Genomic DNA, 57,671 nt, shown 5'->3' with positions numbered 1-57,671 from the left:
GCGGCCGAGATCGATCACGAGCGGTCCGAGGACGATCGTCGAGGCGACCTGAGAATCCACTCGTTGCTGCATCTGGCGCGGTCGGCGGAGAAGCGCGTGGCAGCGTGCGGCGAGTTCGTCGGCGTGGACCGGCATCGACATCGCATCGTCGGCACCCGACTGGATGACCGAGGTGCGGAGGCGATGCTGGCCTTCGTTGGTGATGCAGATCAGGTACTGCTCGGACGACTCGCGCAGTTTCTCGTGCAGTGGTCGTCCGTCGGGGGCGAAGAGAAACGAATCCACCACGACGACATCGGGGGAGAACGACTCCGCGAGGAGGATGGCAGCATCTCCATCGGTCGGTGCGCTGACGCAGAACCCGGAGGCTCTGAGGCCCGCCACGGCCACACGGCGCAGGTCGTGATCGTCGACTGCGACCATGATCCGAGATGAGATGTTGATGTCGTTGTGCATTGGGAGCCCTTCCGGATCCGCCGAACCGGTGTTCAAGGTTGATGTGTTCTGAGGTATGAGCTTGTATCGGCCCCGTTCTGTCTGAACTTGAAGATGAAATGTTGACAAATTACGGAGATGTCATTTCCGGCGGCGCCTGCTACACCTGACGAGGTGATCGACGACGCGCTTCGCTCCCGGATTCGAGACGACGTCGAGGCCCGTGTCGGACTCGACGAACGCGAGGTCACGTCGAGAGCGCGATTCCTTGCGGCGTATGACGATCTCGACGATCCGCTGTCGCAGGAATCCAGCCCGATCCACGTCACCGGATCGGGCATCGTGGTGGGGCCACGCGGAGTGGTCATGCTCAAGCACAAGCGCCTCGGCATCTGGTTGCAACCCGGTGGTCACGTCGATCCCGGCGAGACGCCGTGGGCTGCCGCACTGCGCGAATCGGCAGAAGAAACCGGCCTCGACGTGTCGTTCGCCGGTCCGTTCGATGCCGATGGGGTGCCGGAGTTGATCCACCTCGACGTCCACGCCGGAGGCCGTGGCCACACGCACCTCGACCTGCGCTATCTGATCGACGGTGGAACATCCGACCCTGCGCCGCCGGACGGTGAGAGTCAAGAGATCGGTTGGTTCTCCTGGCACGACGCGATCGAGTTGGCCGACCCCGGCGTCGAGACCATCCTGCGCCACCTCGCCCCCTCGGGATGATTTCTGGCCTGGCCAAAAATCACCCTCAGACCGACCGAGAAGGTGATTTCTGGCCTGGCCGAAAATCACCTTCACGTCACCCAGGGTGGTGGCCGGCGGCGACAGGGTGATATCTGGCCTGGCCGAAAATCGTCGTGACGGTCTCAGGCGTGGCGGCGGGTGTTGGCGGTGACCACGACGTAGACGCCGGCGATCACGAGGAGACCGCCGACGAACTCGGTCAGACCGAGCACCTCGTCACGGATCAGCCAGGCGAACACCACGCCGAACACCGGAATCAGATAGGCGCTCGCCGCTGCCTGCGTCGGTGAGGCACGCTGCGTGACGAACGCCATCAACGCGAACGTGACGGCGTTGGCCGGAATCCCGGCGTACAGCACCGGGAGTAGCAGCTTCCACGACCAGGTCGTGTCGGCAGTGCCCTCGGTGACGAGGGCGAGAGGGATCAGGATCGCCGCCGACATGTACAACTGGACGCCGACGATCATGATCGGGCTGATCCCGCCGAAGTCCTTCCACCGCATGAACACGGTGCCGAAGGCCCAGGCCACCGCCGACAGCACGAGCATCCCGATACCGGTGGCCGCCGCGTCGCCCGACAGCGACGGCGATGCCAAGACGGCCGTGCCGGCGAAGCCGACGATCAGTCCGACCGCTCCGAGCCGGTTCACTCTGGCTCCGAGGAGCGCGAACGAGAGCAGTGCGGTGAACAGCGGCATCGTGCTCGACACCAGCGACGCCACGCCGGCCGGTACCCGCTCGATGCCCAAGACCAGCAGGGCGCTCGACACGGTGGTGATGCTGAACGACACGACGAAGATGCGGCCGTAGTCGCCGAGCTTCGTCGGGAGTCGCTGACCGCGAGCCAACGCGAAGGTCAGCAGCGCCGTGCCACCCGCCACGGTGCGCATGCCCGCCAACAGCAGTGGTGTGGTGCGTTCGAGGGCGAACTTGATGACGGTGAAGTTGAGACCGATCAACGCCGCGATCAGGCAGACGAGCGCCAACACGACCTTGGGGTGCAGTCTCGCCGCCGACTCGGAACTCATGAACGGCCCATCATGACGCAGCGCGTCACCGATGCGATGCCCCACGAGCGCCCGGTCGGCGTGACGTTCGACCACTGCATGGAGAGTGCCGCCTGAGCACCGTGTGGATGCCGCCGAGAATCCAACTCGATCGAACTTGTGTTCGTAGCACATGTGTTCGATACTGGGGTGGATGGGCTTCAACAACCCCTCCTGGTCATGGAGTGAACTCGAGGCCACGTTGTCCGACACGCCCACCGGGCGCAGTCCGACACCGAAGGCTCCGCGCACCGGACGAGACGGTCGCGCCCCCGGATCGCCGTCGTGGAACGCCGGTGGCGACGGTCCGGCCTGGAGCCGCAAACGCCAGCCGTTCGAAGCACCCGACGATCTGTCTGGCCGCTCCGCTGATCGTGGAGGCGAGTGCCGCGTTCCCTATGCCGAACTGCACTGCCACACCAACTTCTCGTTCCTCGACGGCGCCTCGCACCCGGAAGAGCTCGCGAGCGAAGCGGCCCGTCTCGGCCTCGAGGCGTTGGCGGTCACCGACCACAACGGGTTCTACGGGATCGTCCGGTTCGCCGAAGCGGCCAAGGCCGTCGGGTTGCCGACGGTGTTCGGCACCGAGATCACCCTCACCGCTCGCCCCGACGGGCGACTGCTCGACCGCCGAGTCGCCCGGACCGAAGCCGACACGCAGATGCAGATAGACACCGGCTTGGTGCCCGACTCGCACGCTCCCGACCCGGCCGGCACACACCTCGTGGTCCTCGCCGACGGTCCCGACGGCTACGCCAGGTTGTCGCGGTTGCTCAGTCAGGGCCATCTGGCGGGGGAGAAGGGGGCTCCACAGTTCGCATTCGACGACATCGTCGACGGGTTGGTCACCGACACGCACTGCCACGGCTGGGTGCTCACCGGTTGTCGCAAAGGTGCGGTACCCGCAGCGTTGGTCAACGACGGGCCGGCGGCCGCCGAACGCGAACTGCGTCGACTCGTCGATGCGTTCGGCTCCGACCGAGTGCTCGTCGAACTGTGGGATCACGGAGACCCCGCCGACTCCGAACGCAACGACGGCCTCCACGAGCTCGCCCAGCGAGTCGGCGTCGAGTGCGTGGCGACCAACAACGTCCACTACGCCACTCCCGCACAGCGCAAGCTGGCCACCGCGCTCGCAGCGGTGCGGTCTCGGCGCAGCCTGACCGACGTCGATGCGTGGCTCCCGTCGTCGGCGGGTGCACATCTGCGGTCGGGTGCCGAGCAGGCCGAACGGTTCAAGCGGTTCCCGGGTGCGGTCGAGATCGCGGCCGAGGTCGGACGAGCCGCAGCGTTCGACCTCGCCCTCGTCGCCCCGAAGCTGCCGCCGTTCCCGTGTCCGGAGCAGCCCGACGGGTCGCGTCTGTCGGAGATGGAGTTCTTGCGCGAGGTCGTGGCCCGAGGGGCCGGGCAGCGGTACGGCGATCGGCCGCCACCGCACGAAGACATGTCGTTGCGCGCCCGAGCCTGGAAGACGATCGACCACGAACTCGCGTTGATCGAGCAACTCGACTTCGCCGGCTACTTCCTCATCGTGTGGGACCTCGTCGAGTTCTGCCGCCGATCGAACATCTACTGCCAGGGGAGAGGCAGCGCCGCGAACTCGGCGGTCTGCTACGCCCTCGGGGTCACCGCCGCCGATGCGGTGTCGCTCGGTCTGCTGTTCGAACGGTTCCTGTCACCGGAGCGAGACGGTCCGCCCGACATCGACATCGACATCGAGAGCGACCGCCGTGAGGAGGTCATCCAGTACGTGTACGAGACGTACGGACGCCATCACACGGCACAGGTCGCCAACGTCATCACCTATCGGTCGCGTTCGTCGATCCGTGACATGGCGAAGGCGCTCGGGTACGAACCCGGTCAGCAAGATGCCTGGTCGAAGGAAGTCGACGCCTGGGGCAACGTCGGCGCCACCGCCGACCAACCCGATTGCACGATCCCACTTCCGGTTCTTCAGCTTGCGGCCGAGGTCGAAGACGCGCCGCGTCATCTCGGCATCCACTCCGGCGGCATGGTCATCTGCGATCGGCCGGTCATCGAGGTCTGCCCGGTCGAGTGGGGGCGGATGGAGAAGCGCTCGGTGCTGCAGTGGGACAAAGACGACTGTGCGGCGACCGGCCTGGTGAAGTTCGACCTGCTCGGGCTCGGCATGCTCTCGGCGCTGCACTACGCGGTCGACCTCATTGCCGAACATCGGAAGTATCACGTCGACCTGGCCACGATCCCGCAGGACGACGACGTGTACGCGATGTTGTGCCGCGCCGACACCGTCGGGGTGTTCCAGATCGAGTCGAGAGCGCAGATGGCGACGCTGCCGCGGCTCAAGCCGCGCAAGTTCTACGACCTCGTCGTCGAGGTGGCGCTCATCCGGCCGGGGCCGATCCAGGGCGGGTCGGTGCACCCGTACATCCGTCGCCGCAATGGCCAGGAGGCGGTCACGTATCTGCATCCGCTGCTCGAGAACTCGTTGGCCAAGACCCTGGGCGTGCCGTTGTTCCAAGAGCAGATGATGCAGATGGCGATCGACATCGCCGGGTTCACGCCGGCCGAATCCGACGAGCTGCGCCAAGCGATGGGGTCGAAGCGGTCGGCTCGCCGGATGGAGGCGTTGAAGACCCGTCTCTACGAAGGGATGGAACAGAACGGGATCACCGGCGACATCGCCGACCAGCTCTTCGTGAAGCTGAAGGCGTTCGCCAACTACGGGTTCCCGGAGTCGCACTCGGTGTCGTTCGCCTACCTGGTCTACGCATCGAGTTGGATCAAGCACTACGAGCCGGCGGCGTTCTGCGCGGCGCTGCTCAACGCGCAGCCGATGGGGTTCTGGTCGCCGCACACGCTGGTGCAAGATGCTCGCCGCCACGGTGTGGTGGTGCTCACCCCCGATCTCAATGCGTCGTTGTCGTGGGCGACGCTCGAACCGCACGCCGACTCGCTCGGGTCGACGGCCCGGCCGGTGTCGCACGGATTCGCCACCGCACCGGCGGTCGACCGGTCGCTCGACGAAGGGCTCGCGGTCAGGCTGGGGCTCTCGTCGGTGCGCGGCATCGGCAAAGAACTCGCCGACGAGATCGAAGCCGAACGCGATCGTGGCGGCCCGTACACCAGCACCGAAGACCTGGTGCGACGCGTACCGATGCTCACGCTCGGCCAACTCGAAGCCATGGCGACGGCAGGCGTGTTCGAAGAGTCGCTCGGCCTCGACCGTCGCGAAGCGCTGTGGTCGGTGGGCGCCACCGCGCAGTCGCGGCCCGGACGGCTCGCGGGGATCGTCACCGGTGCCGATGCACCGCGGTTGCCGGGGATGACCCCGGTCGAAGAAGCGATCGCCGATCTGTGGGCGACGGGCGTGTCACCCGAGGGGCATCCGACGATCTTCGTGCGTCGCGAGCTCGAGGAGTTGGGCGTGCTCACCTCGCGGCAGCTGTGGGACGCCGAGCCGACCTCCACGGTCAGAGTCGCTGGCGTGGTCACCCATCGTCAACGGCCGATGACCGCGCAGGGCACCACGTTCCTCAACCTCGAAGACGAGTTCGGTCTCATCAACGTGGTGGTGTCGAAAGGCTGTTGGGCTCGGTTCCGCAAGGTGGCCCGAGGTGCCCCGGCGATGCTGATCCGCGGCAGGCTCGAACGCAGCGAAGGCGTCATCAACATCGTCGCCGATCACCTCGCACCCCTGCCGCTCCCCGGCAAGACCACCAGCCGCGACTTCCGCTGACAACCTGGTTGTTTCCATCCCGGATCGAAATAACCAGGTTGGTCACTGACGGAGCGAGATGACGACGAGGTCGGTCGGATCCTGCCGCTCCGACGGGAGCAGCACCGAGATCTCGCGTCGCGAACCGACGATCTGCACCAGCAACCGTTCGTCGTCGGGCGTCGCCACCACGCCCTTCGCTCGCACGATCTGTCCGCCGAAGTGGCGAGGGAGCTGATCGAGCAGCGCCTCGAGTTCGCCCCGGTCGAGCGGACCGTCGATCGGCATCATGTCGGTCTGGTGCAGGTCGAACAGCGTCGGCCCCGGCACGGCGGCGATGTCGCCCGCCCGGTGCCCGCCGAGCGCGAGGAACCGGCCGAGCGCTTCCGGCTCGCGGCGACCGAGACCACCGTCGACCACCGGCACCCCGGGAGCGAGCTCGCCCAGACGGGCGATCGCCGCGGTCGTCGTCGGACGATCGGCCAGGTCGGTCTTCGTCAACACGATCATGTCGGCCTCCGACACCTGCCGATCGATGTGCTGACGGACCCAGCCGGGCAGACCGGTGTCGACCAACTGATCGACCGCCGCAACGATCACCACGCCGTCGAGCAGGAAGCCCGCCGAGTTGCCCCACGGGATCACGTTCGACGCCTCGGCCACACCGCTGAGCTCGACGATGATGTGCTCGGGCGGCACCGCACGCGCCCGGATCTGATCGAACGCCGCACCGAACCCGTCGATCGACGAACAGCACACACAGCCGTCGGTCAATTCCAACGTGTCGCCGTTGCGCTTCTTCACCAGGCGGGCGTCGATGTTGATCGCCCCGACATCGTTGACGATCACCGCGATCGGCCGATCAGATGCCGCCAACAACTCGTTGATCGCCGACGTCTTGCCGGCTCCCAGGTAGCCGCCGACGAACGTCAACGGCACCCGCCGCCCGTCCCACGGCAAGAACTCCGGCTCGGTATAGGCAGTCATTGCCCGCCAAGACGTGCGTTTGCGAATGGGAGGTGCGAGCAATGACGCCAGGCTGGCTCGCTGGCGCTCGCGGCGCCGGCCGCTGGGCCGAGTCGGTGAGGGTTTCCTGTGTCAGGCCGTGTCTGACACCGTTTGCGGCGGGTTGTCTCAGACGTCATGGGTGGATGATACGGAGCGATGCCGGTGCCGAGTTCGGTCAATCGGTGTCTGACACCGGATGACGGGGTCAACGGATGTCAGGCCGTGTCTGACACCGTTTGCGGCGGTGTGTCTCGGACGTCATGGGGTCGATGATACGGAGCCGTCGCTCCGGGTCAGGCCGCGAGCAGGTATCCGATGACGAAGCACAGGTTGAACGCAGCGAACCAGGCTGATCGCTTCGCTGGCCACCACACGAACACGCGGCGGACGACCGAGTTCGGCGGTGAACCCGTCGGCCGGAACCAGAGCGCAGCGACGGTCGCGATGACGGCGATGGTGAACGCTGCGACGAGTCCCCACGTCAATTCGTCGGCGAGCGAACCGCGCCACACACCGGTGCCGAGCCCCGAGAACACGGCGGCCACCCACGGAAGTGCCGTTCGCAGATCCGGATCGCTGAAGATCTTGCGGAGCAGTTCGCCGAACAGTTCGACGATGATCTGCCCGACGAGTTCGAAGATCAACTCGAAGATCAGTTCGGCAATGAATGCGAACAGTGCGATACCGAGGATCGCGTGCATCAACGGATGGGGGTGGGTTCCATGCTGAGGTGGAGGGGGCCGCCGTCGCCGTCGGGCCAGGGGTTGGCGAGCGCCACCTCTTCGTTCAACTCGACGCCGAGCCCGGGCTCGCGAGACGGGATGACGTAACCCTCCTCCCACTGAATCGGCGTGGTGAGGAGGTCGGCGTGGAAGCCGCCCCACTCACGGATGCCTTCGATGATGAGCAGGTTCGGCAAGGTGGCCGCGAGTTGCACGTTCGCCGCACCGAGGATCGGGCCTGAGTACAGATGCGGAGCGATCTGGCAGCCGTTGGCCTCGGCGATCGCCGCGATCTTCTTGCCCGCCAGGATGCCGCCGCAGCGTCCGAGGTTCGGCTGCCAGATCGACGCGGCCCCGTGGCGAGCCAGCGCGGCGAACTCCGAGATGGTGGTCAGGCGCTCACCGGTCGCGATGGGAATCGTGGTCTGCCGTGCGACCTTCGCCATCTCCTCCGGCTGATCTGGGGCGGTCGGCTCCTCGAACCACAGTGGGCCGTACGGCTCGATCGCCTTGGCCATGCGGATCGCACCCGACGCCGTGAACTGACCGTGCGTGCCGAACAGCAGATCGGCCTTCGTGCCGACCGCGCCCTTGATCGCCGAGATCATCTGCGTCGACAGCGCCAGGTCGTCGAGGCTCGGCTGGTGGCCGTCGAACGCCGTGTACGGCCCCGCCGGGTCGAACTTCAACGCGGTGAACCCGCGCTCGACCTCGTTGACCGCACGAGCAGCAGCGTGCTCGGGGTTCGTGTACACCTCGCGCCAACCCGCGCTCGGGTAGAGGTAGGTGTAGGTGCGGAGACGGTCGTGCACCCGCCCGCCGAGGAGATCGGCGATCGGTTTGCCGACCTCCTTGCCGACGATGTCCCAGCAGGCCATCTCGATACCGCTCATGATGCCGACGAGGGTCGGGTCGGGGCGCAGCGAGTAGCCGCTCGAATAGATCCGCCGCCACATCAGCTCGATCTGGCTCGGATCCTGGTCGAACACCCAGCGAGCGGCCACGTCGTCGACCATCGCCTTGATCGTGTGCGGGCCGAACGTGGCGGCGTAGATCTCGCCGTATCCGACGATGCCGGTGTCGGTCGTGACCTTGACCACGATGAAGTACTTGCCGCCGAACGCGGGCGGCGGGTTCTTGATGACGAACGTCGTGACGTCGGAGATCTTCACCCCGCCACCTTCCCACATCGGACTCGCGATGCAGGAAGGTGACAGGACGGTGTTCGGTGAAGGCGTGCCCGCAGCGGGCGCCTCGGATCAGAGCGCGGGCAGCGTGCGAGGCACCGTGTTGTACGACATGAACTGGAGGAATCTCTCGGTGATCCGCCAGTCGCCACGGTCGGACTCGACCGTGTCGATGTACGTGCCCTTCACGATCAGGAGTTCCTGGCTCGCGCGGAGGACGTGCGTGGCCTCGAGATACGAGGTCATCTGCGCCGAGCGGCCTCGCTGGTCGATCGTGATGTTGATGGTGCCGAGCAGATGCTGCGTGGCCGAGTACGACTGGAAGGCACCGATCACGACGTCGGCCCACTCGTCGCGTCCGTTGGCGACGAGGGCGGGCGCAGCGCGATCGAAACCGGCCGCGATCGTCGCCTCGGCGGTGAAGGCCTGCTCGTACAGCGCTCTGCCGCCGGCGATGTCGCCGGCGCCGATCGCATCAGTGCCCAGCGCGTAGTTGACGCTGAGTTGGCGGATGGCGAGTTCGTCGGCGGCTCGCGCCGGGTTGGAGCTCCGGCCGGCGCTGACCGTTCCGCTCGGAAGCAGCGCAGCCGCGGAACCGGCGACCAGCGCGGCCCCGCCTCCGCCGATGACCGCTCGCCGGGCGACCGACCGACGGCTCGGGTTGTCGGGTGATGATGTCATGGAATCCCCATTTCTCATGATGGTGTGTTGACGTGGTGGTGACACCGACTGTATTGATGCTGGTCGATGCGACCCGAGGCGGACGCCATACCAGCAGGCTCGATCCGAGGTCGACGACGTTGCTCCCGGAGCGACGTCACCGACGTCGTCCGGTCCGGCTCGATCGGCAAAGCAATTCATCGTCGGCGATTTCCGTCGAGCGCTGTCGAGCGGGCAGGCTGTCGAGCGATGACCGACGAACTCTCGACCGATCTTCCAGCTTTCGATCTGCTCGACCTCGAACCCGTCGACGGCGCGACGACCTACCGCATGCCGGCCTCCACTCGTTTGTGCACGCCGTTCGGCTTCCTCTACGGCGGATCGGGCATCGCCGCATCGGCCGAGGCGTCGGAGCGAGCGACCGGCCGCCCGCTCCAGTGGATCACGACACAGTTCCTCGGCTCGCCATCACCCGGCGACGTCATCGATCTCCACGTCAACGTCGCCGTGACCGGCCGGGCATCGAGCCAGACGCAGGTGAGCGGCACGGTCGACGGTGCGCTGATGTTCACGTCGCTGTCCGCTCACAACGTGCGCCCGGCCGGCGACGAGACGGCGTTCTCGACGATGCCCGACGTGCCGGCACCGCTCGACTGCCCTGACTTCGCCGAGCCGTTTCACGTCGACCCGCCGGACTCGTTCTTCTCCACGCTCGAACGCCGCGTGGCCGCCGGCACGATCCGTTTCGACACGCCGCTCGGCGACGGCGACGTGCAACCCGGTCTCATCGCGATGTGGTGCCGACTGGTCGACTCCGACATCGGTAGCGCGGCCACGCAGGCGTACGTCGCCGACCTCGGGCCGTTGGCCGTGTGCGCTCGCCTCGGCCGACCGCTCGGTGGCACCAGCCTCGACAACACGCTGCGCATCGTCGACCCCACGCCCACGGACTGGGTGCTGCTCGAACTCGACGCCGACGGACTGCATCGGTCGGTCGGCCACAGCACGGTGAAGATCTGGTCGCAAGACGGACGGCCGCTCGGCATCGCACAGCAGTCGGCGATCCTGCGCACGAGCCACCACCAACCGCCTGCCAACGCCTGACCGCGGCGTCAGCTGCTCAGATGCCGGTGTCGAGCGGCGTGGTGGGCGGCCCGTCGACGGCGAGGGCACGGACGAGTCGACCGAGTCGCCCGGGGGCGAAACGCGTGCCGGTCGACGCGGCTTCGTCGATCTGCTCGGGAGTCCACCAGCGCAGTTCGTGGAGGCGCTCGTCGCGTAGTTGCTCCCAGCTCAGCGCTGGTCTCGGTTCGAAACGGTCGGTCACGGGCACGAGGTAGTAGCGATCGCGCTGACCGTCCCACTGCCCGTCGATGAACGGGATGATGTGCTCGCGATCCCAGATGTGCGGGCCGAGCGTGACGTCGTGCAGCCCCACCTCCTCGACGAGTTCGCGGTGCAGCGCGGTGATGTGATCTTCACCCGGGTCGAGCCCGCCACCGGGCACCGCCCAGACCGTGCCGGTCGGGAACTCGAAGCGGCACAGGAGCACCGACGCATCGGGAGTGAACAGGACGGCCCTGACGGCCTGCCGGATTCGGAGCTCGGTCACGTCGGTGACGGTAGCGGGCGGCGCGTTCGAGTCGACAGGTGCGCTGCGCCCGCCGTGGTCGGAATCGGCGAGGTTCCGGAGGTAGTGCTCAGAAGTCGACGGTGGCGATCTGATCGCTGTTGTACACGGGGGCGACGGCGTCGACGCGGTACTTCTTCACGTCGGCTCCGGTGATGCCCATCTCGCCGAGCTTGGCGCGCATGTTGGTGTAGTTGGGGTGGAGAAAGTGCGCGGCCAGGTCGGGCGGGGTCTCCCACAGTTCGTAGACGGCGATCACGTCGTCACGACACGGATCGGCACCGAACACGTAGGCGAGGCAGCCCGGCTCCTTGTCACGGGTGGCCTGCTGCAGCGTGGCGGTGGCTTCGAGGCACGCGGCGCGCTTCTCGGCGGGAATGAAGATGTTTCCTGCGACAACGATCATGTGCCCGAGTGTCGCGGAAACGGTGATCGGCCGACGAGCCGGGTTCGATCGGAGCGTCGGCCGGTCGGCCGCCGGTCGGCGGCTGCTCGACCGTTCAGTCGCTCGGCGTGTCGCGCAAGCCGTCGTTGAACGCCTGGTACATGCCGTAGACCGCTTTGCACTGCTCGCAGACCGGGAGTTGCTTCGGGTCGCGCGACGGCACCCAGACGAATCCGCACAGCGCTTCGATCGGCGTGCCCATGATGCGCGCTTCGAGGACCTTGGCCGCAGCGTTCTCGCCCGGATCGGTCTTGACGATGTGGGCCGACGTGGGCTCTTCGGTTTCGGTGACTTCGTCGGTCACGGGATCGTGATCGATCACCGGCATCGTTTCGAGATCGGTCATTGGTCCAGTGTGCCATCCGAGAGCGGGGGAGCGCACGGTGTTCGCGGAACCGTTCGCTCCCGTGGTTCACGCCCCGGCGCGAGTCGCTCGGAGCAGGAGGAACCAGGGGCGGTGTCGGTCGTCGACGCGGGCGGGGTCGGCGGCGGCTTCGGCGGCCGTGGCACCGAACTCGACGAGGCGGTCGATCGAGAACCCGGCGTCGATGACTGCATTGACGTAGGTCGCCACCGTTCGGTGCTGCTTGACGACGCCGTCGACGAACCAACTGGTGACCCGCTCGCCCTCGACGAGGTAGTTGTCGAGCGGCCAGATCCGATCGCCGCGCTCGCTCGTGTCGAACTGCTGCGTCGTCGGGGCGCTGTAGATCGGATGCTCGACCGAGAAGACGAGCGACCCGCCGGGTGCGACGGCGCCGGCGATGGTGCCCAGCAGGCGGCCGAGGTCGCGCACGTAGTGCAGTGCGAGCGAGCTGAACACGACGTCGCACGAGGTCACGTCGAGCTCGAGTTCGTCGAGGTCGACGCGCTGGTACTCGACGGTGGCGGGAGAATCGGCGACGGCACGTTCGAGCATCTTGGCCGAGACGTCGAAGCCGAGCACCGACGCCGCGTGCTGTGCTGCGGCCCACCTGCTGAACCAACCGAACCCGCAGCCGAGGTCGACCACACGTCGACCCCCGACGTCGCCGACCATGTCGCGCAACTCGGGCCACTCGGCAGCGCCATCGAGGCCGCGTACCTGCCGGTCGAGCGTGACGTATCCGGCCAGGAACTCGGGATCGTCGTAGATGTTCTGTGCTCCCATGACCCTCTCACCGAAAGCTACCCGACGCCTTCGGCGGACAGTTCCGATCGGGAACCACACGTGGACGAGCCAGGAGTCGAGCGACGACGAGCGGATGGCAGCGGCGGCGCGACGCAAAGTTGGTTACATCGCTCCGGGAGCGATGTAACCAACTTTGTATCGCTCGAAGGTCATGTGATGTCGTCGGCGTGTCGCGTTGTGGGCGGGTTCGGTGTCTGGATGATGATGGCAATCGTGTCCGAACGTCGAAGGCCCGACAGCAGCGAGGCGCTGCTCGTCCGGTCATATCCCGCACTCCGGCGCTACGCGGCCGTGGCCGCTCCGCCGGAGGTGGCCCCGGACGACTTGCTCCACGACGCGATCGTCGCGGTGCTTCGCTCGGGCGGCTTCGACGGCATCGAGTATCCCGCGGCGTACGTCAAGCGAGCCATGGTGAACCTCGCATCGAACGAGCGGCGCCGGCTCGGTCGGCGCCGCAGCGCGATCCGGGCGTTGTCGGCTGACGTATCGGGGCACGACGACGATTCGTATCCCTCGGACCTCGCTCACCTCGCGGAACTGTCGGCGAAGGAGCGCGTGGTGCTCTTCGCTCACTACGTCGATGGAGACTCGTTCGAGACCATCGCTCAGGATCTGGATCTGCGCCCCTCGTCGGTGCGTCAGATCGCCACTCGCGCCCGACGGGCGCTGCGTCGATTGAACGGAGACGACTGATGGACGACACGACTGGCAAATCGGCCGACCACCGTGACGACCGCATCGTGGACGAACTCGACCGGTTGTCGCGACGCGGTTCACCCGCCGATGCCGAAGGTGCGGTAGCCAAGGCGTTCGACGCAGCGGCGTCGAGCGAGATGGCAGCGCCGTCGCGTCCCGGGCGAACCCTCGTCAGCGTGGCTGCAGCGAGCCTCGTCGTGATCGCGCTCGGCGCGTCGGCCTACGTCGTCGCGAATCGGCAGCCCGACGACACGGAGCCGTTGCCCGCCGCGACCGTGCCGGACACCGCCGACAGTGCCGTGCCATCGACGACGGTCGCGTCCACTCCTGACTCGACCACCTCGACCGCCATTGCGACGACGACGATTCCGATCCCGACGTCGTTCCCTGCTCCGGCCCTCGGTGACCTGGGACTGCTCGACAGCACGCATCTCGTCGTGCCCTCGGTCGTGCCCGACGGATGGACCATCACCCCGTCGTTGATCGGCGACGGCAGCCAACGATGGACGTTCGAGAATCCGGCACGCAAGGCATCCGGCTCGGTGAGGGCATACAGCGCCCCTGACGTCGTGGCCGACGCCGCCGACCGCCCGAGCGGTGAACCGGTCCGTTGGAGTGTCGAGATGAGCCAAGAAATGTTCCGCGTCTATACGGCACGGGCAGATACCAACGACCAAGTCGCCGTCACCGTCATCGGGTCCGACCCGGCGCTGTTCGACGACTTCCTGCTCGACTTCGACGAGTTCCTGCTCGGGCTCACGGTCGGCGACCGGGCACAACATCCGGCCGGAGCGTTCGATGCACAGGTAGATGGCACGGTCGCGGCAGCCGGCGACTCCGATGATGTGTCGCTCCGAGCGGCAGCGGTAGGAGATCACCTGTGCTGGTCGATGTCGCCAACGGTCTTCTCCACTCGCGGTTGTGCTCGAGATCCGTTCGATGATGTCTCGGCCGACGGCCCCGAGTTGGACACGGGCATCGCCGTGCTCTCGCAGGGCGGCCTCGGCATCCCGCAGAACTCCACCGATCCAGATGCGGCAATCGTCACCACGATCGTGCGCCTCGCCGGTGTGACCCTGCCGAGCATCGACAACGTCGCCATCACGCTCGCGACGGGTGAGACGGTGACGGTTCCGACTGGCGAGGTGAACGACGAACTCGGCCTCCGCTTCTTCGTCTACGTCACCGTGGTCGACGGCTCCGCCGACGTCGTCGAACACATCACGTCGATCACCGCCGCTGAGTCGACGTGACCCTCCATCGGAGCTTGGGTCCGCAGGAGAGATGACGGACGAGTGCCGCCGGGTGGGCGTCGCTCCACCGTGGCGAGCCGGTGCCTTCGAGCAGATACACACACCGCCGGTCTGGAGCATGGGTCTCGGACACCATGCCTGAGCAGATCGCTCGCTCGCGAGGAGGTCGCAGCCCCCTCAACTCTGTGACACCCCTTCGTCATGATGGGGGTATGAGTTCAGCGGTGATCGGCAAGCGGGTGGCCAACGTGGCTGCGGTGCTCGCCGACGCTCATGCCGAGCGCGAGCAGGTGGCTACGGCGTTGGTCGATGTGCGCTCCATCCGGGCATGGGCCGATGCGCACGAGGCGCGTCTGGTCGCCCAACTGTCACGGGTCGATTCGTTTCCCGAGGCGACCATTGCCGACACCAATCGATGTTCGGTCGGTGCTGCCACCAAGACCAAAGAGCGATCCGACACCTTGGCCGCCACACCCACGCTTGCCGACTCGCTCGCCGAGGGTGCGATCACCGCCGGCCATGTCGATGCGGTCACGCGTGGGTCGAAGCGGCTCGACGACGACGAGCAGCGCGCCGAGTTCTTGGACCGTGCTGATCAGCTCGCGGGTGTTGCCGAGCACGGCACGATCGAGCAGTTCGGCAAGCGGCTCGACCTGGAGATCAAGAAGCTGCAGTCCGACGACGGCGAAGAACGGCTCACCCGCCAGAAGAAGAACACTCGACTGTCGACGTGGGTCGACCTCGACGGCATGTGGAACATCCGCGGCCGATTCGACCCGGTCACCGGACTCCGTCTCGCCAACAAAATCGATGCCGCAACCCAAGCCCTCTTCGCCAAACAAACACCCGAGTACTGCCCGACCGATGGCGTCGAGAAGAACAAGTTCCTCGCCGCGCACGCCCTCGCCCACCTCATCGAGAGAGGAGGCGGGGCCGCAGCAACGGGCCGCCCCGAGTTCGTCGCGGTCATCGACGCCGACGCGCCACCAGCTCCGTCTTCCTCATCGTCGGCGTCCGGGCCTGCGGTCGAGTTCAACATCCCCGTCGAACTCCCCGCACGAATCCTCGCCGACCTCGCCGCCACCGCCGACGTCGTCGGAGTCGTCGTCCGCAACGGAGTCGTACTCCATGCCCCCGGCAACCTGAACCTCGGACGCTCCACCCGCCTCGCCAACCGGGCACAACGACGAGCCCTCCGAGCCCTCTACGCAACCTGCGCGGTCCACGGCTGCACCACCAACTACGACCGCTGCAAGCTCCACCACGTCGTGTGGTGGCGCAACGGGGGCCGCACCGATCTCGACAATCTGCTCCCGGTGTGCTCGAAGCATCACGCCAAGATCCACAACAGCGATTGGGTGGTGGAACTCGGGCCGAATCGGGAGCTCACGCTCACGTTGCCCGACGGTCAGATCATGAACACCGGGCCACCCAGACGCAACGCCGCCTGAGGCGGCGGACACCCCTTCCACACCCGGTCGGTAGCACTCAGAGGTGTGAATCAACGATGAACTCGGGAGCTGACCTGTTCAACTCACCGAGATTGGGGTACGGTCAACGTTGTGTTGATCACCATCATCGTCGCTGTCGGGGCCGCTGCTGCGGTCGCCGCCGGGGTGATCGCAGGTCAGCGCGAGCCCGAACCGGCACTCATTCCGATTCCGGTCAAGCGGCCACGTCGCTCCGCCGACGACTGACGAACCCTCCCGCAACAGCGGGTTCGACGCTTCAGCAGGGACGCATGCCACACCGTCCGATCGCTCGTCAGCGCCTCGATTCGGGCAGGCTTGTCGGATGGCCCCTCGAGAAACATCTGCCGACAGCGGCATCGATGGCCAGAGCAGCACCCGTTCGCAAACCGCTGCAAGCGGCGCGCCGACTGCGAACGTCGACGTCGATCCCGACCCGGCCACGCAGGCCGGCGCGGTCGCCGACGCCGTCGCTGACGGACCCGTCGAGGTCACCAGCGCGTTCTCGTCGTTGTCGATCCACAGCTACCGCATGCTGTGGTGGGCCGGAACGTTCTCGTTCATGGCAGTGCAGATGCAGTTCCTGCTCAGAGGCATCCTGGCCTGGGACCTCACCGAGCGTGAAGGTGCGCTCGGACTCGTCTATCTGTTCTTCGGCGTGTCGATGCTGATCGCCACGCCACTCGGCGGAGTCGCTGCCGACCGCCTCCCGAATCGCAAGGTGCTGATGGGCAGCCAGGTGGTGCTCGTGGCCGGAGCGACCGGCATGGGTGTCGTGGTCGTCGCCGACATCGCCCAGTTGTGGATGCTCATCGTCGCCGCCGTCGCCACCGGCACGGCGTTCGGGTTCTACGGCCCGGCCCGCATCGCCTTCGCCGCCAAGCTCGTCGGACGTGACCAACTCGGCAACGCCATCACCCTGTCGATGCTCAGCCTCAACGGCACCAGAGTGTTCGCCCCGGCATTCGCCGGCATGCTCGCCGGCATCGCCTTCTTCGGGATCGGTGGCGCCTACCTCGTCAGCGCGATGTTCTCGATCCTCTCGCTGCTCTTCCTGATGCGATGCCCGGAAGGCGAGGTCGTGGTGTCGACGTCGACCTCGGGGCCGTTCACCGAGATCGCCAACGGCGTTCGCTACGTCAAGGCCGACCCGCCACTGCGCCGTCTCATCATCAGCTCGTTCTTCGTCATCATGTTCGGCTTCAACTACGTCGCCTTCATCCCGGCACTCGTCAAGGACGTGTTCGAACTGTCCGACGGCTTCGTCGGCCTGCTGATGTCGGGGAGCGCCGTCGGAGCGATCGCGGTGTCGTTCCTCCTCGCCCGCCACGCCGACGGTCCGCACGCCCGGCGCCTCATGATCATCTCGGGCGTCTGCTTCGGCGGCGCGGTCGTGGCGTTGTCGGTGGCCCCGGTCTTCGCGCTGGCCGTGCTCGCCGTGTCGTTCGTCGGCGCAGGCGCAGCCGGGTACCAGTCGCTGTCGAACACGATCGCGTTGGCGATGACCGAAGACTCGCACCAGGGCCGCGTGCAGTCGCTGCTGATGCTCAGCTTTGCCGGATTCGGCATCGCCGCACTTCCGCTCGGGCTGCTCGCCGAGGCGATCGGTCTCCGCTACGCGATGGCGCTCATGGGAATCGTCGCCGTCACAGCATCGATGGCCTACGTGCTGCTCGAACGCGCCGGCAGCGATGCCGAGATCGACAGCCGGGCCGCCCAGCCGCCCGGGTCGTTGCCCGCCGGCTGATCAGCGCAGCGTGGCGAGTTCGGCAGCAAGGTTCGCTCGGGCACGATCTTCCCACCGCTCGCGGCCCGACGCCGTCGCATAGATGCTCGGTCGGTCGAGGAACCCGTCGAGCACGGCGATTCGCCCGGTGACCCAATCGTCGTCGTCGACGTGTCGATACTCCGCTCGGACTCCGCGCGTGTAGTCGCCGTACGACGCCGGGTCGGCTGCGAGGACCGCGAGGTCGGCGTCGAACAGGATCGCGGTGTCGGTGTCGGCCGGGTCGAGATGGTGCTTCGTCCCCTCGATCATGTCGGACACCGCCGACACGCGCTCGTCGTCCCAGCCGAGCGCGGCGAGGTCTCGACGAGCCAATCGGGCACTCGCCCGCTCGTTGGCCGGTGAGGCCGGCTCGTAGATCGCATCGTGATACAACGCGGCGGCAACGATGGCGCCGAGATCGTCCGGCGACTCGTCGGCAGCGAGTTCGTCGACGTGGCGAACCACCCACGACACGTGCTGAGCCGTGTGGTACTTCCGGTGCTTCTCACGATGTCGGCCCATCAAGCGTTCGAACAGTTGCATGTCGGAGCCGACGTGCTGCTGCCACGCCACCTCGAGTTCGAGAAGATGTTCGCTCACCATGCGAGTGTGCCTCAGGATCGGGCCGCTGGCATGATCGACGGGTGACGATCTTGATCGACGAAGCTCGCTGGTGGTTCGACGGACGCAAGTGGTGCCACATGGTGAGCGACGTGTCGTACGACGAACTCATCGCGTTCGCCGACGGCCTGGGCATCCCGCGACGTGGCTTCCAAGGCGACCACTACGACATTCCCCAGGAGTACCGGCCCGACATGATCGCCGCGGGCGCCGTGGAAGTGGAGAGTCGCGAACTGCTGCGCCGGCTGCGCGGTGCCGGCCTCCGACTCAGCCCGACCGAACGCCGAGCCCGCACCGCCGCAGCAGCGAAGAACGACCCCGACTGACGCACCTGGTTATTTCCATCCGGGATCGAAATAACCAGGGATCGAAATATCCAGGTTGGTCAGAGCGTCCAGCGCGGCGGCTCGCCGAGCAGAGCTCGGGGGCACGAGACGCCGTTGCCGATCACGTACCACTCGACGAGTTCGAGTGCCGCTTCGTCGAACCGCAGTGAGAGTTCGGCCCACCGTTCGAGGTCGTCGAGTTCGTCGCCAGCGCCCGGCCTGACCGACGCGAGGATCACACCGTCGACGTCGACCGACCAGCGGACCGACTCGGTGACGAGTTCGGCAACGTCGAGCACGGCGTCGTGATCGACCGTGTTGCCGACCGCGATGATCGACACGCCGCGACGTTCGCCGTCGAGCAGGACGGCCAGCGTCTCGTGGCGATGCGGTAGATCGATGAGTCGATCGAGCAGCAGTTGCGCGCTGTGCGACGTGACGATCGGATCGAGGTGAGCTCGCGGAAAGCGAGCGGACGTGAACGCGCCGTACATGATGTCTCCCTGAACAGGTGTGTGTCGGGGAGGGAGTCGGTTTCACGAACGGTACAGATGCCCTGCAACACTGTTGCGGTGTCCGATCACCACCAGACCCCCGACGCCGGATCGTTCGTGCCGATGGCCGACGAGCTCATCGCCGGCAACGCCCGCTACGCGGCCGAGTTCGCCGACCACGACCTCCAGGTCAGCCCCACACGCAACCTCGCCGTGGTCACCTGCATGGACTCGCGTATGGACATCTTCCCGCTGCTCGGGTTGGCCCACGGCGAAGCACACATCATCCGCAACGCGGGCGGCGTCATCACCGACGACGTCATCCGGTCACTGTGCCTGTCGCAGCGCTACCTCGGCACCCGCGAGATCGTGCTCGTGCACCACACCGACTGCGGTCTCCAACTCGTCACCGAAGACGCGTTCAAGAGCGAGATGCAAGAAGAACTCGGCATCAAACCGTGGTGGGCCGTCGAGTCGTTCACCGACCCGTACGTCGACGTTGCCCAGTCGATGAAGCGGCTGCAGCTCACACCGTTCGTCCAGCACAAAGATCACATTCGCGGGTTCGTGTACGACGTGACGATCGGTTGCATCAACGAAGTCACCGCCGACTGACGTCACAGGTCGTCGGCTGGTATCGATCCGGGGATGCCGACGCATCCGGCGTAGTCTCGACTCCATGTCGGACGTGACGATCTACCACAACCAGCATTGAAACTCTTCGGTCAATGCCGTGCGCATTGCAGAAGAACTCGGCGTCGACGCCAACGTCGTGCTGTACATCAAAGAACCGCCAGACGAGGACACGTTGCGAGACATCATCTCCAAACTCGAGGACCCTGCCACCGACCTGGTTCGGCGCGACAGCAAGTTCAAGAAGCTGGAACTGACCGACGACGACGTCGCCACCGACGACCAGATCGTCGAGATCCTCGTCAAGCACAAGCAACTGCTCCAACGCCCGCTCGTGGTCACCGCCGACAAGGCGATCATCGGGCGCCCGAAGACGCGCGTCACCGAACTGCTCAGCTAGAACTCGCGCGGTCCGTGCCGCAGGCGAGACACGAAACACAACGCCTGCGAGGCCGCACTCCATGACCGACACGACTCCACCAACATCCACACGGTGGAGCTTGCTCGCATCCACGCTGAGGGCACAGCGTCGCAATCTGACGATCGGCACGCTGATCGGACTCGCCTGGACCGTCGGCAAGGTCGCGTCGCCAGTATTGGTGCGCTACGGCATCGACCGCGGTATCCGCAACGACGAACTGCTGTGGCTGTGGGCGGGTCTGATCGGCGTGGCCGGCTGCGTCGCCGGATTCTTCACGGCGCTTCGTCGGTTCTACGCGTTCCGCGAAGCGCGCTGGACCGAGACGCGCCTGCGCGAGCAACTGTTCGGCCACATCATGTCGCTGCACATCGGCTATCACGACCGAGCGCAGACCGGTCAGCTGATGAGCCGATCGTCGAGCGACCTCAACTCGATCCAGATGTTCGTCGTGATGATCCCGATCACGCTGTCGAACCTCGCGATGATCACCGCAGTGGTCGTGATCCTGTTCGTCACCGACTGGTTCCTGGCGCTGCTCGCGCTCGCATCGCTGCCCCTGATCCAGATCGCCGGTCGACGGTTCTCGCAGGCGATCCACCCGGCGGTGCTGGCGATCCAGGCCGAGCAGGCCGAACTCGCCACCGTGGTCGAGGAGTCGGTCGGCGGCGTGCGGGTCATCAAGGGGTTCGGCGCCGAACGAGTGCAGTCCGACAAACTTCGCACGGCAGCCGAGCGCATCAAGGGCGTGTCGATCAACGCTGCTCGCATCCGTGCGAAGTTCCTCCCGGCGATCGAATTGCTGCCCCAACTCGGGTTGATCGCGGTGCTGTGGTTCGGAGGCAACCGTGTGATCGACGGCGATCTCACCCTCGGTCAACTCGTGCAGTTCAACGTCTTCGTGGCACTGCTCGTGCAGCCGCTGCGGATGATCGGCATGACCATCGCGTTCGCTCAGCGGGCCGCCGCAGCGCTCGAACGCGTGAACGAGATCCTCGACATCGCACCAGAGGTCGCCGACCCGGCACGACCGGCACAGCTTCCCGGCGGTCCCGACCGGGGCGCCGTGTCGTTCGAGTCGGTGCGCTTCGGGTACGGCAACGACCCCGGTCAGCCCCCGGTGCTCGACGGCTTCGACCTCGAACTCGACGCCGGGGAGTCGGTGGCCATCGTCGGTGGAACCGGTTCGGGCAAGTCGACGATCGCCCGGCTCCTCGTCCGCTTCTACGACGTCGAGGCCGGCAGCGTGCGCATCGACGGTGTCGACGTCCGCGACCTCGCGCTCCACGACGTGCGCCGCTCGGTCGGCATCGTGTTCGAAGACACGCTGCTGTTCCACGACACGGTCAGCGCCAACATCGCCTTCGCTCACCCCGACGCCGACGCGGCGACGGTCGAGCGCGCCGCCCGACTCGCCGGGGCGCACGAGTTCATCACCGACCTGCCCGACGGGTACGAGACGATGCTGGGCGAGCGCGGCTTCTCACTGTCGGGTGGGCAGCGCCAGCGGATCGCGATCGCCCGTGCGATCCTCGCCGACCCACGAGTGCTGGTCCTCGACGACGCGACCTCGGCGGTCGACCCGTCGAAAGAGCACGAGATCCGATCGGCGATGTCGACGGTGATGGACGGTCGCACGACCGTGGTCATCGCGCACCGCCCCGGCACCATCGCACTGGCCGACACGGTCGTGCTGCTCGACGGCGGGCGGGTCGTGGCCCGCGGCCGCCACGACGACCTGCTCGTCACCGAGCCGCGCTATCGCGACGTGCTGGCAGCGATGGAGACGTCCGACGACGACACTGCCGCCGAACATGCAGCCGCTGAGCACGGCGCCACGCAGATCGGGAGTGACGCCTGATGTTCCGCATGGGTGGAATCGACGACGACGACAAGCTCGACTCCGAGGCGACCAAGCGCGTCCTCCGCCGCGCCATCCGGATGGGTGCGCCGTTCAAGAAGACCGTCTTCACAGCGCTCGCGTTCGTTGCGCTCTCGACGACCGGGCTGTTGCTCGGCCCGGTGATCGTCCGCTACGGCATCGACAACGGCATCGACGGCGGCGACCGTGACGTGCTGCGCAACGCCGTGATCGCCTACGCGATCGTGGTCGTCGTCGCGTACGTCGCCGCCAGGCAGCAGTACATCTTCGTCAACCGCGCGGGCGAGGGTCTCCTCCAAGCGTTACGCGTGCGGACGTTCGATCACATCCAGAAGCAATCGCTGGCCTTCTTCGACCGCTACCAGTCGGGCGTGCTGATCTCGCGCATGACCGCCGACATCGAGTCGATGGCCGAACTCGTCCAGTGGGGACTGCTGCAGTTCGTCGCCGCGGTGTTCCTCATCTCGATCGCGCTCCTGCTGATGCTCGCGCTGTCGTGGGAACTCACGCTGGTGGCACTGCTGGTGATGCCGATCATCATCATCGCCTCGCGCAAGTTCCAGCGCGATTCCAATGCCGCGTACCTCGTGGTCCGCGAGCGAGTCGGGCAGAACCTCGCCGAGCTGCAGGAAGGCATCTCCGGCGTTCGGGTCATCCAGGCGTATGCCCAGGAGGGCGAGCAGACCCGGCAGTTCGTCGAATCGAACCGGTCGCTCTACAAGTCGCACGTGCACAGCATCCGCGTGTCGACCTGGTACTTCGGACTCGTCGAAGCGATGGGCGTGTTCGCCACCGCGCTGGCCATCGGCATCGGCGGCTGGTTGGAGAATCGTGGCGACGTGTCGGTCGGAACGATCGTCGCCTTCGTGCTCCTCCTGTCGGCGCTGTTCGAACCCGTCCAACAGCTCTCGCAGCTCTACAACACGGTGCAGTCGTCGGCCGCGGCGCTCAACAAGCTGTTCACGATCCTCGACACCGAGCCCGACATCCAAGACGGCACACACGACCTGCCGCACCGCGGCGAGCTGGTCGTCGACGACATCGGCTTCACGTATCCGGCGACCGACACGCCCGTACTGGGCGGTGTGTCGCTGCGCGTCGCCGACGGCGAACGACTGGCGCTCGTCGGGCCGACCGGTGCTGGCAAGTCGACCGTCGCGAAGCTGATGGCCCGGTTGTACGACCCGACCGTCGGCAGCATCTCGCTCGGCGGGATCGACCTGCGCGACGCCACGCTCGACTCGCTGCGCGAACGCATCGTGGTCGTCCCTCAGGAGGGATTCCTGTTCGGCGGCTCGATCGCCGACAACGTACGCATCGCCCGACCCGGCGCCACCGACGCCGAGCTGCGAGCGGCACTCGACGCGATCGGTGCGCTCGAACGCTTCGAAGAGTTCGAGGACGGCATCGACACCGAAGTGCGCGAGCGGGGATCGCGCCTTTCGGCAGGGGAGCGGCAACTCGTGTCGCTCGCCCGCGCCGCACTCGTCGACCCGGCGGTGCTCGTACTCGACGAGGCCACGAGCAATCTCGACCCCGGTACCGAAGTCATCGTCGAACGCGCGCTCGACCGATTGATGAACGGTCGCACCACGATCGTCGTGGCGCACCGGCTGTCGACCATCAAGCGCGCCGACCGGATCGCCGTCATCTCCGGCGGCCGGCTCACCGAGTTGGGCAGCCACGACGAACTCGTCGACCTCGGCGGCCACTATGCCGAACTCTCGTCGGCCTGGGAATCCTCGCTACCCCGCTGACGCCACCTGGTCGAACGCGATCGACCCGCGAGCGACCGGTTCACGCGTCGTTGACGCGATCCTGGGAGAGTGGCCACATGGCAAGCAACACGATCAACACGACCCGCACCATCGAATTCGCCGGAGCGCCGGAGGCGGCGCGCGAGGCCATGCAGCAAGCGATGGTCGCCCGGAAGGGCAAGATCATCGCCGGAGACGAGCTGTCGGCCAAGTTCGGTTCGCAGGTGATGCTGCGCATCGTCGGCGGCTGGCTGATGCCGACCAAGTCGTTTCCGGTCAAAGCGAACGCGACGTTCGTCCCGACCGCGAACGGCACGGAGATCACCCTCCATGTCGCCGATTCCATGGGCGTCGGCACCAAAGCCGGGATGAAGGGCAAGTACGAGCGTGCGGTGACCGAACTCGCCGGCGACCTCGTTCTCGCCATGAGCTGAGCGGCGTATCGTTGCAGCTGTGACGCATCGGCCCGATCTGCAGTTGACCCGGGCTCACGAACGTCTGCGTGAAGAACTCAGCGACGACGGCGTCACCCTGCCCGGCTCTCCGCTCGAGGTCGACATCCTGCTCACCGAACTCGAACACGCCCGGCGACCGCCGCCGTTCGAAGGCCGACCGAACATCTACGGTTCGTTCGTACTGCCGGGGGAGCGGTCGCTGATCAACATCGACAACCTCGTCGAGATCCTCGACCTCCCGATGCCGATCGAGCAGGCCCGACGATTCTCCGACGGACGGTCGTCGTTCGTGGTCCGCCGCGCCGACGGCTGCCCGCAGCTCGCGTGTTTCCGGCGGACGATCCAGTACGAGGCCGATCTCGTCGACATCGAGAGTTCGACGGGCGCCTCGATCGTGCAGCGCACGATCATGGGCACGACCCGCGTGTTCACGCCGAGCGGCGCCGTCGAATGGAACGGTCATCGTTGGCAGTTCCGTCCGTCGGCGCGTATGCACCTGCCGGCGCTGAGTGCCGCGGTTCCGGAAGCGCCGAAGCCGCTGCTCCGTGGCCTGCTCGACCTCGCAGTCCACTGGCTGAGCCCGGCCCGGATCGGCGCCACCTTCCTGCTCGATCTCGACCCGGTCCCCGACGACGCGCACGGCTTCGACATGAGCGCAGCGCTCGACTCGCCGGCGCTGTCGGTGCTCGAACGCCATCACTATCCGCCGCTGTTCGCGGTCCTCGCCCAGACCGACTTGGCCACGCTCGTCGACATCAACGGTGCGGTCGGTTCGCTCGGCGTCGGTCTTCGGAGTTCGGTCGAATCGGAACGAGCCGTGCAGATGGCCACCGGCATGCGGCACCGTTCGGCTGCCCGCTACACGTGGGACCACCACCACACCGTGGCCTTCGTCGTGAGCGAAGACGGCCCGGTCACCCTGTTCCGCCGCGGTCTGCCGATCGCCGTGCGCAACGGCATCGCCGACTGACGCCCCCACGCCCACCAACCTGGTTATTTCCATCCGGGATGGAAATAACCAGGTGGGAAACAGGCAGGTCGGTCAGAGGGCGTTGACGAGGAGCGGAACGCCGGCGCCGACGAGGCCGGCGGCGAGCAGCGCGAGCACGGTGCGTTCGCTGAGTCGTCCGGCGCTCGACGACCCGAGACGGCCGCCGATCACAGCGCCGGTGATGAGGAACGGGAGGTGGCTCCACCGTGGATTGCCGACGGCCGCGTGACCGGCGGCAGCGGCGAGTCCCGACATCGAACCGATCATCGTCGTGGTCGCGGCGGCCCGGTGGGCGGGAAGCCGCTGGAGCCATCCGAGCAGCGGCACGGTCACGAGCCCGGCACCGACGCCGAGCCCGCCCGACAGCACGCCCATCGCACTGCCGGACGTGGCGAGCGCGACACGACGTGGCGCACGCGCCTTCCCCGGCGGCACATCGGGTCGGGGAGTGAACACCACGAAGCCGGCGAGGACGAGCAGGAACACGCCGATCAGCACCTCGAACGACTCCTGGGGGACCCGGTCGGCCACCACCACGGCGCTGAGCAACGCGACGGGCATCGACCCGAGCACGAACCACATCGCCGTCGGACGATCGACGAGCCCTTTGCGGTCGTAGGTGTACGCACCAGTGAGCTGGATGGCGAGCGTGGTGACGATGCTGGTGCCGACGGCGGTCGCTCCCGTCAGGTCGAAGAGGAGGACCAGTCCGGCGACCATGAGGAAGCCGCCGCCCGCGCCGATGATCGACCCGTACGTGCCCACGGCGAACGCGAGCAGGAACAGGCCGACGGCGGTGGGAAGGTCCATACGGTCCGGGGCGCGCTCAGACCGCTGGGTGTCAGCAGCTCAGAGGATCTGGCTGAGGAAGAGCTGGGTGCGCTCTTCCTGCGGGTTCTCGAAGAAGTGCTCGGGCGTGCCGACTTCGACGACTTGGCCGTCGGCCATGAACACGACACGGTCGGCGACCTCGCGAGCGAAGCCCATCTCGTGCGTGACGCAGATCATCGTCATGCCTTCTTCAGCGAGATCCTTCATGGTGTCGAGCACCTCTTTGATCATCTCGGGGTCGAGCGCCGAGGTCGGCTCGTCGAACAGCATCACCTTCGGACGCATCGCCAGCGAACGGGCGATGGCCACACGCTGCTGCTGGCCACCCGACAGTTGGCCGGGGTACTTGCGCGCCTGATCGGGGATCTTGACGCGTTCGAGGAGTTCCATCGCGGTGGCTTCGGCTTCGGCCTTGGGGATCTTGCGCACCTGGCGCGGCGCGAGTGTGATGTTGTCGAGCACGGTGAGGTGCGGAAACAGGTTGAAGCTCTGGAACACCATGCCGGTCTCGCGGCGGATCTCCTGGATGTTGCGGATGTCGTCACCCAACTCGACGCCGTCGACGACGATCTGGCCGTGGTCGTGCTTCTCGAGTCGGTTGATGCAGCGGATGAGCGTCGACTTGCCCGAACCCGATGGGCCGATCACGACGACGACCTCCTGCTTGCCGACCTTCATGTTGATGTTCTTGAGTGCTTGGAAGTCACCGAAGAACTTGTCGACACCGGTGACGTCGATCATCACCTCGGCCGACTTGCCCATCATCTGGGTCGCATCGGCGAAGACCTCGTGAGCCTGGGTGCTGGGAGCTGGTGCATCGGTCATTGATCAGAACCTTTCTCAGTTGCTGACGTTGAGGCGACGTTCGAGTCGCTGACTCTCGCGGGACATGGTGAAGGAGAACGCCCAGAATCCGAAGGCGACGAAGACGAGCGTCTCGACGAGGCCGAAGCCACGGAAGTCGGGCTGCGAGTGGACGATTTCTCGAACCCCGAGGAATTCGAGCACGCCGATGATCGTGAGCAGCGACGTGTCTTTGAACAGCGAGATGAACTGCCCGACCATCGCGGGGATGACCGCTCGGAGCGCCTGCGGCAACACGAGCAGTCGGGTGATCTTGGCGGGCGACATGCCCATGGCCTGGCCGGCTTCGGTCTGGCCCTGCGGCACGGCTTGCAGGCCGCCACGAACGATCTCGGCGATGTAGGCCGACGAGAACATCGTGATGACGAAGAGTGCCTTCGTGGTGAGTACGAGGCTGTTCGAGCCCGACGACAGGAAGAAGCCGACGAAGAGTTGGGCCATGAGGAGCAGCGAGATCAGCGGCACACCGCGGATGAGCTCGATGTAGGCGGTGCACAGCCAACGCATCACCGGGAGCGACGATCGGCGCCCGAGTGCGAGGAGCAGACCGATCGGGAACGCCAGCGCGGTGGAGGCAGCGGCGAAGACGAGGTTGAGGTGGAGGCCGCCCCATTCCGACCAGACGACGCCGTCGAGACCGACGAGGCGCCCGAGGTACCACGTGACCATGCCGAGCACGGCGAAGGCGCCGAGTCGCATCCCGGCGCTCGAGTCACCGCCGGTCGCAGCGACGGCAGCGAACACGGCGATGCCGACACCGACGACGAGGGCGATGAGTCGCAGCGGAGTGACGCCTGCCGACAACACGTAGAAGACCGTGCCGGCGCCGAATGCGATGGCCCCGACGAGGCCGAGCGTCGGCGACGTGCTGTCACGCCGATCGACGAGGTCGAAGGCGGCCGGCATGAGCGCTGCGGTGAGGTATACCCACGCCAGTTGCTGCGAGCCGCTGAGCACCTGGAAGGCGATGACGCCGGTGAGCGCTGCGGCCGAGAGCGTGAACGCCGGGCGCTTGAAGTACTGGACGAGCGCGAGTGCGATCACCGCGACGACGGCGATGAGGTACGACGATCCGTTCGGCAGGTCTTGCACCGTGCTGAGCACGCCGGCGGCGATGGCCAACGGCACCAGCGGCACCAGTGCGAGCGCAATGCCGACGGCGCCGCGTCGCGGGGTGAGCGTGACGGCGTAGCCGGTGGCAGCGGCGGCACCGCAGCCGACGAGCAACAGCCAGGGGCGGAACGCATCGAGCCCGACACCGATGGCGAGCGACACGACGAGGAACAGTGCGAGCGCCCAGTACGAGCCGATCAGCTCACGGATGCTCGTCTCGGGCGGCTCGATTCCGGCCAGGTCGGCTGCGGCGTGCGACCGTTGCCGGAGCCAGCCGATGAACAGTCCGGCTGCCCCTGAGAGCAGGAGCGCCTGCACGATGAGTCGGGTCCGTTCCTCACGGGGGAAGCGTCCGACGAGGAACAGTTCGAGGTTGTCTCGTACCGGCTCCCACCGAGCGTTGACGAGGACGAACCGACCGAAGACGAAGGCCAGGTACAGCGACACCGCACCGAACACGACGGTGATGACGCTGTTGTACCAGTTGTTGAACAGGTTGGACTTGACCCACTCGCTCGGCGTCTGATCGCTGTGCCGCGGTCGGTCCGCCTCGGCGAGGCCTTTCATGATGTCGCCACCGCCGTCGACGGCGGCCACGGTGTATCCGGTCTCGTTGGTCATGTCACGTCCTCCCTTCGAGCTGGAATCGTCGATTGACGATGTTGAGGATGAACGAGATGGTGAGCGAGAACGAGAGGTACAGCAACATCAAGATCAAGATCATCTGCGGTGCCGGCTGGTCGTTGCCGATCAACGACTGTGTGAGCGAGGTGATCTCGGGATACGCGACGACGGTGGCGAGCGAGGTGTTCTTGGTGAGGTTGAGGAACTGGTTGATGATCGAGGGGAGCGCGATACGGGCCGCCTGCGGGAGCACCACGAACCGGTAGCGCTGGAAGCCGGAGAGGGCGAGCGCATTGGCCGCCTCGTTCTGCCCCTTGGCCACGGCGAGGATCGAGCCTCGGACGATCTCGGCGATGTGGCTCGCGGTGTAGAGCGCGAGCGCCAGGGTGAGGGCGACGTAGCCGTCGTTGGTGGCCAGGCCGCCGTCGATCTTGCGGCCCGACTCCGACACGGCGGGGAACGAGAAGTCGACCGGGCCGCCGAGCGCGATGTAGGCGATGAGGCCGATGCCCAGCAGCGTGCCGAGCGAGTACAGCACGCGGTGGTGGTCGGCGCCGGTGAGTTCGTTCACCTTGGTCCGCCAGCGCCAGACGATGGCGGCGATGACGAGCGCGATCAGCATCACGATCCAGAACGTGCCCGCGTTGTCGTCGTTCATCAACGACGGGAATCCGAGGCGAGTGTTCGAGTAGATGAGGAAATTGCTGTCGGTGCCCGGGATCTGGAGTTCGCCGGGCGGATTCGTGGGGGTGAAGAGGGGGAGTGGCCCGGCGGTGAAGAGGGCGACGCCGACGAAGATGATGATGACGAGTGGCGGGATGTTGCGGAAGGTCTCGACGTAGAGGGTGGCGAGCTTGCGCAGCACCCAGTTCGACGAGAGTCGGCCGATGCCGATGAGGGTGCCGAGCACGAGTGCCACGGCGATGCCGACGAACGCGGCAGCGGCGGTGTTCTGCACACCGATGAGGATCATCCGCAGGACCGACTGGTCGGCGGTGAAACCCGAGTCGCGGACGGTGAACTTCGCCTCGCTGCTCAGGAAGTCGAAATCGGTGCTGATGCCCAACCGGTTGAGGTTGTTGAGCAGGTTGTTCTGCAGCACGTAGATCAGCCCGACGACGATGCCGAGCGTCAGTACCTGAGCGATGATCCGCAGTGTGCGGACGTTGCGCCAGAACGGTGGTTTGGTCGGACTCGACGGTGTCGAGCCGCCGGGTGGCGTCGCTGCGGGCGACGCGGTCATGGTTTCCGCCACGCGGGCTTCCCCCCAGGAAGTAGAGAAACGAGAGTGAGTCGGGTCGGGGTCGTCGACGCTGCGACGACCCCGACCGTTCTCAGGTGTTCAGGTGTTCAGGTGTTCGGTCATCCGGTGTCAGACACCGAATGACGTGTTCAGGTGTTCGGTTGCTGATCGATCAGCGGAACGGCGGCACGTACATGAGGCCACCGTTGGTCCAGAGATCGTTCGGCGAACCCTCGAGCGAGAGACCGATCGGCACGATGTGCTCGTTGTAGATCTCTTCGTAGTTGCCGACCTGGCTCACGACCTGCACGGCGAAGTCGTCGGGCAGACCGATGCCCGCAGCCGGGTTCTCGGCCTGGCCGGTGAAGGCCAGGATGCTCGGGTCGTCACCGCTGTAGCTGCCGATGTTCGACGAATCGAGGCCGAACTCCCACGCCTGCACCGTCGACATGACGGCCCAGTTCACGGCCTGTGCCCACTCGGTGTCGCCGTCGGCGACCACGGGGCCCAGGGGCTCCTTCGAGATGACTTCGGCCATGATGAACTGCTCTTCGCCACCTTCGCCTTCGATCGACGACTTGAACGCAGCGAGCTGCGAGGCGTCGGAGGTCCAGGCCTCACACTGACCCGACTCGTAGGCCGGCTGCAGCGCCGTGTTGTCGGCGAAGACGACCGGGGTGAACGGGATGCCACGGGCGTTGAAGACCGAGGTGAGGTTCAGTTCGGTGGTCGTACCCGACAGCACGCAGATGCTGGCGTCGGCGAGGTCCTCGAGGGCGGTGAAGCCCGTCGAAGCGGGGACCATCATGCCCTGGCCGTCGTAGAAGGTCGTGAACAGGAAGTTCGCGCCCTGCTCGCCGTCACGGCTCGCGGTCCAGGTGGTGTTGCGGATGAGCACGTCGACGTCGCCCGACTGGAGCGACGGGAAGCGCGCGTCGGCGTTGAGCGGGACGACTTCGACCTTTTCGGCATCGCCGAGCACGGCGGCTGCGACGACACGGCAGTAGTCGATGTCGAAACCGGAGTACGCGCCGTCGCTGTCGACGATGCCGAAGCCCGGAAGCGTTTCGTTGCCGCCGCAGCGGACGACGTCGGCGTCGATGACCGCCTGGAGACGGCTGCCGTCGGACTGGGTCTGCTCGACCTCTTCGGGCTCGTCGGTCGTGTCGGTCGAGTCGGCGGGCTCGTCGGCGGGCTCGCTGTCGTCAGCAGGCTCGTCGGCGGGTGCGTCGTCTTCGGTCGCGACCGAATCGTCGCTCTCGCTGTCTTCGCCACTGCTGCTCGAGCAGGCGCCGGCCACGAGGCCGAGTGCCATCAGGACACCTGCGGTGCGCTTCGCCATTGAAGCTTTCCCCCTGTTGATCATGTGTGCTCCTCCTTGGAGTGTTCACGGTGAATCGGCGACCGGAACGGGACTGCCCCGATCGCGGGGCGCAAATTAACACGGATCAGACAACGCCCGAACAAGACCGACCTCGGTTCACGCCGTCGTGACCCGGCGTTCACACTTCGCCGATCGCGTCGCAGGCGTCGAACCCCAGCGTGTCGTCGGCGCGGACGGGTCGGGGGCGCCGCCGGTACGCGGCGGCGCACCGCGAAGAGGATGTGCAGGTGTGGGGTATCGACACGCCAGACTGTCGGGATGATCGATGCGAGCGAAGCAGTCACAGCCGTCAACGTCAGCACCGTGCGTTCGGTGCCCAAGACCGCCACGGCGGTCGGGTACGCCGTCGCCACGAAGGGATCGGTCGCCCGGCAACTCGGGGTGAACCGTTCGTCGCTGTCGGCCAACGGATTCGACGGGAAGGTCGGCCAGACGCTCGTCGTCCCGTCGAACGACGGGATCGCCGTCGCGGTCGGTATCGGCGACCCCGACGAACTCGACACGAACGCACTCCGCGACGCTGCGGCAGCGTTCGGGCGCTGTGCCGCCAAGCATGCCGACCTGGCCACCACGCTCGCCGACGTCGACGGCGTCGACCCGGCCGAAGCCGCCCAAGCGGTCGTCGAAGGTGTGCTGTTGGCGTCATACCGCTACGTCGGCCTCAAGACCGCCGACGACGCCGGCTCGAAGCTGGAGTCGCTCGCGGTCGTCGCCGGCTCGAAGCGGTCGAAGGGCGCCGAACTCGGAGCCGCCACCGGCCAGACCATCGCCTCGGCCGCCGCGTTCGCCCGCGAACTCGCCAACACACCGCCGACCTACCTCAACGCCAAAGACATCGCCGACAAGGCCGTCGCGCTCGGCAGCGACGCTGGGCTCACGGTGGAGGTGTTCAACAAGGACCAACTCGAGGCGATGGGCTGCGGCGGCATGATCGGTGTCAACCGCGGCTCCACCGAGCCGCCGCGCATGGTCAAGCTCACCTACTCGCCGCGCAACCCGAAGGGCCACCTCGCGCTCGTCGGCAAGGGCATCATGTACGACTCGGGCGGCATCAGCATCAAGGGCGGTGATGCGTTCCACCAGGCGATGAAGATGGACATGTCGGGTGCCGCCGCCGTGCTCGCCACCATGTCGTCGCTCAAGGCGCTCGGTTGCAAGTCGAAGGTGACCGCGTGGCTCATGTGCACCGACAACATGCCGTCGGGTTCGGCCCTCAAGCTCGGCGACGTGCTCACGATGCGCAACGGCAAGACCGTCGAAGTGCTCAACACCGACGCCGAAGGTCGACTCGTGCTCGCCGACGGTCTGTCGCTCGCCGTCGAGGAAGGCGTCGACGCGATCGTCGACATCGCCACGCTCACCGGCGCCGTGCTCGGTGCGCTGGGCCCCGACATCGCCGGGTTGCTCGGCACCGACCAGAGCTTCGTCGATCAGGTGAAGGAGTCGTCGGAGCGCGTCGACGAGCCGACCTGGCAGCTCCCGCTCGACCGCAAGCGCTACCGCAAGCTGCTCGACACGCCGTACGCCGACATGAAGAACATCGGAGGCCCCTACGCGGGCACGATCACCGCGACGATCTTCCTGTCGGAGTTCACGGGTGACGTTCCGTACGCCCACCTCGACATCGCCGGCCCGATGAAGATCGACGCCGACACCGGCATCTACTCGAAGGGCGCCAGCGGTTTCGGCACCCGCACGCTCATCGACCTCGCCTGCAACTTCACACCCCCCACCGCCTGACCCGCCGCCGAGTTGACGACGTCGCTCCCGGAGCGATGTCATCAACTTCGCCCGAAACCTGGTTATTTCCATCCCGGATGGAAATAACCAGGTTCGGGGGTGCCTGCACCCGGGGCGTCGAGATGGCTGCACCATCGACGGCCGATCGTGACACCTGGTACAACTTGACCAGACACGAACGGGGAGGGGTGGCTCGATGAGCACCAACGACAGCAGGCGATTCGCTGCGAGCGCAGCAACGGTGACGATCATCGGGGGCACGCTCGTCGTGGTCACCGACGGCGGAGCGGTCCGCGCCGCCGAGTACGAAGTCACGAACACGAACGCGACGGGCGCAGGCAGCCTGGAGCGGGCGATCGAGGAGGCCAACGAGGACCCCGACGCCGACACGATCACGTTTTCGGGTGACGCGTTGTCGGGCACGATCGACATCGGCGACACGACGTTGCGGATCAAGCACGACGTCACGATCGTCGGCCCAGGGCGGCAACTCATCGTCACCAACAGCTCGGGCAACCTGCTCTACCTCTACAACGACGCGTCGCTCACGTTGTCGGGCATCACCCTCGACGAGGCGAGCTCCCACGCGATCGGCGGCAACGGAGCATCGGAACTCGTGCTCGCCGACGTGGCGATCTCGAAACCGGGAAACAGCGCGATCGCACTCTCCGATCACGACCGAACGCTCGAACTCACCGACGTCGACATCGACGACCCGGAAGACGCCGGCGTCCGCGCCGACGACTCGGGCAACGAACGCCTCCAGATGGCGCTCGTCGACGTCACGGTCGACCAGGCATCGGCCGGCGTCGAGGTCGACGGGGTGAACGAGTTCAGCATCACCGACACGATCATCACCGGAAGCACCGACCGTGGCATCGACATCGACACTGCTCGGCGCGGCGGACTGATCGCCGACGTCGTCGTGACGGGCAGCGGCGACGACGGCATCTACATCGACGGCGACAGCAACGAGGCCGACCTGATCACGGTCGAACGGGTGGATGTGGCGGACTCGGGCGGCACCGGGATGTACCTGCGCGGCCCGAGCTCGTTCGTCGTCCGCGACGTCACCATCGAGGCGAGCGATCAGACCGGGTTCAGGGCCGACGACTCCGCTCGCGGCGTCGACGTCGCACGCGTGTCGGTCTCCGACTCCGGAGTCGACGGCATGGCGATCTACGACCTCATCGGGGGCGACGTGCAGGTCTCCGACGTGACCATCGCCGACTCGGGCGACTTCGGTCTCGGAGTGCTCGACATCGAGGGCAACGTCTCGATCGCGAACGTCGAGATCGAGAACTCCGGCGAGGACGGGATGTATCTCTGGGAGGTCGACCGAACGACCACCGTCTCCCAGGTCGAGATCACCGGCTCCACGTACGAAGGGCTGCACATCTCCGACATGAGCGGCCCGACGTACGTCGACGCGGTCACGGTGAGCGGCTCCGGGAGCCACGCGTTGTACGTCGAGAGCAACACCGAGGTGGTCACGGTCACCAACTCGACATTCGCCGAGAACACGCAGTCGGGTGCGTACGTGGTCGAGGTCGACAGCTCCGACCTCGTGCTCTCGCACAGCACCGTCGCGTCCAACACCAACGCAAGCGACTACGTGTTCGTCGTCGACAGCTACTCGACGCTGCTGCTCGACCACACGATCGTGGTCGACAACGACGGCGACGACGTCTACACCGGCGACGGCACGGTCACCGCCGAGTACTCGCTCTTCGACGAGGACTCGGGCTTCGATGGCACCAACCTCGAGACCGACGATGCCCTGCTCGGCCCGCTCGCCGACAACGGCGGGTTCACCCAGACGCTGCTCCCCGCAGTCGAATCGCCAGCGGTCGATGCCGGTGACCTCGCCATCGACGACGCGCCCGACGCGGACCAGCTCGGTGGATCGCGGATCTCCGGCTCGGCGATCGACATCGGCTCGGTCGAGCTGCCGGCGATCGTCCAATCCATCGCGCCGACCCGGTTTGCCGACACCCGTGACGGAGCCACGACCTTCGACGGCGAATCGCAAGGGGGCGGGAAGCGCAACCCCGAGAGCACCTACGAGGTGCAGATCGCCGGTCGCGGCGGCGTGCCTGCCGATGCGGCGTCGGTGGTCATCAACGTCACGGCGGTCGCGCCCGACGCGGTCGGGTACGTCACCGCCTACCCGTGCGACGCCGAGCGCCCGCTGGCCTCGAGCCTCAACTATGCGCCGGGTTCGAACGTCGGCAACGAGATCGTCGCCGGCCTGAGCGCGGACGGCAAGGTGTGTCTGTTCAGCTCGCAGCGCACGCACCTCACCGTCGACGTCGTCGGGTACGCCACGTCGCTGTCGCGGTTGCAGTCGATCGTGCCGGCGCGAGCGTTCGAGACCCGCCTCGGTGAAGCAACGGCCGACGGCCGATTCCAGAACATCGGACGTCTGTCAGCGGGGTCGCAGCAGAAGATCGCGATGCGGTCACGGCTCGGCGTCCCGGCCGACGCGGCTGCCGTCGTGCTCAACATCACGGCGATCCGGCCGAGCACCAACACCTTCGTCACGGTGCACCCGTGTCTCCCGACTCGTCCGTTGGCGTCGAGCCTCAACGTGTCGGCCGGTCAGGTCCGTGGCAACGAGATCATCGCCCAACTCGACGATTCAGGCGATCTGTGCGTGTACGTCAGCGGTGACACCGATCTCACCATTGACCTCGTCGGCTACCTGCCGGAGGGCGGCGTGCAGTCGGTTCCGCCCGCCCGAATCCTCGAGACCCGCACCGGTCAGACCACGACCGACGGCATCGCCCAGGGCGGCGGGCCCGTCGCTCCGGGCTCCACGACGACGTTGCCGGTGGCGGGCCGAGCGGATGTTCCGAGTGACGTCAAGGCGGTCGTCGTCAACGTGACGGCGATCAATCCGTCGTCGCGTGGCTATGTGACGGTGTCGCCGTGTGTGCTTCCGACGCCGACGGCGTCGTCGTTGAACTACGAGGCGGGTGTGAGCGGTGGTAACGAGATCATCGCCGAGGTGAACGACGACGGTGAGATCTGCTTGTTCTCGTCGTCGGCGACTCATCTCGCCGTCGACGTCGTCGCCTACATCCGCTGACGGCTGCGTGCGACGACACCCGGGCTGAGCTGCACGTTCACCGAGCTCTTCGGTCATCTCCAGCACGAAAGAATCGCATCGCGCGACGACGCGTGCCTAGTGTGACCCCGGGCGGCGCTTGATCGGGGTGTCGCGAAAGATCAGGGAGGATCTCATGAAAGACACCAGCGGCCAGATCGATTCGTCGGCGACCACCCGTCAGAAGTTGGGGGCGCTCGGAGCCGTCACCGTCGTCGGCGGAACGCTCCTCGTCAACGGAAGCCCAGCGGGTGCCGTGTCGTCGGAGGTCACCAACACCGACGCGTCCGGACCGGGAAGCCTCGCACAGGCGGTGCTCGACGCGAACAGCGACGGAGCGCTCGACACGATCACGTTCGCCGACGGGCTGTCCGGCACGATCAGCCTCACGTCACAACTCACCATCAAGTACGACGTCGCGATCGTCGGCCCGGGCGACGGCAGCATCACGCTGACCAACCCGACCGGTCAGGTGCTCTACACGTACCACGACGCCTCGCTCACCGTGAGCGGTCTGACGATCGAGAGCTCTGGAGGGTTCGACACGATCGGCGCCTCCAGTTTCGATCAGATCTCGCTGACCGACCTCGAACTCGACGGTGGAACGGTGTCGCTCTACAACGGCGACGAGGTCGCCCTCACGTCGGTCGAGGTCGCGTCGGATGTGAACGACTTCTATGTCGAGCTCTACAACGTCTTCGAGGTCACCCTGTCGCAGGTCAGCGTCGCGTTGTCGGACTCGGATCTCGACATCGATGTCTATCGCTCCGAGTACCTCACCGTGTCGAACGTGACCGCTACCGCCAACAACATCTCCATCGACGTCGGCGATACGTACGGCGTCGTGCTGACCGGGCTCGATCTCGAGGCGTCTCGCGACGTCGACGTCTACGTGGAAGAGATCTACACGGTCGCCATGACCGACATCTCCCTCACCGCCGGCGACGACGCTCGACTGAGGGCGGACGACGTCTACACGACCGTCGACGTCAGCGGTGTCCAACTGAACGCCTACGACGGCGCGCGAATCGACGTCGAGAGTGACGGGGAGACGACCGTGACCGACGTCGTCCTCGACGGCCTGTCGGACTCCGAGGGTGCGCTCTATGCCCGCGTTCAGGTCGAGGGCCAGATGTCGACGCTGTCGGGAGCCACGATCGACACGACGTACGGCAGCGTCTACGCACGCGGCGGGACGGTCGAGATGAGCGATGTCGACCTGACGGCGGAGCTCAGCGCCCGAGGGGGCGCCCGTTCCTACGACGGGTCCGCCGATGTGAGCGATGTCGTCCTGTCGGCCGCAGACAACGACGGCCGAGCATCCATGTGGGTCTCGGGTCCGTCGGCCGACGTGTCGGGCATCGTGCTCGATGCAGCGAACACGAGCCTCGGCCTGGAGGGGGACTCGCGACGCGTGATCTTCCTGCGGCCCGACGCGGTCGACGAACCGGCCGAGGAGCCGGAGGTGTGGAACGTCTCGGACGTCTCACTCGGTGACGAGAACTCGAACAGCCACGTGTTCGTCCGAGGAATCGGCGACTTCCAGGTCTTCCCCGACGAACCGGGCGACGAACTCGACGGCGATCTCGTCGATCCACCGCTGGCGCTGAGCGACATGCAGTGGCACGGCGGTCTGACGGTGTACGAGTCCAACGTCGAACTGAGCAACGTCACCATCGCCGCCCCGGCCGAAGGCTTCGACCGTTTCGTCGGTCTCTACAGCATGGGCCGACCGCTGCTCGACGAAGTCGACTTCACACCGTCGGGGCCCACCGACGACATCCCGGTGTCGGTCGCGTACAGCGTGGTGAGCTTCGACCAGGTCACCGTTGCCGGTTTCGACTCCGAGCACATCGTGTCGACGGCCTACGCCGATGTCTCCATAGCGCACTCGACGATCGGCGACAACACGGTCAGTGGAGCGCCCATCCAGGCCGCTGGCGGATGGCTCGCACTCGATCACACCATCATCGCCGACACCGGCGTCGCCGGAACCCTCGCCGAGCACGGCATCGATGACTTCCGCCTGCGACTGCTGCAGCCAGACGCGGCTACCCCCGGCGAGGAGGTGCCCGAGCTCACGGTCGAGGCCGAGTACTCGCTGCTGCCGACCGGAGTGGTCGCCGATCTCGGCCTCGCCGACTCGAACGTCGAGACCGACGACCCGCGACTCGGTTCGTTGGGCGACAACGGCGGAACGCTCGACACGGTGCTTCCGCTGCCCGGCTCACCGGCGATCGACGCTGGCGACGCAGCCATCGCCGATGCCCCGGCACTCGATCAGCGGGGACAGGAGCGAATCGTCGACACGATCGACATCGGTTCCGTCGAGTCCACGACGCTGCTCGAATCGATCGCACCGGCTCGGTTCGTCGACACCCGAGACGGGCAGGAGACGATCGACGGTGAGTTCGAAGGTGGCGGCAAGCGCACGTCGGGCTCGGTCTACGAAGTGCAGATCGCCGGACGTGACGAGGTGCCGGCTGGTGCGACCGCGGTGGTGATGAACATCACGGCGATCGCTCCCGACGGACCGGGGTACGTGACCGCCTACGACTGCGATGCCGCTCGACCCGATGCGTCGAGCCTCAACTTCGCTCCGGGCTCCAACGTCGGCAACGAGATCGTCACCGGTCTCAGCGCCGACGGCAAGGTGTGCTTGTTCACGCAGGGCACGACGCACCTCACGGTCGACGTCGTGGCCTACGCCACCGAGTTGTCGGCGGTTCGTCCGCTCGTGCCGGCACGTGCCCTCGAGACCCGCACCGGCAAAGACACCGCCGACGGACGCTTCGAAGGCGTCGGCCGGATGGTTGCGGGGTCGACGCAGACCGTCGGTATGGCCGGTCGCAACGGCGTGCCCGACGACGCTGCTGCGGTGATCGTCAACGTCACCGCGATCAAGCCCGAGACCAACGGGTACCTGACGTTGCACGCCTGCCTGCCCGAGACGCCGCTGGCCTCGAGCCTCAACTTCGCCGCCGGCGCAGTTCGTGGCAACGAGGTCGTCGTGCAGCTCGACGAGTTCGGCGACATGTGCGTGTTCGCGAGCACCGCCACCGACGTCACCATCGACGTCGTCGGCTACCTGCCGGCCGGAGCGATCGAATCGATCACACCGGCTCGTCTGCTCGAGACCCGTGACGGTCAGGTCACCGCCGATGGCGAAAGCCAGGGTGGCGGGCCGGTCACCCCGGGTTCGACCACGACGCTGCCGATCGCCGGCCGAGCCGGAATCCCGGCCGACGTCAAGGCGGTCGTTGCGAACGTGACGGCGATCAATCCGTCGTCGCGTGGGTATGTGACGGTGTCGCCGTGTGTGCTTCCGACGCCGACGGCGTCGTCGTTGAACTACGAGGCGGGTGTGAGCGGTGGCAACGAGATCATCGCCGAGGTGAACGACGACGGTGAGATCTGCTTGTTCTCGTCGTCGGCGACTCACCTCGCCGTCGACGTCGTCGCCTTCATCCGCTGATCATCACGCGGTGACGACGCTCCCCGAGCGACGCCACCGACTGCGTACCAACGACCTGGTTGTCTCCATCCCGGATGGAGACAACCAGGTCGTTGCGCGTTCAGAGGCGGGCGAGGTTGTCGGCCACGTCGGCGGCCGTGGCGTTGCCGACGCCCACGGCGATCAACTGGTGCTCGATGGCGTCGGGATCGTCTCCGGCGTCGATCATCGCGATCGCGAGCTGGTGGGCCCGGCTGAGTTCGTCGAGCGTCACGGTCTGGCTCCAGGTCTCGTGCTCGGTCTGCACGGCGGCGGGGAGTCGGCGGAGATGGCGATGGGCCACCGTGGGCACACGTCGTCGGATCGCCAGGCCGTCTGAGGTCTGGTGAGCGAGGCCGAACATCACGCACCGCTGGAGCGCTTTGGCGAAGGGTGACGACCTGCCCGACGTGTACGAGAGCCCCATCGCCCGCGCAGTGTCGACGAGGTCGACCTCGTAGCCATCGGGCGACCGGTCGAGCCCGGCGACGAGTCGCCGGAGCAGCCAGGTCGCCGTCGGGCCGAGCACGCCGAGCCAGAAGCGTTCCACGTAACGCGAGCGCGGGTCATGGCCGCTGTCGTCGACCACGGGGTCGATCCACGGACGTACGTGGATCACCTCGGGCAGTGCGGTGTGGTCGGCGCTGCGGGCGTTCGGAGTCGAGCGATCGGTCGAGGACGAGGGGAGTGGTTGTTCGAGTGTTTCGGTCATGGATGCCTTCCAGGCGAGTCGACGCACGGGAGGGAAGTCGGCAGTCCGACAGTGGGTGACACGTGGCCGAAAGGGGAAAGACCCAGTTCACCGACACTCTCGATCAGGGCCGTCGCAGAACCTCGCCGCGCTGCCGACGTCGGCGTTCGAGATGGCAGTACCGTCGTCCGGCGTGGAACTCGGAAACGACGCCAGCACCGCGAATCCGTCGGGGGACGATGGCCAGAGCGAGCCGAACTTCACGCGTCGTCGGCTCGCCGTCGGCGGCGCACTGCTCGGAACAGTGGCGCTCCTCGTCGGGGGCCTCGTCTGGCTGACGGGCGGAGATGGCGACGGAGATGACGCAGTCGTGTTGGCCACCACCGTTCCGCAGACGACCACGACCAGCACCACGGTCGCCCCCACCACGACGACCACGACGGTTCCGCCGACGACAACCACCACGACGACGACGTCCACGACGACCACGTCGTCCACCACGACGACCATGGCCCCGGTCACGACGCTGCTCGAGAACGGCGTACCGGTCTGGCCGCCGTACGAGACGCTGCCACCACTCGACGGCATCGCCGCGCTGACCGGCACGCCCGCCGACGACGCACTCGCGGCGTCGCCCATCATCGCCGTCAAGGTCGACAACGTCGGGAGCGCTCGCCCTCAGTGGGGGCTCGACCTCGCCGACGTGATCATCGAGGAGAACGTCGAGCAGGCGACGCGCTTCGTGGCGCTGTTCCACACCCGTTTGCCCGATCGTGCCGGTCCGGTCCGGTCGGCCCGAACCGGTGACCTCGATCTCTTCGCCAGCATGAACCGTCCGATCCTCGCCTGGTCGGGCGGCAACCGCGGCGTGACCAACTGGATCGAGTCGGCCGCTCGTTCACAAGTGCTCGTCAACTTCACCGCACAGAAGAGCCCGTGTTACAACCGCAACTCGAGCCGCAGCGCTCCGCACAACCTGCAGCTGAACCCGTCGTGCGCGCTCGACAACGTCGCCGACGCCGGTCCGGCCCGGTCACTGTGGCCGATCGTCGACGACTGGTCCGCGCCGGAGTACTTCATCACGTCACCCGATGCGTCGTTCGACGTGCAGATGGACGGCAACCGCGCCGGCTGGGTGTGGGACGCCGACGCCGGGCTCTACCGTCGCTCGCAGAACGGCCGAGCTCACGTCTCTGCGTCCGGAGCGCAGATCTCGATGAACAACGTCGTCGAGATGTACGTGTTCCACGCGCCGTCACCGGTCGATGCCCGTTCGCCGAACCCGGTCACGATCGGCCGCGGTCGCGCCGTCATCCACCGCAACGGCGTGGCGATCGAGGCGATCTGGGCCCGGCGTACGGCACAGGACCCGTTCACGTTCGCCGACGAGGCCACCGGCGAGTGGATCCCGCTCGACGTCGGCACCACCTTCGTCGAACTCGTCCGCGACCGCTGACGCCCCCCCACCTGCAGGTTTTACCCCTCCAATCCGTCATCCGTGACGGTTCGCAGGGGCAAAACAGTGAGCTTCGGGTTTTGCCCCGCCAAATCGTCATCCGTGACGGTTCGCAGGGGCAAAACCGTGAGCGGCAGGCCGGGTTTTGCCCCGCCGAATCGTCATCCGTGACGGATCGGAGGGGCAGAACGGTGATGGCTGGTCGGTCAGCCGGCGATGATGGGGTCGAGCATGAGCTCGGGTTCGTTCTGTTCGATGCGCTGCAGCGCGTACTTGTTCTCGAACAGCGCGACCAGTGCGCCGTCGGTGCGCTGCAGGATGCGAACGCCTGGCTTCTCGCGAAGCGCAGTGGCCGACTCGGAGTCGGTGAGACGGATCGCCTGGTACGGCGAGCTGAGCAGTTCGATCGGCGCGTTGAACTCGACGTCGAGCCGGTTGGCGAACACGTCGAACTGGAGCTGGCCGACGGCAGCGAGCACCGGTGATGCCTCACCCCAGTCGGGATCGCGCAGCACCTGCACCACGCCCTCTTCGCCGAGCTGATCGAGGCCCTTGCGGAACTGCTTGACCTTGCCCGAATCCTGCGGGCGAGCCGACGCGAACACTTCGGGCGCGAACTGCGGCAGCTTCGGGAACTCGACTCGAGGGCCGGTCTCGTCGTACAGCGTGTCGCCGATGTTGAGGCCGGTGGCGTTGACCAGTCCGACGACATCGCCGGGAAACGCCTCGTCGATGGTCGTGCGCTCGGCACCGAACACGGTCGACGCGTACTTCGTGGCGAACGGCTTGCCGGTTCGCTCGCAGGTCATCACCATGCCGCGATCGAACTTGCCCGAGCAGATGCGGGCGAACGCGATGCGGTCACGGTGATTGCGGTCCATGTTGGCCTGCACCTTGAACACGAACGCCGAACAGGCGGTTTCGAGCGGGCGGGGTTCACCGTCGATGTCGTCACGGGGGAGCGGCGCCGGAGCGAGGTCGACGATGGCATCGAGCAGATGGCGCACGCCGAAGTTGGTGAGCGCAGACCCGGCGAAGATCGGCGTGGACTGGCCGGCGAGGAACGACTCCATGTCGACGTCGGCGCCCATCGCGTCGAGCAACTCCGACTCCTCGGCGCACTTGAGCCATGCGTCGCCCTCTTCGGCGGCGGCTTGCTCGGCGGCCATGTCTTCTTCGGGAGCGATCTTCGAGCCCCGCGCCGTGCGGGTGAACCTCGTGAACACGTCGGTGCGGCGATCGAGCACGCCGCGCAGGTCGCCGTACGAGCCCACCGGCCACGTCGCCGGTGTCGGACGCAGGCCGATCTGTTCTTCGATCTGGTCGAGCAGTTCGAGCGGTTCGAGGCCCGGTCGGTCGAGTTTGTTGAGGAACGTGATGACCGGCAGTTCGCGTGAGCGGCAGACCTCGAACAACTTCAGCGTCTGCGGCTCGATGCCCTTCGCCGCGTCGAGGACCATGACGACGGCGTCGACGGCCGACAGGACGCGGTAGGTGTCTTCGGAGAAGTCGCGGTGACCAGGGGTGTCGAGCAGGTTGAGTTCTTGCTCGCGGTACGGGAAGTTGAGCGCCGTCGACGAGATCGAGATGCCGCGCTTCTGCTCCATCTCCATCCAGTCGGACGTGGCCGACCGGCGGTCTTCGCGGGCCTTCACCGCGCCACCCGATTGGATCGCTCCGGCGTACAGGAGGAACTTCTCGGTGAGCGTGGTCTTGCCCGCGTCGGGGTGCGAGATGATGGCGAACGTCCGACGACGTGCTGCTTCTTCGATCACCTGGGACACGGCCGACCACGCTACCGCCGCGCTCCGCGATGAGAGCCGGGCGGCCCGAGCCGGTTCCGGCCGAGGCGACGCCTGACCGGGAAGGTGATCGGTCAGGCGCTCTGGACGAGGTGGTCGATCGGCCCGATCGCGAAGTGCGGGTTCAGATCGGGGTCGAGTGCGGTGATCACCTCGACCAGTTCGGCCGCAGCGAGCGAGACGCAGCCGCTCGTTGCACGCGTGGGTCCACTCGTGCGTCCGCTCCCGTAGCTGTGTCGGTGCAGGAAGATCGCCGCGGCATACGGGGTCTCTCCCGGGGCATCGCCCGAGGTCGCTTCGGTGACCGGGTCGAGGTTGGCGCCGATCACGGCCGCATGCGAGTAGACGCCGCCGAATCGGGGGAGCCACTCGTCGTCGGGTCCGGCGCAACCCGGATCGTTGACCAGGTGGTTGTAGTCGGGATCGTTGGGCGTCGCGCCCCAGCAGTCTTCGGGCTGCACGTCTCGGTACAGGACGCCGTTCTTCACGCCGGGATCGGGGGAGTTGCCGAACACGTTGAGACGCTCGCCGTCCCACGCGGTGATCGCGCCCATCGGGAACACGCCGGCTGGTGTGGTGCCGTCGCCGCTGCGCCGGTCGAGCAGCAGTCGCGTGCCGTTGCGGCCGAACCGGGCGTCGGCGGCGGAGGTCTGACACACCCAGTCGCCCGAGCTGCGCTGGGCGGCCACGTACCCGTCGCCGGTCGTGTCGGTGAACGAGTCGGTCACCAGCACCACGAACTGGCGCACGTCGGGGTGGCGAGTGGCCAGCGCTCGCACCGTCTTGAGGTTGCACGTCGCTTCGGTCGGATACGCCACGCCTCGCTCGGCTGCTTCCTCCGACGCACCGAGCCCGTCGAGCCATCCGGCTTCGACCCGTTCTCCGACGGCTGCGACGGGGAGCATCGACGCGAGCAGTGAGATGGTGAAGCGACGGCGACGCACTGCTCCAGTATTCCGCAACGATCGCCGCGAGCGGCGTCGGACGCGATCTGGGGCGGGAGTGGCGGCGACACGTTCGGATCGGGCAAGGTGAGATGGTGCAGGTGAGATGGTGCGTGTGATGGTGATGGTGAGACGGTGATGGAAGCGATCGACGGCGAACAGATCTCTCGCGTCCGTGAGGTACTCCGCGATGCCGGGCGCGTCGTGGTGCTGACGGGAGCCGGTATCAGTACCGACTCGGGGATTCCCGACTTCCGTGGCCCGAACGGGGTGTGGACCAAGAACCCGGCCGCCGAGAAGGCGTCGAACATCACCCACTATCTGAACGAGCCGGAGGTGCGCCAGGCGGCGTGGCAGAACCGGCTGACCACGCCGGCGTGGACGGCGGAGCCGAACCGTGGGCACGCGGCCATCGTCGAACTCGAACGTCAGGGGCGGCTCCACGCCATCGTCACGCAGAACATCGACGGGCTGCATCAGAAGGCGGGCAACGACCCGGCGAAGGTGATCGAGGTCCACGGCACCGTGTGGTTCACCCGCTGTTGGGAGTGCGAGGATCGTCGGCCGATGGAGCAGGCCCTCGCTCGTGTCCGTGCGGGAGACGTCGACCCGGCGTGTCTCGAATGCGGTGGGATCCTGAAGTCCGACACGATCAGCTTCGGGCAGTCCCTGATCCCGGAGGTGATCGACCGTGCGATGCGGGTGAGCGACGAGTGCGACGTGATGCTCGCCGTCGGCTCGACGCTCTCGGTGTATCCCGCTGCCAACTGTGTTCCACGGGCCAACGCCGGAGGAGCCGACGTGATCATCGTCAACGGCGACGAGACCAACATGGATCGCTACGCCACCCACCTGCTGCAGGGCAGCATCGGCGACATCGTCCCGGCGATCGTCGCTCCCGCCACCTGACCTGAAGCCCGATCGGCCGCCATCTCGCCGATCCAGGGTTTGTGTGACCGAACCTTCGCGTGGGGCGCGGATTCGGTCACACAGATCCAACGCCCCAAGGTTTGTGTGACCGATTGTGCGCGTGGGGCGCGGTATCGGTCACACAAACGGCTGACGGTGGGTGCGAGGGGCGGTGTGGCTCAGCGTTTGGCGCGGCTGGCGAGCAGTGCGCCGCCGATCACGAGGCCGATGCCGGCGATGGCCAGCGGGGCGACCGTGTCGTTCCGGAACGCAACGCCGAGCGCGAGAGACACCACCGGGATGAGATAGGTGATGAACGAGGCTCGCGTCGACCCGACGCGCCCGACGAGCGATCCCATGATGGCGAATGCGATGCCCGTGCCGAACACGCCGAGCACCAGCACCGCCACGAGCGGGCCGATCTCCCACGAGGCGTCGCCGATCTCCCACAGGCCGTAGGGCAGTGTCCAGACGGTGGCGAGCGTGAGCATGCGGGCCATCAGCGGGAGCGAGCCGTATCGCTGCTGGAGCGGCGCCGCCAGGTTGATCGCAAAGCCGTAGCAGACGGTCGCGGCGAGCACGAGGAACACGCCGCGGCTCTCGCTCGCTCCGTCACCGATCGACGGAAGGCTGATCAACGTGATGCCGACGAACCCGACGACGATGCCCGCGAGCAACGGCCCGCGCGCCCGTTGGCGGAGCAGCAGTGCGGCGACCGTCGCGGCGAAGATCGGGGTCGCTCCGTTGAGCAGTCCGGTGACCGACGAGTTGATGTACTGCTCCGCGATGGGGAACAACGTGAACGGCACCGCGACCCAGATCACCGAGAGCAGCAACAGGCGCGGCCGATCGTCGGCGGCGATGGTGACCGAGGGCTTCGGCAACAGGAGCAGCGCAGCGGCCCCCGACGCCACGCGCAGCAGTGTGATCAGACCCGGCGGAAATGCGTCGAGCCCGATGTCGATGAACAGAAACGACGAGCCCCAGATCGCCGCGACGGCGAAGAACAGGCCCCAGTCCTGCGGCGTGAACGACCCGTCGTTGGCGGCCGTCGACTGCTCGAACATCTTGCGGTGTGGCGTGGTTGCCTGACTCACCCGGGCAACGTAACAGCAGGCCGAGACGGCACGTCAGCGGGTTTCGGACAGGGCAGTCGCCGTTCCTGCCATGCCGTCGGCCCATCGCTCGAAGCAACGATGTCGGCGACCGTCGTCGACCCGGTGACGTGGTGACGAGGTGATGAGGGTGTCGAGTCACCGGGTGGCCCGAACGGGAATGGATCGGTCGCCGGACCGGTTCATCTATTCCCGACCCAATAGATCACCTTTCACCGTTAGGCTTTTCCCATGGCTACGTTCCGCGACCTGCTCTCCGCCGCAAAGTCCTCGATCACCGAGATCGACACCGACACCGCGTCGGCCAAGATCGACGAGGGGGCGCTCGTCCTCGACGTCCGTGAGCCCGACGAGTACGAGGAAGGTGCGATCCCCGGCGCCGTTCACATCCCCCGCGGTCACCTCGAAGCACAGATCGAAGGCAAGATCATCGACAAGACGGCCCCCGTCGTCGTGTACTGCGCCGGCGGCGTTCGTTCGGCGTTCGCCGTGCAGACGATGGAAGAGCTCGGTTACACCAACGCCATGTCGATGGACGGTGGCTACGGGCGCTGGAAGGACGAAGGTCGTGACTGGAAGAAGCCGGCGTCGCTCACGCCGGAGCAGAACAACCGCTACAAGCGTCACCTGCTGCTCCCCGAAGTCGGTGTCGCCGGACAGATCAAGCTGCTCGAAGCGAAGGTGCTCCTGCTCGGTGCGGGTGGTCTCGGCTCGCCCGCCGCGCTCTACCTCGCAGCCGCAGGCGTCGGCACGCTCGGCATCGTCGACATGGACGACGTCGACTCGTCGAACCTGCAGCGCCAGATCCTCCACAACGTCGACCGCATCGGCGACCGCAAGGTCGACTCGGCGAAGAAGACGCTGGTGGGGCTGAACCCCGACGTCGACGTCGTCACCTACGACACGCGCCTCGACGCGTCGAACATCATGGAGATCATCGAGGGCTACGACGTGATCGTCGACGGTGCCGACAACTTCCCGAGCCGCTACCTGCTCAACGACGCCAGCGTCAAGCTGGGCATCCCGGTCGTGCACGGCTCGATCTTCCGGTTCGAAGGCATGGTCAGCGTGTTCCACCCGACCGAGGGCCCGACCTATCGCGACATGGTCCCGGAGCCGCCTCCCGCCGAACTCGCCCCGTCGTGCGCCGAGGCCGGTGTGCTCGGCGTGCTGCCCGGCATCATCGGATCGATCCAGGCGCTCGAGACGATCAAGGTCATCCTCGGCCTCGGCGACCCGCTGATCGGTCGCATCCTCACCGTCGACACCAACGACATGGAGTTCCGGGTGTTCAACCTCAAGGCGAACCCCGACAACCAGGTCACCTACGACAACCGCGATCGGATCCAGATCCGCGAGCTCGAGGGGCTCTGCGCCCCCGGTCTCGACTGACCGGAACCGCTGGTCGCGACGTCCGTCTGCGTCGCTGAACCACGTCGCCGCTGCCCCTGCGTCGACGGGTCGGTCACCCCGCGTGACCATCATCACGACTCCGTCAAGATCTCTCGCTCCGCGTTCAGATGTCGCGTTCCGCGGCCGATGAAGAGGTGTCAACGAATCACCAACGAGGAGGGGCGGTGTGATGAAGCGCAAGGAGTCGCCGGAGGACCAGGGCTGGCAAGAGCGTCCTGGTCTTGCTCGCATGATCCGGGGTGCAGCGTTCGTCACGCCGATCGCGATCTCGTTGGCGACCGGCTACGTGGTGACGGGGCTGTTGCCGTCGCCACCGTCGACGCTGTGGGGCATCGTCCGCTGGGCGATCGTTGCGCTCGCCTCCCTCACCGCCATGGTCGCTGCCGAGCGCATCGCTCGCCGCGTCGTCCCACTGGCGACGCTGTTCAAGCTCGGTCTCGCCTTCCCCGACCAGGTCCCGTCGCGGCTCGGTCTGGCGATGAAGATCGGCACCACCAGCCAACTGAAGAAGCGCATCGAGGAGCATCGGGTCAGTCCCGATGGTGAGTTGCCAGGCGACGCGGCACGACGCCTGCTCGAACTCGTCGGCCTGTTGAGCCGTCACGACCGCATGACTCGGGGTCACTCCGAACGGGTCCGTGGCTACGCCCACATGATCGGCGTCGAGATGGGCATCACCGGCCGTGACCTCGATCGTCTGCGGTGGGCGGCGCTGCTGCACGACATCGGCAAGATCGACGTGCCCGGCTCCATCCTCAACAAGCCCGACCGTCTGACCGACGACGAGTTCGAGATCATCAAGTCGCACCCGCTCGCCGGCAAGGCGTACGTGCAACCCCTCGCACGATGGATCGGAGAATCGGTTCGGGCGGTCTGGGAACACCACGAGCGCTTCGACGGAGGTGGCTACCCGAACGGTCTCAGCGGCACGCGGATCGCGATGGCGTCACGGATCGTCTCGGTCGCCGACGCCTACGACGTCATGACGTCGACTCGCTCGTACAAGGACCCGATGACCAGCGAAGCTGCTCGGGCCGAACTGTCGAAGCATGCCGGCACCCAGTTCGACCCCGACGTGGTGCGCGCGTTCCTCAATGCGTCGCTCGGCGCTACCAGTCGCCTCACGCGTCCGTCGCGGTGGCTCTCGCAGGCAGCCCTCCTGCCTCAGGCGATCGTGACACAGGTCGGTGCTGCGATCGGGCCGGCCCTCGCCGTCGTCGCCGTCGGCACCACGGCAGGCGCCGCCGGCGTGGTGGCGAACGCAACGCAGCCGACCGAGACCGTCTTCGTCGACGACGGTGAGATCACCACCACCGAGGTCGACGTCGACGAGCGATCGAACGTTCGCGGCGCCAACGGCGTCGCGTCGCCGGGTGGCTCGCCCACCGGTTCGCCGTCGCCTGCTCCGGGTGCGACTCTGGTGGAGCCAGCGGCCTCGGAGACCGACTCCGAGCCGCCGACATCCGACGACCCCGGCAGCCCGGCGGGTGACACGACGCTTCCCGACCCGGTCACCACGGTGCGCCGCGGGCCGACCACCACCGACCCGTCGTCGCCGGACTCGACGCCACCGAGCACGAGCGGACCGGTCACCACGGTCGGTACGCAGCAGACGACGACCACGTCCGCGGTCGGTACGCAGACGACCACGACGGTGGCGGGATCGAGTTCGACGACCACCACGTCGGTCGCTCCGGCCCCAGGGACGACCACACCGGGCATCACGCTGCCCGAGATCACGCTCCCCGAGATCACGCTGCCGGAGATCACGTTGCCCGACATCATCACCTTGCCGGAGATCACGTTGCCCGACATCATCACGCTGCCGGAGATCACGTTGCCCGACATCATCACGTTGCCGGAGATCACGTTGCCCGACATCGTGACGTTGCCGGAGATCACGCTCCCAGACGTGACGCTGCCAGACGTGACCCTGCCCGTGATCACGCTGCCCGAGATCACCCTGCCGAAGATCTCCCTGCCCGACCTGGGACTCTGAACCCCCACGACGAACGCTGGACGGACCGACTTCGAGCGGGGCACTGACGTCGGTCGAATCGTCGGTTCGATCCGGCCTCGTCGGCCATCGCGGCGAGTCGCCTACGGTGGAGTCATGGGAATGGATGTCGAAGCGTCGGGGCAGTCGTGTGGGGCAACCGTCACCGGGGTCGACCTCACGGCGCCGCTCGATCCGGCCACCGTTGCCGAGATCAGGGCAGCGTGGCTCGAGCACCATGTGCTCGCCTTCCCCGACCAGGCGATGAGTGACGACGACCTCGAACGCTTCACCCAGTCGTTCGGTGGGTTCGGCGACGACCCGTTCATCGCCCCGATCGACGGCCGGGAGCACATCATCGCGGTCGCACGCAGCGCCACCGAGACCGCTCCGCTGTTCGCCGAGAACTGGCACACCGACTGGTCGTTCCAGGCGACGCCACCATCGGGAACCTGCCTGCTCGGCATCACCATCCCGCCCACCGGGGGTGACACGCTGTACGCCGACCAGCACGCCGCACTCGACGCCATGCCCGCCGACCTGCGCGCTCGTCTCGAGGGCCGCCTGGCCGTGCACTCCGCACGCGGCGGGTACGCGCCCAGCGGTACGTACGGCGACGACGACCAGAAGACCGACCGGTCGATGGCGATCAGGCCGTCCGACACGGCGATGGCGACCCAGACGCACTCGATCATCCGTGAGCATCCCGAGACCGGGCGCCTCGGGATCTTCGGCTGCATCGGCTACATCATCGGCGTCGAGGGCATGTCAGACGACGAGGGCCGCGAGTTGTTGTTCGACCTCTACCACTGGCAGACGCGCGAAGAGTTCCAGTACCGCCACGTGTGGAGCGAGAACATGCTCGTCATGTGGGACAACCGCTCGGTGCTGCACCGAGCAACCGGCGGGTACGACGGGCACGACCGTCTGCTGCATCGCACCACCATCGCCGGCTGAGCCGGCCGCGGCAGTCGAGGATCGTCAGTCGAGGAACTCGGGCTCGCGAGCGACGAGTTCGTCCCAGAACGGTTGGAACTGGAACCAGCCGGCGAGGTCGTGGCCCTGCGCTTTGTACCCGTCTTCGCAGTACGCCTCGGGAATCTCGATCGGGTCACCGGCCGACTCGGCGAGGAGCTGGCTCTGGCACAGGCGCTCGAGTGCGATGAACCACCACACGGCGGCGTCGACCGAGCCGCCCGTGGTGATGAGCCCGTGGTTCTGGTGGATGAGCGCCTTCTTGTCGCCGAGCGCCTTGGCCATGAGATCGCCGACCGCGGTGTCGAGCACCACGGCACCCGATCCGTCGTTGCACAGCGCCACGTCGTTGTAGAACATCGTGGCGTCCTGACTGATCATCTTCAGCGGCTTGCCGAGGGTGGAGAACGTGCGGCCGTACATCGAGTGTGAGTGGGCCGCCGCCATCACGTCGGGGCGCGCGGCGTGGAGGCGGCTGTGGATCGCGAACGCCGCGGCGTTGACCGGCCGGTCACCGACGACGACGTCACCGGCATGGTCGACGCAGATCAGGTCGCTGACCTTCATCAACTTGAAGTTGTGGCCGAACGGGTTGACCCAGAAGCGGTCGGGGAACTCGGGGTCGCGGACGGTCACGTGTCCGGCGACGCCCTCCGCGAGATGGAGTCGACCCATGGTTCGGAGTCCGGCGGCGAGGCGCTGTTTGCGCTTGAGACGCTCGGCTTCGAAGTCCTGCTCGACCGCAGTCGCCTGCTTCTCGAGTTCGGCCATCGTTTCGTCGTAGGTGTTCGCCATGTCTCGATGGTAGTCGGCCCCGACCACCCCATCGCCCTCGGCGGCATCGTGTTCGGCGACATCGTGTACGGCGGCGTCGTGTTTGGCGGGTGGTGGTCGGCGGCGGTCGATCGCGCTTCAGGGCGTGGCCGCGCAGCTCAGGCGGGATCGGTGCGGACGGTGGCTTCGACGCGTTCGATCTGGTCGCGCTCTTGCACCGTCACGCCGACCAGGACCAGGGCGATACCGAGCAGGTCGATGGTGGTCGGCCGCTGATCGAGCGCGATCCAGCCGATGAGTGACGCGGTGACCGGGAGCAGCGCGAGGAGCAGGGAGAAGCGTCGAATCGGGATGCGGCGCATCGTGAACTGGTCGATGCCGTACCCGATCGCGTTGGAGAACACGCCGACGAGCAGACACATCGCCAGCAGCGATGGCGCCACCCAGACCGGTCCGCTCCACGGCGCACCGATCGGCGCGGTGAGGATCGATCCGATCGCCAGCCCGAGACCGAGCCCGGCCACACCGCGGTCGACCTGGGCCACGCGCGACCCGACGACGATGTACGCCGCCCAGAGCGCCGATGCGATGAGGATGTAGACGAGCCCGACGGCGTTGTCGGCGAGTTCGACCCCGCCGAGCACGGCGACACCGGCGATCGCGAACGCCAACGCCAACGCATTGCGACCGGATCTCGTCGTTGCCGCGGCCACAGCGATCGGGCCGATGAACTCGATGGTGACGCCCTTGCCGAGGTCGATGCGGTTGATCGCCAGGTAGAAGAAGATGTTCATCAACGACGTCGCGAGACCGAACACCGCCACGCCGACGAGTTGGCGCCGGGTCCAGCCTCGCCACCAGCCGCGTGACACCAGGAGCAGGGCGGCGGCCGCGCCGATGATGCGGAACCAGGCGACCGTCTGCGGTTCGACTTCGTCGAACAACACCACGGCCAGCGCAGCACCGACGTACTGCGCCACGGCCGACAGGACGAACAACGCTTCGGGTTGCGCCGTGCTCAGCCAGCGACTGATCGGACCCTGAGGTGTCGGAGCGGCCTGCACCGGGCCATCTTGCCCGACGACGACCGATCGCGGTGCGTCGATTCGCCGAACTCGTCCTCCGCGACTACCGCGGCAACATGGCCTCGGTCTCGATGTTCGACGTGATCCCGGGCTGACCGGTCGGAGGCGACGAGCGCACCGCGAGCGGCCGTGATCCGCCAAGATGTCGAGCGTGAACCGTCAGATCAATCCCTCGTCGATCGCCGCCCCGGCGGCGAACTACGCACACGCCGTGCTCACCGTGGCACCCGAACGCTGGCTGCACACGTCGGGGGTGGTGCCGACCGCACCCGACGGGACGACACCGGACGAGGTGGGGGAGCAGGCGGTGGTGGTGTGGCGGAACATCGCCGCCATGCTCGTCGATGCCGAGATGGGAGCCGACGACATCGTGTCGGTCACGACCTACGTCGTCGCCGGCGAGCCGTTGGCCCCCGTGATGGCCGCGCGTGACGCGTTCCTCGGAGAGCATCGCGCCGCATCGACGCTCGTGACCGTGCCCGAGCTGGCGCAGCCCCAGTGGCGGATGGAAGTGGCGATCGTCGCCGCCCGCTGAACACCGCTGCAACTGCGCACGTCAAACGGTGTCAGACACCCGGTGACCGCAACGCCGCCCGTCAAACGGTGTCAGACACCCGATGACCGCGAGACATGATGCGCGGAGGGATTGGTCGCGGATCAGGTCGGTCGGGGTCGGCCGGAATACGATCGGGGCCATGGCCGACCTCCCGCAGACCGACTCCGGTATCCCCATCAAGAAGCTGTACGACCACGACGATCTCGCCGGTTGGGATCCGACCGAGAAGCTCGGTGCACCGGGTGAGGAGCCCTACACGCGAGGCGTCTACTCGTCGATGTACACGGGGCGCCTCTGGACGATGCGTCAGTACTCGGGGTTCGGCAACGCCGAAGCCACCAACGAGCGCTTCAAGTTCCTCCTCGACGCCGGCCAGACCGGTCTGAGCTGCGCGTTCGACCTCCCGACGCAGATGGGCTACGACTCCGACCACGGCCGAGCCGAGGGAGAGGTCGGCAAGGTCGGCGTGGCCATCGACTCGATGGAGGACATGCGTCTCCTCCTCGCCGATCTGCCGCTCGACAAGGTGTCGACGTCGATGACGATCAACTCGACGGCGGCGATCCTGCTGCTGATGTACGAGCTCGTCGCCGAGGAGAACGGCGTGTCGAGCGATCAGATCAGCGGCACGATCCAGAACGACCTGCTCAAGGAGTACATCGCTCGCGGCACCTACATCTTCCCGCCGCGGCCGTCGATGCGCATCATCACCGACATCTTCGGATACTGCGCCGAGCACGTCCCGTCGTGGAACACGATCTCGATCTCGGGCTACCACATCCGTGAGGCCGGCTCCACGGCCGTGCAGGAGATCGCCTTCACGCTCGCCAACGCCATCGCCTACGTGCAGGCCGCGGTCGACGCCGGACTCGACGTCGACGACTTCGCCCCGCGCCTCAGTTTCTTCTGGAACGGCCACAACAACTTCTTCGAGGAGATCGCGAAGTTCCGTGCGAGCCGCCGCATGTGGCACACGATCATGACCGAGCGCTTCGACGCTCAGAACCCGAAGTCGAAGATGCTGCGCTTCCACACGCAGACCGGTGGGTCGACACTCACGGCGCAGCAGCCGAAGAACAACATCATGCGCGTCACGCTCCAGGCGTTGGCTGCGGTCATGGGTGGCACGCAGTCGCTGCACACCAACGGCTTCGACGAAGCGCTGAGCCTGCCCACCGAAGACGCAGCTCGCATGGCCCTGCGCACGCAGCAGGTCATCGGCTACGAGTCGGGCGTCGTCGACACCCCCGACCCGATGGCCGGCTCCTACCTCGTCGAGTCGCTCACCGACGAAGTCGAGCGGCTCGCCTGGGAGTACATCGAGACCATCGACGAGAAGGGTGGCGCGGTCGCGGCGATCGAGGCCGGCTACCAGATGGACGAGATCATGGACTCGGCCTACGCCTACACGAAGTCGGTCGACGACGTCGACCGGGTGATCGTGGGCGTCAACAAGTTCACGACCGACGACGACCCCGAGCCCGACGTGTTCCCGATCGACCCGACGCTGGAGCCCGGACAGGTCGAACGCCTCAAGCGCTACAAGGCGAACCGTGACACCGCGGGCGTCGAGTCGGCGTTGGCGAAGGTCAAGGCCTCCGCTGAAGGCACCGACAACCTGCTCTACAGCATCAAAGACGCGCTGCGTGCCGACTGCACGCTCGGCGAGATCAGCGACTCGCTGCGGAGCGTCTTCGGCCAGTACACCCCGTGATCGACGTGCGCGACTGTCTCGGCGACACTCGCGCACGACGTCGCGCGTCCACCTCCGAGGTGGCAGGGCGCGACGAGCGGTCGTCGCCGGGGCGTTCGCGCACGGCGGAGCACTGATCCGTGATCGCCCAGATGGCCTGGCCCACCTGGCAGCAGGCGTGGGTCACCACGGTGCTGTGCATTGTCGTCTACCTGGTGCTTCGTCGGGTGCGTCCGTCGAAGGCGATCGAGATCGCGCTGCCCGCCGTGCGAGAGTTCGGCATCCTCACGGCGCTCTACGGTCTGTGGCGGACGGCTCGCAAACTCCCGCTCGCGCAGACCGACGGGGCGATCGAGCGTGCCCGCACGATCGTCGACGTGCAGGAGGCGATGTGGCTGCCGTCGGAGCTCACGGTCAATCGGTGGGCGGTCGACAACGACTGGCTCGGGTGGCTTTCGTCGGCGTACTACGTCGTCGTGCACGTGCCGAGCATCTTCGCGTTCCTCATCTGGATGTTCTGGCGGCATCGCGATCACTACGACCGTTGGCGCAACGCGTTGGCGCTGGTGACCGCCGGGTGTCTGGTGATCCGGTTCTGGCGGGTCGCTCCGCCCCGGTACCTGCCCGACCTCGGGTTCATCGACGTCACCGTCATCCACGACATGGACGTCTACGGGCCGGTCGGCACCGGGGTGTCGGGCCAGTTCGTCGCGATGCCGTCGATCCACGTCGCCTGGGCCGGCGTGGTGGGGCTCGGCATCGTCGCCGCCTCGACCTCGCGGTGGAAGTGGTTGTTCGCCGCGCACCTGCCGCTCACGATCTTCGTCGTGTCGGCCACCGGCCACCACTGGTGGCTCGACGGCATCGTCGCCCTGCTCCTGCTCGGAGTCGGCCTCGCGATCGACGAAGGAATCCGCCGCCTGATCCGAGCGCGTCGCCTGCCGTCGCACGACGAGCCGGACACCACGGACACCGACGACCACCCCACCCCCGACCAACAACCTGGTTACATCGCTCCGGGAGCAACGTAATCAGGTTCGTCAGCGTTCGGCGACGAACGCGTCGAGGGGTCGGGCCCGTCCGCGACCGGAAAAGCCCAGGTAGCCCGGGACCGAGCGACCAAAGTTGGTTACATCGCTCCGGGAGCAACGTAACCAGGTTGGTCAGAGTTCGGCGAGGAATGCGTCGAGGAGGTCGCTGAACTCGGTCATCGCCCGGAACTGTGGGAACTCGGCGATGACGTTGTCGGGCGAGCGGAACAGGAACCCGGTGTCGGCTTCGGCCAACATCGTCGTGTCGTTGTACGAATCGCCGGCCGCGAACACCCGGTAGTTGAGCTGATGGAAGGCCTGCACCGACTTGCGCTTCTGGTCGTGCTGGCGAAGGCGGTAGTCGACGATGCGATCGTCGTCGACGAGGAGGCGATGGCAGAACACGGTCGGCCAGCCGAGTTGCCGCATGAACGGCCTGGCGAACTGCTCGAACGTGTCGGACAGGATGATCACCTGTGTGTGCGATCGGAGTTCGTCGAGGAAGTCCTTGGCGCCGTCGAGGGGAGCGAGCCCGGAGATGACCTCTTCGATCAGCGACATCGTCAGGCCGTGTTCGGCGAGAAGATCGAGGCGGTACCGCATCAACACGTCGTAGTCGGGCTCGTCGCGCGTCGTGCGCAGCAGACCGTCGATGCCGGTTCGTTCGGCCACGGCGACCCACACTTCGGGAATCAACACCCCTTCGAGGTCGAGCGTGACGATGGTCTGAGTGGCGTCGGCGTTCGCTGGCACAGCGCCAGTATTGCCGCTCCGGGCGACCGGAGTTCAGACGACGATGCCGGGCGCGCCGAGATGCGTCGCCTCGGATGCGTGGCTCCGACCGGTGCTGGCCGGATCGGTGACGCCGAGCTAGCGAGCCGTGTCGAGGTCGATGTCGACCATCAACTCGTTGGCGAGGTCTTCGAGCGCTGCGCGGAGTCGATCGAGGTCGAGTGAGGGCGGCACGTTGAGCGAGAGCGATGCTTCGAACAGCGGCTCACCTGCCATCGGTGCGCTCGTGGTGGCCGTGACGAGTTCGATGATGCTCACGTCGTTCGCCGCCAGCACCGAGGCGATCTCACGGACGATGCCCGGACGGTCGGCGCCGACGAGTTGCAGCTCGATCGGCTCGACGGCCCCTGGGGTGGGGTCGGAGTCGGCATCGGGGTCGGTGGCGATCGACGCCGTGACCTCGAGGAGCCCATCGGCCCGGATCGGGCCGAGGCCGTCGATCAGTGCCTGCGCGTCGTCGTCGGCGATCGTGACGACCACGATGCCGGCGAACTTTCCGGCGAGACGCGACATGTGGCTGCGATCCCAGC

The 57,671-nt window shown here is 66.8% G+C and carries 51 protein-coding genes (2 of these 51 only partly in view); 26 read left to right on the top strand and 25 right to left on the bottom strand.

The window, feature by feature from the left end; genetic code table 11:
* On the bottom strand, window positions 1-456 hold the 5' portion of the coding sequence (locus tag YM304_RS14765; protein WP_015442504.1) for a response regulator transcription factor. 309 nt of this gene lie to the left of the window's left edge; 456 of the gene's 765 nt are visible here — the first part of the coding sequence; it begins with the start codon at window positions 454-456; its stop codon lies off the left edge, out of view.
* Between the two features lie 117 nt (window positions 457-573).
* Here YM304_RS14765 and YM304_RS22715 point away from each other — a divergent pair, with 117 nt between their 5' ends.
* Complete coding sequence (locus YM304_RS22715) at window positions 574-1,158, top strand: NUDIX hydrolase (protein ID WP_015442503.1); 585 nt, start codon at window positions 574-576, stop codon at window positions 1,156-1,158.
* A 143-nt stretch (window positions 1,159-1,301) separates the two neighbouring features.
* Here YM304_RS22715 and YM304_RS14755 read toward each other — a convergent pair whose 3' ends face one another.
* The gene (locus YM304_RS14755; protein WP_015442502.1) at window positions 1,302-2,207 is read right to left on the bottom strand and encodes a DMT family transporter; all 906 of its coding nucleotides are present in this window, start codon (window positions 2,205-2,207) and stop codon (window positions 1,302-1,304) included.
* Window positions 2,208-2,379: 172 nt separating this feature from the next.
* Here YM304_RS14755 and YM304_RS14750 point away from each other — a divergent pair, with 172 nt between their 5' ends.
* On the top strand, window positions 2,380-5,943 hold the full coding sequence (locus YM304_RS14750; protein ID WP_015442501.1) for an error-prone DNA polymerase: 3,564 nt from the start codon (window positions 2,380-2,382) through the stop codon (window positions 5,941-5,943).
* Between the two features lie 42 nt (window positions 5,944-5,985).
* On the opposite strand, the gene YM304_RS22710 is transcribed toward YM304_RS14750, so the two are convergent.
* The 4 genes from YM304_RS22710 to YM304_RS14730 all read right to left on the bottom strand — a co-directional run bounded on the left by YM304_RS22710 (window position 5,986) and on the right by YM304_RS14730 (window position 9,520).
* Window positions 5,986-6,909, bottom strand: coding sequence for a CobW family GTP-binding protein (locus YM304_RS22710; RefSeq protein ID WP_015442500.1), 924 nt, complete (start codon window positions 6,907-6,909; stop codon window positions 5,986-5,988).
* Window positions 6,910-7,223: 314 nt separating this feature from the next.
* Window positions 7,224-7,631 carry a hypothetical protein gene (locus YM304_RS14740; RefSeq protein WP_015442499.1) on the bottom strand — a complete coding sequence of 136 codons (408 nt, stop codon included), beginning with the start codon at window positions 7,629-7,631 and terminating at the stop codon, window positions 7,224-7,226.
* Entirely contained in the window at window positions 7,631-8,824 is a 1,194-nt protein-coding gene (locus YM304_RS14735) for a mandelate racemase/muconate lactonizing enzyme family protein (protein WP_015442498.1), read from the bottom strand. The genes YM304_RS14740 and YM304_RS14735 overlap by 1 nt, the downstream gene beginning before the upstream one ends.
* A gap of 87 nt (window positions 8,825-8,911) precedes the next feature.
* On the bottom strand, window positions 8,912-9,520 hold the full coding sequence (locus YM304_RS14730) for a nuclear transport factor 2 family protein (protein WP_015442497.1): 609 nt from the start codon (window positions 9,518-9,520) through the stop codon (window positions 8,912-8,914).
* Between the two features lie 228 nt (window positions 9,521-9,748).
* On the opposite strand from YM304_RS14730, the gene YM304_RS14725 reads away from it, so the two are divergent.
* A complete protein-coding gene (locus YM304_RS14725; RefSeq protein WP_015442496.1) occupies window positions 9,749-10,603 on the top strand; it encodes an acyl-CoA thioesterase in 855 nt (284 codons plus the stop codon).
* Between the two features lie 16 nt (window positions 10,604-10,619).
* On the opposite strand, the gene YM304_RS14720 is transcribed toward YM304_RS14725, so the two are convergent.
* The 4 genes from YM304_RS14720 to YM304_RS14705 all read right to left on the bottom strand — a co-directional run bounded on the left by YM304_RS14720 (window position 10,620) and on the right by YM304_RS14705 (window position 12,724).
* Window positions 10,620-11,111 carry an NUDIX domain-containing protein gene (locus YM304_RS14720; protein ID WP_015442495.1) on the bottom strand — a complete coding sequence of 164 codons (492 nt, stop codon included), beginning with the start codon at window positions 11,109-11,111 and terminating at the stop codon, window positions 10,620-10,622.
* A gap of 88 nt (window positions 11,112-11,199) precedes the next feature.
* On the bottom strand, window positions 11,200-11,535 hold the full coding sequence (locus tag YM304_RS14715; protein ID WP_015442494.1) for a putative quinol monooxygenase: 336 nt from the start codon (window positions 11,533-11,535) through the stop codon (window positions 11,200-11,202).
* A gap of 94 nt (window positions 11,536-11,629) precedes the next feature.
* Window positions 11,630-11,920, bottom strand: a complete 291-nt coding sequence (locus tag YM304_RS14710; protein WP_015442493.1) for a DUF3039 domain-containing protein — start codon at window positions 11,918-11,920, stop codon at window positions 11,630-11,632.
* 66 nt (window positions 11,921-11,986) lie between these two features.
* Window positions 11,987-12,724: a class I SAM-dependent methyltransferase gene (locus tag YM304_RS14705; protein WP_015442492.1), complete on the bottom strand. Its 738-nt coding sequence runs from the start codon at window positions 12,722-12,724 to the stop codon at window positions 11,987-11,989.
* Window positions 12,725-12,784: 60 nt separating this feature from the next.
* Here YM304_RS14705 and YM304_RS14700 point away from each other — a divergent pair, with 60 nt between their 5' ends.
* The 5 genes from YM304_RS14700 to YM304_RS14680 all read left to right on the top strand — a co-directional run bounded on the left by YM304_RS14700 (window position 12,785) and on the right by YM304_RS14680 (window position 17,910).
* Window positions 12,785-13,438, top strand: a complete 654-nt coding sequence (locus YM304_RS14700) for a sigma-70 family RNA polymerase sigma factor (RefSeq protein WP_154723476.1) — start codon at window positions 12,785-12,787, stop codon at window positions 13,436-13,438.
* On the top strand, window positions 13,438-14,694 hold the full coding sequence (locus YM304_RS22705) for a hypothetical protein (RefSeq protein ID WP_015442490.1): 1,257 nt from the start codon (window positions 13,438-13,440) through the stop codon (window positions 14,692-14,694). The genes YM304_RS14700 and YM304_RS22705 overlap by 1 nt, the downstream gene beginning before the upstream one ends.
* 212 nt (window positions 14,695-14,906) lie before the next feature.
* Entirely contained in the window at window positions 14,907-16,145 is a 1,239-nt protein-coding gene (locus YM304_RS14685) for an HNH endonuclease signature motif containing protein (RefSeq protein WP_015442489.1), read from the top strand.
* A 111-nt stretch (window positions 16,146-16,256) separates the two neighbouring features.
* Window positions 16,257-16,391 carry a hypothetical protein gene (locus YM304_RS25685; RefSeq protein ID WP_269448331.1) on the top strand — a complete coding sequence of 45 codons (135 nt, stop codon included), beginning with the start codon at window positions 16,257-16,259 and terminating at the stop codon, window positions 16,389-16,391.
* Window positions 16,392-16,488: 97 nt separating this feature from the next.
* Entirely contained in the window at window positions 16,489-17,910 is a 1,422-nt protein-coding gene (locus YM304_RS14680) for an MFS transporter (protein ID WP_015442488.1), read from the top strand.
* On the opposite strand, the gene YM304_RS14675 is transcribed toward YM304_RS14680, so the two are convergent.
* Window positions 17,911-18,531, bottom strand: a complete 621-nt coding sequence (locus YM304_RS14675; protein WP_154723475.1) for an HD domain-containing protein — start codon at window positions 18,529-18,531, stop codon at window positions 17,911-17,913.
* Window positions 18,532-18,575: 44 nt separating this feature from the next.
* Here YM304_RS14675 and YM304_RS14670 point away from each other — a divergent pair, with 44 nt between their 5' ends.
* On the top strand, window positions 18,576-18,878 hold the full coding sequence (locus YM304_RS14670; protein ID WP_015442486.1) for a DUF4031 domain-containing protein: 303 nt from the start codon (window positions 18,576-18,578) through the stop codon (window positions 18,876-18,878).
* A 59-nt stretch (window positions 18,879-18,937) separates the two neighbouring features.
* Here YM304_RS14670 and YM304_RS14665 read toward each other — a convergent pair whose 3' ends face one another.
* The gene (locus tag YM304_RS14665) at window positions 18,938-19,372 is read right to left on the bottom strand and encodes a hypothetical protein (RefSeq protein WP_015442485.1); all 435 of its coding nucleotides are present in this window, start codon (window positions 19,370-19,372) and stop codon (window positions 18,938-18,940) included.
* Between the two features lie 117 nt (window positions 19,373-19,489).
* Between YM304_RS14665 and YM304_RS14660 the strand changes: the two genes are divergently transcribed.
* From YM304_RS14660 to YM304_RS14635, 6 genes are all read left to right on the top strand, one after another.
* Complete coding sequence (locus YM304_RS14660; protein WP_015442484.1) at window positions 19,490-19,987, top strand: beta-class carbonic anhydrase; 498 nt, start codon at window positions 19,490-19,492, stop codon at window positions 19,985-19,987.
* A 118-nt stretch (window positions 19,988-20,105) separates the two neighbouring features.
* The gene (locus YM304_RS14655) at window positions 20,106-20,405 is read left to right on the top strand and encodes an ArsC/Spx/MgsR family protein (protein ID WP_015442483.1); all 300 of its coding nucleotides are present in this window, start codon (window positions 20,106-20,108) and stop codon (window positions 20,403-20,405) included.
* Window positions 20,406-20,466: 61 nt separating this feature from the next.
* Window positions 20,467-22,284 carry an ABC transporter ATP-binding protein gene (locus tag YM304_RS14650; RefSeq protein ID WP_015442482.1) on the top strand — a complete coding sequence of 606 codons (1,818 nt, stop codon included), beginning with the start codon at window positions 20,467-20,469 and terminating at the stop codon, window positions 22,282-22,284.
* Between the two features lie 8 nt (window positions 22,285-22,292).
* Entirely contained in the window at window positions 22,293-24,062 is a 1,770-nt protein-coding gene (locus YM304_RS14645) for an ABC transporter ATP-binding protein (protein ID WP_162142078.1), read from the top strand.
* A 77-nt stretch (window positions 24,063-24,139) separates the two neighbouring features.
* A complete protein-coding gene (locus tag YM304_RS14640; protein ID WP_015442480.1) occupies window positions 24,140-24,496 on the top strand; it encodes a hypothetical protein in 357 nt (118 codons plus the stop codon).
* Window positions 24,497-24,515: 19 nt separating this feature from the next.
* Entirely contained in the window at window positions 24,516-25,487 is a 972-nt protein-coding gene (locus tag YM304_RS14635) for a diadenylate cyclase (protein ID WP_015442479.1), read from the top strand.
* 72 nt (window positions 25,488-25,559) lie between these two features.
* On the opposite strand, the gene YM304_RS14630 is transcribed toward YM304_RS14635, so the two are convergent.
* The 5 genes from YM304_RS14630 to YM304_RS14610 form a co-directional block, all read right to left on the bottom strand.
* Window positions 25,560-26,318: a sulfite exporter TauE/SafE family protein gene (locus YM304_RS14630; RefSeq protein ID WP_015442478.1), complete on the bottom strand. Its 759-nt coding sequence runs from the start codon at window positions 26,316-26,318 to the stop codon at window positions 25,560-25,562.
* A gap of 39 nt (window positions 26,319-26,357) precedes the next feature.
* Window positions 26,358-27,164: an amino acid ABC transporter ATP-binding protein gene (locus tag YM304_RS14625; protein ID WP_015442477.1), complete on the bottom strand. Its 807-nt coding sequence runs from the start codon at window positions 27,162-27,164 to the stop codon at window positions 26,358-26,360.
* Window positions 27,165-27,179: 15 nt separating this feature from the next.
* Entirely contained in the window at window positions 27,180-28,937 is a 1,758-nt protein-coding gene (locus YM304_RS22700) for an amino acid ABC transporter permease (protein WP_015442476.1), read from the bottom strand.
* Between the two features lies 1 nt (window position 28,938).
* The gene (locus tag YM304_RS14615) at window positions 28,939-30,183 is read right to left on the bottom strand and encodes an amino acid ABC transporter permease (protein ID WP_015442475.1); all 1,245 of its coding nucleotides are present in this window, start codon (window positions 30,181-30,183) and stop codon (window positions 28,939-28,941) included.
* A 172-nt stretch (window positions 30,184-30,355) separates the two neighbouring features.
* Window positions 30,356-31,498, bottom strand: a complete 1,143-nt coding sequence (locus YM304_RS14610) for an amino acid ABC transporter substrate-binding protein (protein WP_083908594.1) — start codon at window positions 31,496-31,498, stop codon at window positions 30,356-30,358.
* Between the two features lie 327 nt (window positions 31,499-31,825).
* On the opposite strand from YM304_RS14610, the gene YM304_RS14605 reads away from it, so the two are divergent.
* From YM304_RS14605 to YM304_RS14595, 3 genes are all read left to right on the top strand, one after another.
* On the top strand, window positions 31,826-33,307 hold the full coding sequence (locus YM304_RS14605; protein ID WP_015442473.1) for a leucyl aminopeptidase: 1,482 nt from the start codon (window positions 31,826-31,828) through the stop codon (window positions 33,305-33,307).
* 196 nt (window positions 33,308-33,503) lie between these two features.
* On the top strand, window positions 33,504-36,398 hold the full coding sequence (locus tag YM304_RS14600) for a right-handed parallel beta-helix repeat-containing protein (protein ID WP_015442472.1): 2,895 nt from the start codon (window positions 33,504-33,506) through the stop codon (window positions 36,396-36,398).
* A gap of 154 nt (window positions 36,399-36,552) precedes the next feature.
* The gene (locus tag YM304_RS14595) at window positions 36,553-39,891 is read left to right on the top strand and encodes a choice-of-anchor Q domain-containing protein (RefSeq protein ID WP_015442471.1); all 3,339 of its coding nucleotides are present in this window, start codon (window positions 36,553-36,555) and stop codon (window positions 39,889-39,891) included.
* Window positions 39,892-39,991: 100 nt separating this feature from the next.
* Here YM304_RS14595 and YM304_RS14590 read toward each other — a convergent pair whose 3' ends face one another.
* Window positions 39,992-40,621: a hypothetical protein gene (locus YM304_RS14590; protein WP_041298332.1), complete on the bottom strand. Its 630-nt coding sequence runs from the start codon at window positions 40,619-40,621 to the stop codon at window positions 39,992-39,994.
* Window positions 40,622-40,793: 172 nt separating this feature from the next.
* On the opposite strand from YM304_RS14590, the gene YM304_RS14585 reads away from it, so the two are divergent.
* Window positions 40,794-42,056 (top strand): DUF3048 domain-containing protein, encoded by a 1,263-nt coding sequence (locus YM304_RS14585; RefSeq protein WP_041298331.1) that lies wholly within the window; start codon window positions 40,794-40,796, stop codon window positions 42,054-42,056.
* 206 nt (window positions 42,057-42,262) lie between these two features.
* On the opposite strand, the gene YM304_RS25590 is transcribed toward YM304_RS14585, so the two are convergent.
* Window positions 42,263-43,840, bottom strand: a complete 1,578-nt coding sequence (locus YM304_RS25590; RefSeq protein ID WP_015442468.1) for a peptide chain release factor 3 — start codon at window positions 43,838-43,840, stop codon at window positions 42,263-42,265.
* Window positions 43,841-43,932: 92 nt separating this feature from the next.
* Window positions 43,933-44,802, bottom strand: a complete 870-nt coding sequence (locus YM304_RS25585; protein ID WP_041298330.1) for a L,D-transpeptidase family protein — start codon at window positions 44,800-44,802, stop codon at window positions 43,933-43,935.
* 138 nt (window positions 44,803-44,940) lie between these two features.
* On the opposite strand from YM304_RS25585, the gene YM304_RS14570 reads away from it, so the two are divergent.
* Window positions 44,941-45,711, top strand: a complete 771-nt coding sequence (locus tag YM304_RS14570) for an SIR2 family NAD-dependent protein deacylase (RefSeq protein ID WP_041298329.1) — start codon at window positions 44,941-44,943, stop codon at window positions 45,709-45,711.
* A 179-nt stretch (window positions 45,712-45,890) separates the two neighbouring features.
* Here the strand turns inward: YM304_RS14570 and YM304_RS14565 are convergent, their stop codons facing one another.
* Entirely contained in the window at window positions 45,891-46,808 is a 918-nt protein-coding gene (locus tag YM304_RS14565; protein ID WP_015442465.1) for a DMT family transporter, read from the bottom strand.
* 249 nt (window positions 46,809-47,057) lie between these two features.
* Between YM304_RS14565 and moeB the strand changes: the two genes are divergently transcribed.
* From moeB to YM304_RS14550, 3 genes are all read left to right on the top strand, one after another.
* Entirely contained in the window at window positions 47,058-48,218 is a 1,161-nt protein-coding gene (moeB, locus tag YM304_RS14560; protein ID WP_015442464.1) for a molybdopterin-synthase adenylyltransferase MoeB, read from the top strand.
* 190 nt (window positions 48,219-48,408) lie between these two features.
* Window positions 48,409-50,238: an HD-GYP domain-containing protein gene (locus YM304_RS22695; RefSeq protein WP_083908387.1), complete on the top strand. Its 1,830-nt coding sequence runs from the start codon at window positions 48,409-48,411 to the stop codon at window positions 50,236-50,238.
* Between the two features lie 114 nt (window positions 50,239-50,352).
* Complete coding sequence (locus tag YM304_RS14550; RefSeq protein ID WP_015442462.1) at window positions 50,353-51,192, top strand: TauD/TfdA dioxygenase family protein; 840 nt, start codon at window positions 50,353-50,355, stop codon at window positions 51,190-51,192.
* A gap of 24 nt (window positions 51,193-51,216) precedes the next feature.
* Here the strand turns inward: YM304_RS14550 and YM304_RS14545 are convergent, their stop codons facing one another.
* Together YM304_RS14545 and YM304_RS14540 are read right to left on the bottom strand one after the other, a co-directional pair.
* On the bottom strand, window positions 51,217-52,005 hold the full coding sequence (locus YM304_RS14545) for a class II aldolase/adducin family protein (protein WP_083908593.1): 789 nt from the start codon (window positions 52,003-52,005) through the stop codon (window positions 51,217-51,219).
* A gap of 137 nt (window positions 52,006-52,142) precedes the next feature.
* A complete protein-coding gene (locus YM304_RS14540) occupies window positions 52,143-53,048 on the bottom strand; it encodes an EamA family transporter (protein WP_015442460.1) in 906 nt (301 codons plus the stop codon).
* A gap of 163 nt (window positions 53,049-53,211) precedes the next feature.
* On the opposite strand from YM304_RS14540, the gene YM304_RS14535 reads away from it, so the two are divergent.
* The 3 genes from YM304_RS14535 (at window position 53,212) to YM304_RS14525 (ending at window position 56,349) form a co-directional block, all read left to right on the top strand.
* A complete protein-coding gene (locus tag YM304_RS14535) occupies window positions 53,212-53,604 on the top strand; it encodes a RidA family protein (protein WP_015442459.1) in 393 nt (130 codons plus the stop codon).
* A gap of 160 nt (window positions 53,605-53,764) precedes the next feature.
* Window positions 53,765-55,339, top strand: a complete 1,575-nt coding sequence (locus YM304_RS14530; RefSeq protein WP_154723473.1) for an acyl-CoA mutase large subunit family protein — start codon at window positions 53,765-53,767, stop codon at window positions 55,337-55,339.
* Between the two features lie 119 nt (window positions 55,340-55,458).
* Window positions 55,459-56,349, top strand: a complete 891-nt coding sequence (locus YM304_RS14525; protein ID WP_015442457.1) for a phosphatase PAP2 family protein — start codon at window positions 55,459-55,461, stop codon at window positions 56,347-56,349.
* Between the two features lie 132 nt (window positions 56,350-56,481).
* Here YM304_RS14525 and thrH read toward each other — a convergent pair whose 3' ends face one another.
* Together thrH and YM304_RS14515 are read right to left on the bottom strand one after the other, a co-directional pair.
* The gene (thrH, locus tag YM304_RS14520; protein ID WP_015442456.1) at window positions 56,482-57,102 is read right to left on the bottom strand and encodes a bifunctional phosphoserine phosphatase/homoserine phosphotransferase ThrH; all 621 of its coding nucleotides are present in this window, start codon (window positions 57,100-57,102) and stop codon (window positions 56,482-56,484) included.
* A gap of 117 nt (window positions 57,103-57,219) precedes the next feature.
* A protein-coding gene (locus YM304_RS14515) for a glycine cleavage system protein R (RefSeq protein ID WP_015442455.1) crosses the window boundary here: on the bottom strand, window positions 57,220-57,671 show its 3' portion. 88 nt of this gene lie beyond the right edge of the window; the window shows 452 of its 540 coding nt (coding positions 89-540); the start codon falls outside the window, past its right edge; it ends in the stop codon at window positions 57,220-57,222.

Origin of the sequence: Ilumatobacter coccineus YM16-304 (genome assembly GCF_000348785.1) — a bacterium.
Taxonomy (GTDB): Bacteria; Actinomycetota; Acidimicrobiia; order Acidimicrobiales; family Ilumatobacteraceae; genus Ilumatobacter_A; species Ilumatobacter_A coccineus.
This window is presented reverse-complemented; position numbering and strand designations above follow the sequence as displayed.

Excerpts from the sequence above, each read along its gene's own strand:
- YM304_RS22715 (WP_015442503.1), top strand. The coding sequence starts at position 574 with ATGTCATTTCCGGCGGCGCCTGCTACACCTGACGAGGTGATCGACGAC.
- YM304_RS14755 (WP_015442502.1), bottom strand. The coding sequence starts at position 2,207 with ATGAGTTCCGAGTCGGCGGCGAGACTGCACCCCAAGGTCGTGTTGGCG.
- YM304_RS14750 (WP_015442501.1), top strand. The coding sequence starts at position 2,380 with ATGGGCTTCAACAACCCCTCCTGGTCATGGAGTGAACTCGAGGCCACG.
- YM304_RS22710 (WP_015442500.1), bottom strand. The coding sequence starts at position 6,909 with ATGACTGCCTATACCGAGCCGGAGTTCTTGCCGTGGGACGGGCGGCGG.
- YM304_RS14740 (WP_015442499.1), bottom strand. The coding sequence starts at position 7,631 with ATGCACGCGATCCTCGGTATCGCACTGTTCGCATTCATTGCCGAACTG.
- YM304_RS14730 (WP_015442497.1), bottom strand. The coding sequence starts at position 9,520 with ATGACATCATCACCCGACAACCCGAGCCGTCGGTCGGTCGCCCGGCGA.
- YM304_RS14725 (WP_015442496.1), top strand. The coding sequence starts at position 9,749 with ATGACCGACGAACTCTCGACCGATCTTCCAGCTTTCGATCTGCTCGAC.
- YM304_RS14715 (WP_015442494.1), bottom strand. The coding sequence starts at position 11,535 with ATGATCGTTGTCGCAGGAAACATCTTCATTCCCGCCGAGAAGCGCGCC.
- YM304_RS14710 (WP_015442493.1), bottom strand. The coding sequence starts at position 11,920 with ATGACCGATCTCGAAACGATGCCGGTGATCGATCACGATCCCGTGACC.
- YM304_RS14705 (WP_015442492.1), bottom strand. The coding sequence starts at position 12,724 with ATGGGAGCACAGAACATCTACGACGATCCCGAGTTCCTGGCCGGATAC.
- YM304_RS22705 (WP_015442490.1), top strand. The coding sequence starts at position 13,438 with ATGGACGACACGACTGGCAAATCGGCCGACCACCGTGACGACCGCATC.
- YM304_RS14685 (WP_015442489.1), top strand. The coding sequence starts at position 14,907 with ATGAGTTCAGCGGTGATCGGCAAGCGGGTGGCCAACGTGGCTGCGGTG.
- YM304_RS14680 (WP_015442488.1), top strand. The coding sequence starts at position 16,489 with ATGGCCCCTCGAGAAACATCTGCCGACAGCGGCATCGATGGCCAGAGC.
- YM304_RS14665 (WP_015442485.1), bottom strand. The coding sequence starts at position 19,372 with ATGTACGGCGCGTTCACGTCCGCTCGCTTTCCGCGAGCTCACCTCGAT.
- YM304_RS14650 (WP_015442482.1), top strand. The coding sequence starts at position 20,467 with ATGACCGACACGACTCCACCAACATCCACACGGTGGAGCTTGCTCGCA.
- YM304_RS14645 (WP_162142078.1), top strand. The coding sequence starts at position 22,293 with ATGGGTGGAATCGACGACGACGACAAGCTCGACTCCGAGGCGACCAAG.
- YM304_RS14640 (WP_015442480.1), top strand. The coding sequence starts at position 24,140 with ATGGCAAGCAACACGATCAACACGACCCGCACCATCGAATTCGCCGGA.
- YM304_RS14630 (WP_015442478.1), bottom strand. The coding sequence starts at position 26,318 with ATGGACCTTCCCACCGCCGTCGGCCTGTTCCTGCTCGCGTTCGCCGTG.
- YM304_RS14625 (WP_015442477.1), bottom strand. The coding sequence starts at position 27,164 with ATGACCGATGCACCAGCTCCCAGCACCCAGGCTCACGAGGTCTTCGCC.
- YM304_RS22700 (WP_015442476.1), bottom strand. The coding sequence starts at position 28,937 with ATGACCAACGAGACCGGATACACCGTGGCCGCCGTCGACGGCGGTGGC.
- YM304_RS14615 (WP_015442475.1), bottom strand. The coding sequence starts at position 30,183 with ATGACCGCGTCGCCCGCAGCGACGCCACCCGGCGGCTCGACACCGTCG.
- YM304_RS14610 (WP_083908594.1), bottom strand. The coding sequence starts at position 31,498 with ATGGCACTCGGCCTCGTGGCCGGCGCCTGCTCGAGCAGCAGTGGCGAA.
- YM304_RS14605 (WP_015442473.1), top strand. The coding sequence starts at position 31,826 with ATGATCGATGCGAGCGAAGCAGTCACAGCCGTCAACGTCAGCACCGTG.
- YM304_RS14600 (WP_015442472.1), top strand. The coding sequence starts at position 33,504 with ATGAGCACCAACGACAGCAGGCGATTCGCTGCGAGCGCAGCAACGGTG.
- YM304_RS14595 (WP_015442471.1), top strand. The coding sequence starts at position 36,553 with ATGAAAGACACCAGCGGCCAGATCGATTCGTCGGCGACCACCCGTCAG.
- YM304_RS14590 (WP_041298332.1), bottom strand. The coding sequence starts at position 40,621 with ATGACCGAAACACTCGAACAACCACTCCCCTCGTCCTCGACCGATCGC.
- YM304_RS14570 (WP_041298329.1), top strand. The coding sequence starts at position 44,941 with ATGGAAGCGATCGACGGCGAACAGATCTCTCGCGTCCGTGAGGTACTC.
- moeB (WP_015442464.1), top strand. The coding sequence starts at position 47,058 with ATGGCTACGTTCCGCGACCTGCTCTCCGCCGCAAAGTCCTCGATCACC.
- YM304_RS22695 (WP_083908387.1), top strand. The coding sequence starts at position 48,409 with ATGAAGCGCAAGGAGTCGCCGGAGGACCAGGGCTGGCAAGAGCGTCCT.
- YM304_RS14550 (WP_015442462.1), top strand. The coding sequence starts at position 50,353 with ATGGGAATGGATGTCGAAGCGTCGGGGCAGTCGTGTGGGGCAACCGTC.
- YM304_RS14545 (WP_083908593.1), bottom strand. The coding sequence starts at position 52,005 with ATGGCGAACACCTACGACGAAACGATGGCCGAACTCGAGAAGCAGGCG.
- YM304_RS14535 (WP_015442459.1), top strand. The coding sequence starts at position 53,212 with ATGTCGAGCGTGAACCGTCAGATCAATCCCTCGTCGATCGCCGCCCCG.
- YM304_RS14530 (WP_154723473.1), top strand. The coding sequence starts at position 53,765 with ATGGCCGACCTCCCGCAGACCGACTCCGGTATCCCCATCAAGAAGCTG.